The organism is Nonomuraea rosea, from assembly GCF_039539705.1.
Lineage (GTDB): Bacteria > Actinomycetota > Actinomycetes > Streptosporangiales > Streptosporangiaceae > Nonomuraea > Nonomuraea rosea.
Map to the genome: position 1 here is coordinate 167705 of NZ_BAABDQ010000021.1, position 57671 is coordinate 225375.

Here is a 57671-nt window from a genome sequence, read left to right on the forward strand (position 1 = left end):
CGTAGTAGCCCTTCATGATGTTGTGGCCGCGGATCGCGATCTCCCCGGGGCCCTCGCCCTCGATCGTCTTCCAGTCGCCGTCGATCAGCTTCATGTCCACGCCCCAGATCGGGGTGCCGATCGTGCCGGGCTTGGTGGGCCGGCCCGGCTGGTTGAAGCTGGCCACCGGCGCCGTCTCCGAGAGCCCGTACCCCTCCAGGATGCCGATGCCGAACGTCTTCTCGAAGTCCTTCAGCACCTCCACCGGCGACGAGGCCCCGCCCGCCACGGCCACCCGCAGCGTGCTCGGCACCGCCGCGCCGTCCGCGTGGATCTTGGTCAGCAGGCCCCAGTACATCGTCGGCACCCCGGCGAAGAACGAGACGCCTTCGCGCACCATGAGGTCGAGCGCCTCGCCTGGCTCGAAGCGCGGCATCAGGACGACCGTCGCGCCGCGCAGGAAGCCGGTGTTCATGACGACGGTCTGGCCGAAGGAGTGGAACAGCGGCAGCACGGCCAGATAGGTGTCGCCCTCGTCGGCCCGGGGGAACATCTTGTCGCTGACCATGGCGTTCAGCAGCATGTTCTGGTGGCTGAGCTCGGCGCCCTTGGGCTGGCCCGTGGTGCCCGAGGTGTAGAGGATCACCGCGGTGTCGTCGGGCGCGGTCTGCACGGTCTCGAACTCGGCGGCCATGCCGCCCAGCGCCGCCCAGATCGACTCGCCGTGCACGGACTCGGTCGCGAGCGGGGTGGCCGGCAGCACGAAGAACTGCTCGCAGCCCTGCGCCGCCTCGAAGCCCGCCTTGCCACGCTCGCCCAGCGGCAGCTCCGGCGTGCCCTCGAAGCAGAACAGCGCCTTGGCGTCGCTGTCGTCGAGGTGGTAGGCGATCTCACGCGACTGCAGCAGCACGTTGAGCGGCACCACCGTCGCGCCGGCCTTCAGGATCCCGTAGTAGACGAACGGGAAGTACGGCAGGTTCGGGCACGCCAGCGCGACCTTGTCGCCCTTGCCGATGCCCCGTGTCACCAGCAGGTTCGCCACCTGATTGGCGACAGTGTCGATCATGGAGTACGGCAGCCGCATATCGCCGAAGACGATGGCGGTGCCGTCCGGGGTGTTCCTGGCGCTGTCCTCCAGGACGATCGACAGATTGAGCATGACGCCCTTCCTCCTCTAGACCGGCTTGGGCGCCATCCTTGCAGGCGAACATACCGACCGGTAGGGGCAAAATCCGCACCCTGTGGTGGTCCGCTGAACGTGGCCCACCACAGGGCCAAAATCCGCATCCTGCGATTGCCCGCATAACAATGGCGAACGCACGCACCAACGGACACAGGCGGATATAGACGTGCCGGGCCGCCTGGAGTAAGCAAGTACCAAGTTACTTACCCCTGGAGGGGTCATGGAGTACGACTACGTGATCGTCGGCGCGGGATCCGCGGGGTGTGTGCTCGCCAACAGGCTCTCGGCGGACCCAAGTGTGACGGTGGCGCTGGTCGAGGCGGGCGGGCAGGACGACAAGCTCGAGATCCGCATGCCCGCCGGCTTCGCCAAGCTCTTCAAAACCGATTACGACTGGAACTACACCACGGCTAAACAGAGCGAGATGTCCGGCCGCGAGCTCTACTGGCCGCGGGGCCGCGTGATCGGCGGCTCGTCCTCGCTCAACGCCCAGATGTGGGTGCGCGGCTGCCAGCGCGACTACGACCAATGGGACGTCCCCGGATGGGCGTACGACGACGTCCTGCCCTACTTCACCAAGGCCGAGCACCGCGTCGGCAGCAACACGGGCGGGGTCTACGGCACGTCAGGCCCGCTGTTCATCTCCGAGCTGCGCAGCCCCAACGTCACCACCGCCGCCTTCCTCCGGGCGTGCGAGGAGCTCGGCTACACCCGGCTCGGCGAGCTGAACGGCCGCTCCAACGAGGGCTACAGCCCCACCCCCGTCACCCAGAACCGCGGCCGCAGGTGGAGCTCGGCCGACGCCTACCTGCGCCCGGCGGGCGGGCGGCCCAACCTCGAAGTGATCACCGGCGCGACGGTCGACCGGGTGGTGTTCGAGGGCAAGCGGGCCGTCGGCATCGAGCACAGCGGCGGCGCCGTGATCAAGGCGCGGCACGAGGTCATCCTGTCCGCGGGCGCGATCGGCTCCCCGCACCTGCTCATGCGCTCAGGCGTGGGCGCGGCCGACGAGCTGCGCGACGCCGGGATCGCGATCGTGCACGAGCTGCCCGAGGTCGGCAAGAACCTTCAGGACCACCTCTCCACCGGCGTGTACGTGGAGTGCAAGCAGCCGGTCACGCTCACCAAGGCCGAGTCGATCGGCAACCTGCTGCGCTACATCGTCCTGCGTTCCGGCATGCTGACCACCAACGTGGGCGAGGCGGTCGCGTTCATCAAGACCTCGGCCGGGGAGCCCGCGCCCGACATCGAGCTGATCTTCGCGCCCGGGCCGTTCATCGACCATGGGCTCACCCCGCCGACCGGTCACGGGCTCACCGTCGGGGTCGTGCTGCTGCAGCCGGAGAGCCGCGGCAGGATCGGGCTCAACGGCAGGGACCCCGTCATCGATCCCGGCTACCTGACCTCGGAGGCCGACGTCAAGCGCCTGGTCGCGGGGCTGAAGGCGGCCAAGCAGGTCTTCGCCACCGCCGCGATGAAGCCGTACGCGGGCGGGCCGATGGCGCCGTACTGGGCGCCGGACAGCGACGACGAGCTCGCCCAGTGGACGCGCGAGCGCGGCGAAACGCTCTACCACCCCGTCGGCACCTGCCGCATGGGGACCGACGACGCCTCGGTGGTGGACCCCTCGCTGCGGGTACGCGGCCTGGAGGGGCTCAGGGTCGTGGACGTGTCGATCATGCCGACGCTCAACCGCGGCCACACCCACGCCCCCGCGATCATGATCGGCGAGAAGGGCGCGGATCTGGTCAAGAAGCGCAAATAGCCCGCCTCTTGACGTAAGTGGTCACTTGCAGAAGGCTCGATGGTATGACGCTGCCCGTGGATCTGGACCTGTCGGAGATCCCGTTCTGGGGACTGCCGCAGGCCGAGCGCATGGAAGCCTTCCGCAAGCTGCGCGGGCTGGAGCGCCCGGCGTTCGTGCGGGAGCAGACCGTCCCGTTCGTCGGCGGGGGTCCCGGTTACTACGCCCTGGTCCGCCACGCCGACGTGACCGAGGCCAGCAGGAACGCGGCCGTCTTCAGCAGCGAGCCGTGCTCCAACAGCATCCCCGACATGCCGCGCTGGCTGAGCGTGTACTTCGGCTCGATGATCAACATGGACGACCCGAGGCACGCCCGGCTGCGCAGGATCGTCTCCAGGGCGTTCACGCCGCGCGTCCTGTCGAAGATGGAGGAGGACCTGGCCACGGCCGCCGCGGAGATCGTGGACCGGGCGATCGAGGAGGGGCCGGGCGACTTCGTGGCCCAGGTGGCCGCCCGGCTCCCGGTCCGGGTCATCTGCGACATGATGGGGATCCCGGCGACGATGCACGACGTGGTGCTCCGGCGGACGAACATCATCCTCGGCAACGCCGACCGCGAGTACACCGGCATCGACCCCGGCTTCAGCCGCGTCAACGTCGCCCGGGGCCTGGCCAAGCTGCTGCACGCCGGGTTCTCGCTCAACCGGCTGGCCGCCCGGCTGGGCGACGAGCGGCGCAAGCGGCCCACGGGCGATCTGGTGAGCCTGCTGGTCAACGGCGAGGAACGGCTCACCTCGCAGGAGTTGGGATCGTTCTTCATCCTGCTGGTGGTGGCGGGCAGCGAGACCACCCGCAACGCCATCGCGTACGGGCTCAAGCTCTTCACCGACCACCCTGAGCAGCGTGAGCTGCTGCTGGGCGACTTCGACGGCCGGATCGTCAAGGCGTGCGACGAGATCGTCCGGTACGCCACGCCGGTGATCCAGTTCCGCCGGACGCTGACGCGCGATCACGAGCTGAACGGGACCGCGTACAAGAAGGGCGACAAGGTGTTGCTCTTCTACAACTCGGCCAACCGCGACGAGTCGGTCTTCACCGACCCCGACGCGTTCGACATCACCCGTGACCCCAACCCGCACGTCGGCTTCGGCGGCCCCGGCCCCCACTACTGCCTGGGCGCCCACCTGGCGCGCAGGGAGATGACCGTGATGTTCCGTGAGCTGTTCACCCGGCTGCCCGCGATCAGGGCGGAGGGCGAGCCCGACTTCCTGCTGTCCAACTTCATCAACGGCATCAAGCACCTGCGCTACACCTTCTGACCCGCGCTCCCGCCGGCAGCATGGGAGTGGTACTCCTGAGGCGGGCCCGAATGCTAGGTTTCGCAGTCATGGAGATCAGGACTATCCACGCCAATGGGGTGGAGTTCGCGTATCTGGCGATGGGTGAGGGGCCGCTGGCACTGTGCCTGCACGGGTTCCCCGACACCGCGCACACCTGGCGGCACCTGATGCCCGCGCTGGCCGAGCGAGGCTACCGCGCGGTCGCACCGTTCATGCGGGGGTACGCGCCCACCGAGGTCCCCGCCGACGGCGCCTACGAGGACGCCGCGCTGGTCGCCGACGTCCGCGCCCTGCACGAGGAGCTCGGCGGCGACGAGAGCGCGGTCGTCATCGGGCACGACTGGGGCACGTTCCCCGTCTACCCGACGGCGGGGCGCTTCCGGCGGGCCGTGGCGCTCGCGGTGCCGCCGCCGGGCTCGCTCGCCACCGCCTTCCTCGACTACGAGCAGCTCAAGCGCTCGTTCTACATCTTCCTGTTCCAGACCGGCGTGGCCGAGGTCGCCGCCGCCAGTCCCGGCTTCCTCGAAGGGCTCTGGCGCGACTGGTCGCCCGGGTACGACGCCGGGGAGGACCTGGAGTTCGTCCGGCGCAGCATCGGGGAGCCGGCCAACCTCGGGGCCGCCATCGGCTACTACCGGGCCATGCTCGGCACCACGCCGCGCTCCGGCCGCCACCCGGCCGTCGAGCCGGAGCCGGGGCCCGTCCTGTACCTGCACGGAGCTCAGGACGGCTGCCTGAGCGCGGAGCTGGCCAAGGACGCGGCGAGTCACCTGCCGCCCGGGTCGCGGGCGGAGCTGGTGGCGGGCGCCGGTCACTTCCTCCACCTCGAACGGCCCGCCGAGGTCAACCGGCTCATCTTGGACTGGCTCGGCCCGGCCTCCTGAGGCCCGCTGCACGGCCCCGCCCGGACCGTCGGCTATTCTGCGGGCTCCCGGTCGGGGCGTGCCGCTTCGCGCACCTCAGGACCGCCGGCCTGGCCTCAGGGCCGCCAGAGCGGCGCACGGTGCGGCCGAGGACCCCCGGGATGGCACGTGGCGTGCCGCAGTAACGCCCGGGGTAGCACGTGGCGTGGCCTCAGGTCCGCCGGGCGCGGGGGCGGTGTCCGCTGAGCACGGCGATCACCGGGTGCTGGCCCGACAGGCTCACCTGGACGGCCTCCTCGACCGCGAAGCCCGGCGGGATGCCGTCGTGGACCAGCGCCACGGCCAGCCCGCCGGGGGCCAGCACCCGGCGTACCTCCCGCCACAGCAGGCCGGGGTCGCCGGCGAGCAGGCCCGCAGGGGGCACCTGCCGCCCCCAGGGCGGGTTCACCAGCACGCGGTCCGCGCGCCCGTCACCCACCGGGATCCGCCCGCCGTCCGCCACGGCCCACGCGAAGGACGCCCGGCGGCCCTCCGCGCGGGCCGCGCGGGCGTTGGCGCCGGCCGCGCGGAGTGCCGCCCGATCGTGGTCGAACCCGAGCAGCCGCATCGCGGCATGCCCGCCTTGTTCTGGAGCACCCGTCTCGCCTGCGGCGGCCCGAGCCGGCGCGGCCGGTTCGGCGGGTGCGATCGCCTGGGTCAGCGCGGCCGCCTCGATCAGGGTGGTGCCCGCGCCGCAGCACGGGTCGAGCACCGTACCGGCGTCTCCGAGCCGGGCCAGCGCCGCCATGGCGGCGGCCACCGGCGGGTGCAGCGTGCCCCGGATCGAGGCCAGCTTGTACGCCCGCCGATGCAACGGCCGCTCGGCCAGCCGGAACGCGATGACCGCCTGGTCGCCCTCGATCGTGACCCGCCACGACATCGCCCCCTCGGGCGGCCGCCCGCCGTTCCTCCTGGAGTGGTACGGCAGCCGCAGCGGCCGAGCCAGCTCGGCCCCCACCGCGTCCTCGATCTCGAACCGGGTGTAGTTGCGCCGCCCGACGAACGACGCCGACACCTCCAGCCCGCCGCCGGACCTCCCCGGACCCAGACCCCGACCCGGACCCAGACCCGGACCCAGCCCCAGCCCGGCCGGATCCACCTCGCGTGCCGCCCTGGCCAGCCGGCGCAGCGCGGAGCGGCCATGGCCGACCCCGTCCACCACGGCGGCGGCCAGCAGCACGTCGTCGGCCGTCCGCAGGCTCAGCAGCGCCCGCTCAGGGGACGAGGTCTCGAACCACACCTCGCGATGGCGCATCCCGCGCACCACACCGAGCCTGGAACGTCGAATCTCCGTGGCCACCAGGGGCTCGATGCCATGCACCGCCCTGGCCACGGCAAAGGTATGCACGTGTCCTTCTCCCACGTCGCGACCCGGGACGGCGGTTGCTCAGCCGTCCCGCATCGCCGGCGGTGGGGTCGTCCGCGACCCGCCGGCGGGTCGCTAGCGGAGGAAGAAGAAGAACGTCATGGCCGGCACCCTACCCGCACCCAGGCAGCCGGAGCGAAGCATTATTTTCCAGGACGTACGTACGGTGTACGTCATATCTATTGACGTAAGTGCCCGCTTTTCCAATGATGGCCTCATGAGCGTCCTTGACTTCGACCTGTCGGATCGTGACTTCTGGGCCAAGACGATGACCGAGCGCGAGGACGCGTTCGATCGGCTCCGTGCTCGCGAGACCCCGGCGTTCTTCGAGGAGATGGAGGTCTCCTTCGCGCCGAAGGGCCCCGGCTACTACGCGCTGGTCAAGCACGCCGACATCCTCGATGCCAGCCGCAACCCCGAGGTCTTCTGCTCGGGCGACGGCGGCGCGACGAACATCCCGGACATGCCGCCGGAGTTCACCGAGTACTTCGGCTCGATGATCAACATGGACGACCCGAGGCACGCCCGGCTGCGCAGGATCGTCTCCAGGGCGTTCACGCCCAAGATGATCAAACAGTTCGAGGCCGACGTGGAGACGGCGGCCGGCGCCATCGTGGACGACCTCCTGGCCAAGGGGTCCGGCTGCGACTTCGTCACCGAGGTCGCCGCCCGGCTGCCACTGAAGATCATCTGCGACATGATGGGCATCCCGGAGCGCGACTACCAGTTCGTCTTCGACCGCTCCAACCAGATCCTCGGCGGCTTCGACCCCGAATACACCGGCGGCGACCTCGACCAGATCGCCGTTCGCCTGCTCAACGCCGGGATGGAGCTGCAGCAGCTCGTCCAGGACCTGGCCGCTCACCGCGCCGACCACCCCACGAACGACCTGACCTCGTCCCTGGTCAACGCCAACATCGACGGCGAGCGCCTGACGATGCAGGAGCTCGGCTCGTTCTTCATCCTGCTGGTGGTGGCCGGCAACGAGACCACGCGAAACGCCATCTCCTACGGTCTGCGCCTGCTGACCAAGAACCCGGACCAGCGCGCCGCCTGGCTGCAGGACATCGACGGGCGCGCGCCGGGGGCCGTGGAGGAGATCGTCCGGCTGGCCTCGCCGGTGAACTTCATGCGCCGCAAGGTCACCAGGGACCACGAGATGAACGGGCACCTCTACCGCAAGGGCGAGAAGGTCGTCCTGTTCTACTGGGCGGCGAACAGGGACGAGGCCGTGTTCGCGGACCCGTACCGCTTCGACATCGCCCGCCACCCCAACCCGCACGTCGGCTACGGAGGCCCCGGCCCGCACTTCTGCCTCGGCGCGCACCTGGCCAGGCGGGAGATCACGGTGATGTTCCGCGAGCTGCTGCGCCGCGTGCCGCAGATCGAGGCCGGCCGCCCGGACCGGCTGCACTCCAGCTTCATCAACGGCATCAAGCACATGGAGTGCACGTTCTAGCCGGTGATCGCCCTAGAACCACCCATCCGTCAGCCGCTCCCAGAAGACGTGGACGCGATCTGCCCCGTACCGGTCGATGAGAGCGTCGGCGAAGGTGCGGTCGAGCGGGTCGACGCCCACGCTGACCCTGTTGATCGTCGGATCGACGCCGATCTGAACGAGAAGAGGTCCCTCCCTCCGACGGCGCCAGAACTCCTCCTCGGAGGCGAAGCTCCCGGACTCCCAGAGCGCTTGCCAGCGGGCGATCTCGTCGTCGGTGATGGTCTCCTGCAGGCGCCGCAGCTCCCGCAAGGTGTGTCGCTGCGCGATCACGTTGAGGTGTTCGGGATGCGCGAGCAGGCCACGGACCTGCGCGGCCACCGCAGCGGTGGCACCGACGACACCGAGGCACATCTTCATGTCCTCGGGGTCGGCGGCGAGCTTCCACCAGATGCCTCCGAGGAGTTCGGGGTGAGCGGCACCCCAACGAGAGAGCTCGGTCATGTCCGGCTCCAGCTCCGACTGCCGCCGCATCACGGGGCCCGGCGGCTCCTCCGGCGTTGTGTCATCCGATCCATCGGACACGGTGGAGCCGCCTATGGGCGTGTGAAGGGGTCAGGACTGGGAGTTCAGCTTGAGCTGGTTCATCACCGTACGGATGTCGGGCATGAGCTGCTTGCTGTCCGACGGGATCGACATGTAGACGATGGCCGGGACGTTCGCGCCGGTGTTGACGGCCATCGTCACGATCGTCGCCTTCTCGGTGTCCGACGTCAGCGAGTACGCGATCAGCCGCCCGGTCGAGTCGCCCACCTTGATGGGCTGCTGGGCGATCTTGCGTACCTTGTTGTCCGCAGGGAAGAAGCGCTTGCGGGCCGACAGCACGACCTGCTTGATGACCGGCTCCAGGTTGTCCTGCTCGTAGTACGAGGCCAGCCTCGGCGACAGCGGGCCCGACAGGAGCTGGGCGAACGTGTCCTGCTCGATCTGGACGTACTGGCGGGTGTCGAAGCCGTACGTGGCCTTGACGGTGGCGCGCTGGTCGAGCTGCCAGGTGCCGCCCAGGCGCGGGACCGAGATCCCGGCGGCGACGTCCGGCACCCGGCCGATCACGGGGGCGGCCTTGCCGGAGTACTTCGGCAGCGGGCCGATCGAGGTGGTGGTCCTGGTGGTCTTCGGCGCCGTCGACGCCGTGGGCTTCTCGGCGACGTTGGCGCTCGAAGGCTCCTCGCTCGCCAGCGGTCCCGCCAGGAACGCCCACATCAGCGCCGCCACCAGGGCGATCACCACGGAGCCGCCGAGCGCGTAGATCCAGATGGGCTTGCCGCGCTCCTCGTCGTCGTCGTCCAGGGGGTCGCGCTCGCCCATCGACTGGTAGTTGTCGCCGAAGACGGTGTTCCAGAGCTCCTGCTGGCGCTCGGGCGGCGGGGTGCGCGAGCCGCTGATCTGGCCGGCGGTCACGAACGGGCGGTCGGGGTCGGACGGGTCGCGGTTCAGGTTCGAGCCGGGACGGGGGCCCTGGTCCTCGTTCGGGGGCGCGCCGATGTGGGCGGAGTCCCCGGGGGAGGAGGGGATGGCGCGGTCGTTGAGCAGGTTCTCGGCGTGCTGGTTGTAGGTGACCGTGCGCTCGTCGGAGGGGTGGGCGGGAGGCTGCTGGTGCGTTCCCGGAGGCGGCCCGGACGGACCGCCGCCCTGAAGGCCCATCTGGGGACCCGGCTGCGGGCCTGACTGCGGACCCAGGCGCGGTCCCGGTTGCGGACCCGGGTGCGGGCCGGGCTGCGGTCCCTGCCCGAGGCCCTGCCCAGGGCCCGGTCCCTGCCCGAGACCCTGCCCAGGGCCCGGTCCCTGCCCGAGGCCCTGTGCCGGGCCGTGTCCCGGACCCTGCGCCGGCCTTTGGGGCCCGCCCGGCAGCGGCCCGGACAGTGGGTCGGACAAGGGATCGAGCAGCGGGGACTGGTTGTACATCATCGTCTGCTCCGCCGGATCGGCGGTCACGCGCTCACCCTGCGGCCAGGGGGCGGGGGAGGAGAGGTTCGCCCAGGCGCCGGCGGCGGGCGCCGGCGGCTGCGCCCACGCGGGGACTGGGTCGGGGACGACCTGCTGCTCCGGCGGGGCGGAATGCTTGGGCGCGGCGTCCGGTGCGGCGTCCGACCAGCCGGCCGGGCTCGTGGTGTGCTGCGGGGCCGCTTCGGGCCAGGACATGGGCACGTCGGGCCCGGACGCGGCAGACCATGAGGGGGCGTCCGCCGGCGAGGTGTCCGGCCACGACGAACGCCCCTGCGACGAGGTGTCGGGCCAGGAAGCCGCTCCCTGCGGCGAGGAGTCCGCCCACGAGGAAGAGGAAGGGGCCTGGGACGCGGTCTCCGGCCAGGACGACGGGCCTTGGGACGTCGTGTCCGGCCAGGACGAGGGGCCCTGCGGGCCGGCGTCCGGCCACGAGGAAGGACCCTGCGGAGCGGCGTCCGGCCAAGAGGAAGGGGGCGCCGTGTCTCTGGACTGGCGGTGTGGCTCCGGCCAGGAGTCGTCCTTGCGCGGCGGCTCCGGCCAGGAAGGCTCCTGGTGCCCGGCTGATCTCGGGGTTTCCGGCCAGGACTGTGGCAGGTGTGGTCCGGAATTCTCCGTTGCCATTGCTGCCGGCCCTCCCGAGGTTGTGTCCGGATCAACCGTTATATCCGGATTTGACGTACCAGGCATGATCTCATGGGATTTTCCAGGAGATGCTGGTGGTTCCGCAGCGAAACGAGCGAAGCCATACGGATCCGTAGGCGGATCCTGCAACGGCAGGTCAGCCTCCGGTCGATCTGGCTCGGCTGGGTATACCACGGCGACAAGGGTATTCTTCCGGGACGAATGAGGTCACAACGGATACATCACCATCAGGTCTCGCTGGGCCTGAAGGATCCATTGTGCCCCTCGACCTCGATCGAGAACCGGCAATCAGCCGAAGACGTGCGCTACGCTTGACACGTGCGTTCCGCGACCCTGCTTCTTATCGGGCCGCGACGGCCCTGAAGGTCTCGCCGTCGCGGCTCCACCCCTCGTTGTCTGTACGAGGGGTTTTCTTATGGGTCCGAGTCAAGCCAGAAGGACAGTAGCCGTGAGTGAGTATGATCCGCAGGCGCTGCAGGTTAAGTGGCAGCAGCGCTGGGAGGCGCAGGACACCTATCGCGCGAGCGAGGATGCCGACGACCCCCGCGAGCGGCGCTACATGGTCGACATGTTCCCCTACCCGTCGGGCGACCTGCACATGGGTCACGGCGAGGTGTTCGCCATCGGCGACGTCGTCGCGCGCTACTGGATGCAGCGCGGCTACAACGTGCTGCACCCGATCGGCTGGGACTCCTTCGGCCTGCCCGCGGAGAACGCCGCGATCAAGCGCAACGCCCACCCGGCGGAGTGGACCTACGCCAACATCGAGACGCAGGCCAACTCCTTCAGGCGCTACGGCATCTCCTTCGACTGGTCGCGCCGCCTGCACACCAGCGACCCCGACTACTACCGCTGGAACCAGTGGCTGTTCAACCGCTTCTTCGAGCGCGGCCTGGCCTACCGCAAGGGCGGCCTGGTCAACTGGTGCCCCAACGACCAGACGGTGCTGGCCAACGAGCAGGTCGTGGCAGGCAAGTGCGAGCGCTGCGGCGCCGACGTCATCCGCCGCGAGCTGACGCAGTGGTACTTCCGGATCACCGACTACGCCCAGCGCCTGCTGGACGACATGGCCCAGCTGGAGGAGTGGCCCGAGCGGCTGCTGACCATGCAGCGCAACTGGATCGGCCGCTCCGAGGGCGCCGACGTGCTGTTCCAGGTCGAGGGCCGGGACGAGCCCGTCCACGTCTACACCACGCGGCCCGACACGCTGTTCGGCGCCACGTTCTTCGTGGTCGCGGTGGACGCGGCGCTGGCCGCCGAGATCGTCACCGATGAGCAGCGCGCCGAGTTCGAGGCCTACCGCGCCGAGGTTGCCAAGCTGAGCGACATCGAGCGGATGGCCACCGACAAGGAGAAGACCGGCGTCTTCCTGGGCCGCTACGCGGTCAACCCGGTCAACGGCGAGCGCATCCCGGTCTGGGCCGCCGACTACGTGCTGTCCGACTACGGCCACGGCGCCATCATGGCCGTCCCCGCCCACGACCAGCGCGACCTGGACTTCGCGGTGAAGTTCGGGCTGCCGGTGAAGGTCGTCGTGCACACCGGCCTGGCCGACCCCGGCGAGACCGGCGAGGCGACGCCCGGCGAGGGCACGCTGGTCAACTCCGGGCCGCTGGACGGCCTGACCAAGGTCGAGGCCATCGCCAAGATCATCGAGGTCCTGGAGGTGGACGGCAAGGGCGCCGGCGCGATCAACTTCCGCCTGCGCGACTGGCTGCTGTCGAGGCAGCGGTTCTGGGGCACGCCGATCCCGATCATCCACTGCCCCGACTGCGGTGAGGTGCCCGTCCCCGACGACCAGCTGCCGGTCACGCTGCCCGACATGCGCGGCGAGGCGCTGGCGCCCAAGGGTGAGTCCCCGCTGGCCAGCGCCACGGAGTGGGTCAACGTCGAGTGCCCCAAGTGCTCGGGCCCGGCCAAGCGCGACACCGACACGATGGACACGTTCGTCGACTCGTCCTGGTATTTCCTGCGTTACTGCTCGCCCGGCTACACCGACGGCCCGTTCGACGTCGAGCAGGTGCGCAAGTGGGGCCCGATCGACCAGTACGTCGGCGGCATCGAGCACGCGGTCCTGCACCTGCTGTACTCGCGGTTCTTCACCAAGGTCCTGCACGACATGGGCATGGTGGACTTCACCGAGCCGTTCAAGCGGATGCTGAACCAGGGCCAGGTGATCAACGACGGCAAGGCCATGTCGAAGACCCTGGGCAACGGCGTGGACCTGGGCCAGCAGATCGACGCCTTCGGGGTCGACGCCGTACGCCTGACGATGATCTTCGCCGGGCCGCCGGAGGACGACATCGACTGGGCCGACGTCTCGCCGGCCTCGTCGCAGAAGTTCCTGGCGCGCGCGCTGCGCGTGATGTCGGAGGCCGACTCCGCGCCGGACGTGTCGTTCGAGGGCGGTGACGTGGCGCTGCGCGAGGTCACGCACCACACCATCGAAGAGGTCACCAAGCTGGTCGAGGGCCAGCGCTTCAACGTCGCCGTGGCGCGCATGATGGAGCTGACCTCGGCCGCGCGCAAGGCGATCGACTCGGGTCCCGGCGCGGGCGACCCGGCGGTGCGCGAGGCCGCGGAGGCGCTGGCCGTCATGCTGTCGCTGGTGGCCCCGTTCACCGCGGAAGAGGGCTGGGAGCGGCTGGGCCGCACCGGCTCCGTCGCCTTCGGCGGGTGGCCGGTGGCCGATCCCGCACTGCTGGTGCAGGAGTCCGTCACCTGCGTGGTGCAGGTCGCGGGCAAGGTGCGCGACCGCCTGGAGGTCTCTCCGGACATCACCGAGGACGACCTGCGGGCCTTGGCCCTGGCCTCGGAGAAGGTCGCCTCCTACCTGGAGGGCACACCGCGCAAGGTGATCGTCCGCGCGCCCAAGCTGGTCAACATCGTCCCGTAGCTCACAGGCCGCGCAGGGCCGGCAGCAGCTCCTTCTCCGCCCATTCGAAGAAGGGCTGCTGCTGGTCGTGGCCGATCTGGACGAGGGCCACGTGCGTGTACCCCGCGTCGGCGAACTTCTTGACCCCCTGCACCACCGCGTCCAGATCGTTGCCGCACGGCACGCTCTCGGCCACGTCCTCGGGGCGGACCGTGCCGGCCGCCGCCGCGAAGTTCACCGGGCCGGGCAGCTCGGCCATGACCTTCCAGCCGCCGACGCTCGACCAGCGCCACAGCTCATGCGCGCGCCGCTTGGCGGCCTCGGCGTCGGTGTCGTAGGCGATGGGGAGCTGGCCGTAGACCGGCCGGCCCGCGCCGCCCGCGGCGTTGAACTGCTGGACGACCTCGGGCAGCGGCTCGTTGACGACCAGCACGTCGCCGAGCTCGGCGGCCAGCTCCGCCGACCGGCCGCCTGAGGCGGCGATGCCGATCGGGACCGGCTCGTCCGGCAGGTCGTAGAGCTTGGCGGAATCCACGTCGTAGAACTCGCCCTGGCGGGTGATGTAGTCGCCGCTGAACAGCTCTTTGATGATCTGTACGGCCTCGGCGAACATCCGGTGCCTGGTGTCGACGGGCGGCCAGCCCTCGCCGATGACGTGCTCGTTCAGGTTCTCGCCCGACCCCAGGCCCAGCGTGAACCTGCCTTCGCTCAGCACGCCCATGGTGGCGGCCTTCTGCGCCACGACGGCCGGGTGGTAGCGCATGATCGGGCACGTCACGTACGTCATCAGCGGCAGCCGCTCGGTGACCTGAGCCGCCGCGCCGAGCACCGACCAGCAGTACGGCGAATGCCCCATCTCCTCGATCCACGGGAAGTAGTGATCGGAGATGACCGCGTAGTCGAAACCGACGCGTTCGGCCGCCGCCGCGTAGTCGACCAGCTCGCGGGCCGGGGTCTGCTCGGACATCAAGGTGTAGCCGATTTGTACCATGCGTCGGCCCTACCCGGCTTTGTGCTCGTTAGTTTCCCGGGACTGGAGATCATCGATGGCCGAGCTCCTCCATGACCAGCCCCAGGCCGATGCCGAGCAGCCACACGTCCTTCGAGACGCCGATGCCCTGCTCGCTGGGCCGCAGGCTGCCCTCCATGCGCATCCCCGGTGTCTTGAGGTAAAGGCCGAGCAGGCCGGCCGCGAACCCCGTCACCGCGGCGCCGACCAGCAGCGACGGCACGAACGGGAGCAGCAGCGCGGTGCCGAGCGCGAGCTCGCCCTTCGAGAGCAGCTTGACGAAGGTCACCGGATCCAGGCCGCGCAGGAACGGGTAGGCGCTGCAGGCCATGCCGTGCAGCCCGGCCGCGGTCTGCTCGTCGGCTTCGGCCTTGCTGAGGCCGGAGTTCAGGATGATGGCGGCGGCGGCCAGGCGCGGCGGGAGCTGGTGCGCGCGTGCGAGTATCCTCATATTTCCCTGTCTTCCCGGACACTTCGGGTGCACCCGGAACTTGACCGTTCCGGGGACGCGGCCGGTCCGCCAGGAGGAGAATTCTTGGGCCGGGCTTGGTGTCGCGCATTAGTGTGCAGCTGTGACAAATGGCGCATACCTGAGATATCCGCACCTGCACGGTGACCTGGTCACCTTCGTCGCCGACGACGATGTCTGGCTGACGCCGCTGCCCGGCGGGAGAGCCTGGCGGTTCACCGCCGAGCGCGTACCGGTGTCGCACCCGAGGTTCTCGCCCGACGGCGCCCGCATCGCGTGGACGGGTGGCAAGGAGGGCGCGCCCGAGGTGTTCACGGCCGGGATCGACGCTCCCGAAGGCGAGCGGCTGACCTACTGGGGCAACGGCACGACCGGGGTCCGCGGGTGGACGGCCGACGGGGACGTGCTCGCGATCAGCTCGGCGGGGGAATGCGAGCGGACCAGGAATTGGGCCTACGCGGTGCCGCTCGACGGAGGGCCCGCCACGCGGCTGCCGTACGGGTGGGTCAGCGAGGTCGCCGTCAACGGCCCCAAGGTCGCGACCGTGTCGGCGCTGTGGCGCGAGCCGTCGCAGTGGAAGCGCTACCGGGGCGGCATGGCGGGCAAGATCTGGGTGGACGCCGGCGGGGACGGGGAGTTCGCCCGGCTGTTCGCCGACAGCGCCGCGCAGTACTGGTCGGTGAGCTGGGTGGGGGACCGGATCGTGTTCCTGGCCGACATCGACGGCGTCGGAAACCTCTACTCCGCCGCGCCCGACGGGTCCGGACTGCGCAAGCACAGCTCCCATGAGGAGTTCTACGCGCGTCACGCCACCAGCGACGGCGAGCGGGTGATCTACAGCCACGCCGGGGACCTGTGGCTGCTGGAGAGCCTGGACGCGGAGCCGTACCGGCTGGAGGTCACGCTGGGCGGGCCCCGGCCCGGGCGGGCCAGGCGGCCCGCGCCCCTGCGGGTGGGCGGGTTCTCGCCGGACGAGACCGGGCGGGCCAGCGCCGTGGAGATCCGCGGTACCGCGCACTGGGTGACCCACCGCGACGGGCCCGCGGGCGCGCTGCGGGTGGAGCCGGGCGTCCGCGTACGGCTGCCGCGCACGCTCGACGCCACCGGCCGGGCCGTGTGGGTCTCCGACGCCGGCGGCGAGGACGGGCTGGAGCTCGGCACGCCCGGCGGCGAGATCAGGACGCTGGCCACGGGACAGCTCGGCCGCGTGCTCGAACTGGTCGCCGCGCCCGACGGCAAGCACGCGGCGGTCGCCACGCACGACGGGCGGCTGCTGGTCGCCGACCTGGAGTCCGGCGACCTGCGTGAGCTGGACCGCACCACCCAGGGGGACGTCAGCGGGCTGACCTTCTCGCCCGACTCCGGCTGGCTGGCCTGGGTGCACCCGCACCACGAGCCGCTGTCGCAGATCAAGATGGGCCGGGTGGACGGCACGTCGGTGATCGACGTGACGCCGGTGCGCTTCGCCGACTACAACCCGGTGTTCACCAAGGACGGCCGGCATCTGGCGTTCCTGTCGGTGCGGACGTTCGATCCCGTCTATGACGCGCACGTCTTCGACCTGTCGTTCCCGGTCGGCTGCAAGCCGTACATCGTGCCGCTGAAGGCCACCACGCCCTCGCCGTTCGATCCCTCGCTGCAGGGGCGCGGGTTCAACGGTGAGGACGACAAGCCCGGCAAGGACGACAAGAAGGACGACGCGCTGCCGCGTACCGAGGTCGACCCCGAGGGGCTCGCCTCGCGCGTGGTGCCGGTGCCGGTGCCCGCCGGGCGCTACGGCAACCTGCGCACGGCCAAGGACGCGCTGCTCTGGCTGCGCTATCCGCTGGCCGGGCAGCTCGGCGACGGCACCGAGCAGGCGAACGAGAACACCCTGGAACGTTACGATCTGAAGAAACGCGCCAAGGCCGAGCTGGGCAAGGAGGTGCGCGCGTTCGAGGTGAGCGGCGACGGCAGCCGGCTCGTCACCAACGGCAAGAACGGCCTGCAGACCCGCGCCGCCGGCGAGGGCGACGAGGTCGTCACCATCGACCTCGACCGGATCACCGTGCAGCTCGACCCGGTGGCCGAGTGGCGGCAGGGGTTCCGCGAGGCCGGGCGGCTCATGCGCGACCACTTCTGGCGCGAGGACATGAACGGCGTCGACTGGCAGGCCGTGCTCGACCGCTACGAGCCGCTGGCCGGGCGCATCGGCGCCCAGTCCGAGCTGATCGACCTGCTGTGGGAGGCGCAGGGCGAGCTGGGCACCTCGCACGCCTACGCCGTCGGCGCCAACGGCGGGCTCGACCCCCGTCGCCGGCAGGGGCTGCTCGGCGCCGACCTGGCCAAGGACGACGACGGCGTGTGGCGGGTCGCGCGCATCCTGCCCGGTGAGTCGTCCGACCACGCCGCCCGCTCGCCGCTGCTCGCGCCGGGCGTGGCCGTCCGCCCCGGTGACGCGATCGTGGCGGTCGGCGGCCGTCCCGTCGATCCGGTACGCGGCCCGCTCGCCCTCCTGGCCGGCACGGCGAACCAGCCCATCGAGCTGACCGTGCGCCCGGCCTCGGGCGGTGACCAGCGCCGGGTCGTGGTGAGCCCGATCGCGGACGACACGCGGCTGCGCTACCACGACTGGGTGGAGGGCCGGCGTGCGTACGTCAGGGAGGCGTCGGGCGGCCGGCTCGGATACCTGCACGTGCCCGACATGGTGGCGTCCGGGTGGGCGCAGTTCCACCGCGACCTGCGTACCGAGATGGCCCATGACGGGCTGGTCGTGGACGTGCGGGAGAACAGCGGCGGGCACCTGTCCGAGCTGGTCCTGGAGAAGCTGTCCCGCAAGGTCACCGGGTGGTCGCGGGCGCGCGGCTACGAGCCGACGCGCTATCCGGAGGACTCGCCGCGCGGCCCGATCGTGACGATCACCGACGAGTTCGCGGCCTCGGACGGGGACATCGTGAGCGCCGGGATCAAGGCCCGCGGCATCGGTCCCCTGGTGGGGATGCGGACGTGGGGCGGGGTGATCGGCATCGACTCGCGCTATTCGCTCGTGGACGGGACCAGGGTCACGCAGCCCCGCTACTCCTTCTGGCTCGACGGGCCGGGATGGGGGGTGGAGAACCACGGGGTCGAGCCGGACATCGAGGTCGTGACCACGCCCCAGGACCGGGTGGCCGGGCGCGATCCGCAGCTGGAGAAGGCGATCGAGCTGGCGCTGGCCGCGCTGGAGGAGCAGCCGGCCGCGACGCCGCCCGACCTGCCGCCTTTGGCGTGAAATCAGGCGGCCTGGTTCAGGCGGTCGAGCAGCTCGGTGAGCATGGGTTCTGTCGTGGCGAAGTTCAGGCGTACGTGCTGCTCGCCGCCAGGGCCGAACCCCGCGCCGTCGTTGAGCCGGACCCTGGCCTCGCGCTCGAACACCTCCGCCATGCCCGTCCGGCCGGTGTGCAGCCACGCCAGGTACGTCGCCTCGGGCAGCAGGTAGCCGAACGACCCGGGCAGCCGTTCGGCGATCGTGCGCCGGTTGCGGTCCAGCAGCGCCACCGTGTCCGCCAGCCAGGCGTCCCCGTGCCGCCAGGCCGCGATCGTGGCCTCGACGCCGAACAGGTTCGCGGAGCCGTACAGGAAGGGGGGCTGGGCGGCCAGCGCCGCGCGGACGCCCGGATGCCCGAAGTGGGCCACCGAGCAGCGGATGCCGCCCAGGTTGAAGGCCTTCGTCGCGGACGTGACGGTCACGGTGCGTTCGGGGAGGATCGTGGCGAACGGGATGTGCCGGTGCGGCTCGTAGACCAGGTCGGCGTGGATCTCGTCCGCGATGACCATGAGGTCGTGGCGTTCGGCGTGCTCGGCGAGCTCGGTCAGCTCCGTACGGGTGAACACCCTGCCGGTCGGGTTGTGCGGGTTGACCAGCAGCAGCACCCGGCAGCCGGAGAGGTCGGGCACGGCGGCGCGCCACGAGCCGTCCACGGGCGCGAACTGGATGGGCTGGAGGCGCCGCCCCATGACCTCCAGCGTGCTCAGGAACGGGGGATAGGCCGGGGTGTGCACGGCGATGCCGTCACCGGGCTCGGTCCAGATCTGCAGGAGCACCTGCAGAGCCTGGTTGAGGTCGCTGAAGGCGCGGACGAGCGAGGGGTCCGGCTCCCAGGCGTACTTGGCCGTCATGCGCTCGGCGAACGCCTCCGCCAGCGGGCCCGCGTTGGGTTCGAGCAGCCAGGACGGGTAGCCGAGGTCGCCGGCCGCGCGCCGGCGCAGTGCCTCGATCACCGCCGGCGCGGTCGGCAGATCCATGTCGGCGATCCAGGCGGGGATCACATCCGGTTCGACCGCCGACCACTTGAGGCCGTCGTGTAAAGCTCTGAGGTCTTCGGGGGGATATGCGCCATTCACCTGACCATTCTAGGATTCGTGATTGTGATGAGCCGACGACGCCGGTTGTGGCAGGCTGGGCGGCCATGACGCCCCACCCGAAGATCGAAGCCATAGTCGAGACCTACCTGTCGCTGGCCGACGCGGAGGCTCCTGGGCTGGTGGAGGGGCTCTACCTGGAGGGCTCCGCGGCGTTGGGCGACTACCGTCCCGGCGCGAGCGACGTGGACTTCGTCGCGGTCACGGCCGCCGATCCGCCGGCCGGGGTGCTCGAACGCATCCATGCCAGGCTGGGCGCTCATCCGTTCGACGGCGTCTACGTCACGTGGGACGACCTCCGGCAGGACCCGGCCGGGCTGGGCGAGCGGCCCCAGGCGCACGCGGGCCGGCTCAACCGCCGTGGCGAGGTCAACCCGGTCACCTGGCACACGCTGAGCGGCCACGGCCTGACCTGCCGGGGCCCCAAGCCGGGCGAGGCGGAGATCTGGAACGATCCCGCCGCGCTCGCCGCCTGGACCGACGGCAACCTCGACCGCTACTGGCGGCGCCTGGTGATCCGGGCCTCCCGCCCGGCCTCCCCATGGGGGCTGCTCAGCCTCGGCGGCTACGGCACGGTGTGGTTCGTCACGGGCGTCGCGCGGCTGCACTACACGCTGGCGACCGGTGAGATCACCTCGAAGACGGGGGCGGGGCGGCACGCGCTGCAGGCGTTCTCCGAGCGGTGGCACCGCGTGGTGAACGAGGCCCTGCGGCTGCGGGAGGAGGACGCCGCGCTGCCGACGCTCGCGAGCGCGCTCTCGGGGCTCGGCGACCACTTCGGCACGCCCAGACCCTCGCTGTACAGCTCGCCGTTCGAGCGCAAGGACGACGTGCTGGGCTTCGCCGACCAGGCGATCACCGCGGCGCACGAGGTCTATGAGGCGCGCTGGCGGCAGCGGTAGGGCGGCCCTCGCCGGTCCGGGCGCAAGCCTAGGGATAACCCTAGGCGGCACACGGACGACTCGCCCGGCCCGGCGATGAACAGTGGGGGAGACTCTTCGAAAGGCGGGTTCCTGATGAGCGAATCCTCCCCGATCCCCCCGCGCATCCCCACCAGGACCTTGAAGAAAGGCGACCAAGGTCCCGACGTCGCGCTGCTGTACCAGTACCTCCAGCGCTTCGGGTATTTCCCGAACCCGGAGATCCGGACGGGCAACCTGCTGCACCACCCGGCGGTGCCGTTCGCGCCCGAGGATCCCACCCGGTACGACGACCGCATGGAGCTGGCCGTCCGCAGATTTCAGCAGCAGCAGGGGTTGATGGTCAGCGGAGTGCTGGACGACTCGACGCTCCTGCTGCTCAACCGGCCGAGGTGCGGCTTCCCCGACGACGCGGTGGCCGGGGTCGACATGTTCGTGGCCCAGGGCAACCGGTGGGCGGGCGAGCAGGTCACGTACAGCTTCGACAACTTCTCCCCCGACCTCGACCCGGCGCAGCAACGGGCGGCGGTGGTCGCGGCGTTCGGCAAGTGGTCGGCCGTGACGCCGCTGACCTTCACCGAGGTCGCCGTCCAGGGAGACCTCCGGATCGGCTGGTACTCCGGCGACCACGGCGACGGTTTCGCCTTCGCGGGACCCGGCGGCGTGCTGGCCCACTGCTTCTACCCGCCGCCGAACGGCGGGGCCATCGCCGGCGACTGCCACTTCGACGAGGCCGAGACCTGGTCGGTGAGCCTGCCGCCGAACGGCATCGACCTCTACACGGTCGCCCTGCACGAGCTGGGGCACGGGCTCGGCCTGGCCCACTCCGCGGTCCAGTCCTCGGTGATGTTCGCCTTCTACGGCGGCCCGCTCAGGGACCTGACCGGCGACGACATCGAGGGCATCCAGTCGGTCTACGGCGCCAGGCGCAACTGGTTCCCGCTCGGCGGAACCGTCTTCAACCCGGCCGTCAGCCGCAACTCCGACGGCCGCCTGGAGGTCTTCGTCCGCGGCCTGGACCACGCGCTGCACCACAAATGGCAGGTCACACCGAACGGCGGCTGGAGCGACTACGCCTCGGAAGGCGGCTGGGTGACCGGGCCGATCGCGGTCGGCCGCAACGCCGACGGGCGGCTGGAGCTCTTCGTCCGCGGCTTCGACGGAGCGCTCTGTCACAAGTGGCAGACCGTCCCCAGCGGCGGCTGGAGCGACTGGAGCTCGCTCGGCGGCTGGGCGCTGAACCCTGCCGTGGCCGCGAACGCGGACGGCCGGCTGGAGGTGTTCGTCACCGGCTCGGACGGCGCCTGCTATCACAAGTGGCAGACCGTGCCCAACGGCGGCTGGAGCGACTGGTTCTCGCTCGGCGGCATCATGGCCGGGCCCGTCGCGGTCGGCGCGAACCGGGACGGCCGCCTGGAGCTCTTCGTCCGCGGCACGGACGCGACGCTCTATCACAAGTGGCAGACCGTCCCCAACGGTGGCTGGAGCGACTGGTTCTCGCTCGGCGGCTGGGTGGACGAGCCCACCGTGACCAGGAACGCCGACGGCCGGCTGGAGGTGTTCGTGGTCGGCTCCGACCGGGCGCTGCACCACAACTGGCAGGTCACCCCCAACGGCGGCTGGAGCGGCTGGGCCTCGCTCGGCGGCTGGGTCGCCAAGCCCTGCGCGACGTCCAACGCGGACGGGCGGCTGGAGGTGTTCGCCCGCGGCTCGGACAACGCCACGCACCACATCTGGCAGATGACGCCGGGTGGGAGCTGGGGCGGGTGGAGCTCGCTCGGGAGCACGCAGCTCGAAGGGCCTGCCGTGGGGCGTAACCAGGACGGGCGGCTGGAGGTCTTCACGAAGGGGGCGGACGGCGCGCTCTGGCACACCTGGCAGACGGCGCCCAGCAACGGCTGGGTCTGAGGCTGGGCGGCGGGCCGCGCGGTTGGTGAGTCCTGGGCCACGGGCCACGGGCCACGGGTCACGGGCCGCGCGCCTGCTGAGGGCGCGCGGCTCCGCCAGGGATTGACGCCGGGTGCAGGCCGGGGTACGAATACCCGCGAATGCCATCACCGGGCCAGACCGGCCGCGGTGAGGTGTTAACGCTAACACTGCGGGAGGCCGCTGGATGCGTACATGTCGAGGTGTCCGCAGGACGGTCGTGGCCCTGCTCGTCGCCGTCGCGGCCGTCATGTTCGCGCCGGCCGCGCACGCGGTGGGCCCGGTGCCGCACTATCTGATGACCGCGTTCACCAACAGCAGCGAGTCGAACATGTACGTCTACGACTCCGCGAACGCCGCCGCCTTCACCCTCGTACGGGCCAACGCCTACACGCCGCCGTCCGGCCTGATCCGCGACCCGAGCGTCATGCGGCACACCGACGGCTACTACTACCTCGTCCACACCACGAACTGGACCGGCGACACCATCGGCTTCGCCCGCAGCGCCGACACCGTGAGCTGGACCTTCCTGCGCAACGTCACCGTCGGGCTGAACGGCGCCACCGGCAGCACCTGGGCGCCCGAGTGGTTCAAGGACTCCGACGGCAGCGTCCACGTGATCTACTCGGCGTCCACGGCCGGCACGGCAGGACAGTTCAGGCCGTACCGGATCACCGCCGCCAACAGCGCGCTGTCCTCGTGGAGCGCCCCGGCGGCGCTGGGCATCCCGGCGAACTACATCGACAGCTTCGTCGTCAAGAGCGGCTCCACCTACCACAACTTCCTCAAGAACGAGACGACCAAGTACATCGAGCACGCCACCGCCACCTCGCTGACCGGGCCGTGGACGTTCACGGGCACGGGGAACTGGGCGGGCTGGGGCTCCGGCCTCGAAGGCCCGGCGCTCACGCGGCTGGCCGACGGGCGGTGGCGCCTCTACTTCGACAACTACACCGGCGGGCGCTACTACTACGCCGACAGCTCGAACCTGTCGTCGTTCGGGGCCAAGGTGGAGCTGGCGGGGCTGTCCGGGACGGCCAGGCACTTCACGGTGCTGCGCGAGGACGCCGGGGACGCGACGGCGGTGCCCACCGGCAACCGGTCGCTGCGCTCGGCCAACTTCCCCGACCGGTACGTACGCCATCGCAGCCAGCTCGCCTACCTCGACCCGCTCTCGGCGTCCAGCACGCTCGCCGACCGGCAGTCCGCCACGTTCACCGTGGGCGCGGGGCTGGCGCATTCCGGTTGCTACTCCTTCCAGTCGGTCAACCAGCCCGGCTACTACCTGCGGCACTACAACCTGCGGCTGACCCTGCAGCGGGACGACGGGTCGGCGATCTTCAAGGGTGACGCCACGTTCTGCGGACGGGCCGGGCTGGCGGGCGGGGGAACGACCTCGTTCGAGTCGTACAACCTGCCGGGGCGGTATCTGCGGCACTACAACTACGAGCTGCGGGCGGATCTGCTGGCGGCCACGTCGGTGTTCGCCTCCGACGCGTCGTTCACCGTCACCGCACCACTGGCCTGACCCCTCCCCGGGTGTACCGGCGTGGGGCGGCCCCGCGCCCCACTGACCTATGGGAAAGGACGAACCCGTGCCCGCACGCTCCCTCGCCAGATCGGCGATCATCACCGTGACTACGCTGCTCATCGTGATGTCCAACCTGCTGTCGCCGGGGGCCGCGCACGCCTCACCCGCCGTGCAGTACGCCAACCCGCTGGCCGCCCAGCGCGCCGACCCGCACATCTTCCGCCATACCGACGGCTACTACTACTTCACCGCGACGGCCCCCGAGTACGACCGCATCGTGCTGCGCCGGGCGACCACCATCCAGGGCCTGGCGAGCGCTCAGGAGACGGTCATCTGGCGCAAGCACGCCACCGGCGAGATGGGCGCGCACATCTGGGCTCCGGAGATCCACTTCATCAACGGCAAGTGGTACGTCTACTTCGCGGCGGGCCGGGCCGACGACATCTGGCGGATCCGGATGTACGTGCTGGAGAGCTCCGCCGCCAACCCGCTGACCGGCGCCTGGACCGAGCGCGGCCGGATCACCACCCCGTGGGACACCTTCTCCCTGGACGCCACCACCTTCACCGCGAACGGCGTGCGCTACCTCCTCTGGGCCCAGCAGGAGCCGGGCATCGCCACCAACTCGAACCTGTACATCGCCCGCATGGGCGCCAACCCCTGGACGATCACGGGCGCCACGACCCGGCTGACGGTGCCGGCGCTGGCCTGGGAGACGCGCGGCTACAAGGTCGCCGAGGGGCCCTCCGTGCTGCAGCGCAACGGGCGGCTCTTCCTGACGTACTCGGCCAGTGCCACGGACGCCAACTACTGCCTCGGGCTGCTGACCGCATCCGCCTCGGCCGACCCGCTGCAGGCCGCCTCGTGGACGAAGAGCCCCAACCCGGTCTTCGCCACCAGCGCCGCGACCAGCCAGTACGGTCCCGGGCACAACTCCTTCACGGTCTCCGAGGACGGGCAGAGCGACATCCTCGTCTACCACGATCGCAGCTACCGGGACATCACGGGCGATCCGCTGAACGACCCGAACCGGCGTACCAGGGTGCAGAAGGTGTACTGGCGATCGGACGGGACGCCCGACTTCGGCATCCCGGTGCCCGACGGGGCGACGCCGGTGCGGCTGCTGTCGTACGACACGCCGGGGCAGGCGGTGCGGCACTGGAACTACCGGGCGCGCCTGGAAGCGAACGTCTCCCCGCTGGCCGACTCCCAGTTCAGGCTCGTCACCGGTCTTTCCGGCTCGGGGACGGTCTCGCCGGAGTCGACGAACTTCCCCGGGTACTTCCTGCGGCACCGCAACCACGAGGCTTGGGTGGAGCAGCGGGACGGGACCAGCCTGTTCGGCGCCGACGCGAGCTTCTTCCGCCGCACGGGCCTCGCCGGGTCGGGGACGGTCTCGCTGGAGTCGGCCAACTTCCCGGGGTACTTCCTGCGGCATCGGGGCGGGCAGGTGTGGGTGGAGCAGAACGACGGGACCAGCGCGTTCCGGGGGAACGCCAGCTTCATCCTGGAGTAGGGAGCTTCGCCGTGAAGTGAGGGCTTCGGGAGGTGTGATGGAGCCCGCCCGAGGAGGAGGGGCGACGGCGGACATCATCGTTGCCGGTGGAGGTGCGGGACCACCGGCACAGGCCTTACGTGCGACACCACCAGCACACGCTTCACGCACAAGACCGGCAGTACAAGCCTTACGTACGGACCTTATGGACGCGCGGGATCATCAGGACGAGCCCACAGAAGCACGGGACCGGGAGGAGTGCGAGCCTGGCAGGAGCACGAGGCTGACAGCCAGCCGACCAGCCGTGGATGCCCGGCCTCGTACCTCGTACTTCATAGCTGCGTGAAATTGGCGCGCGCCGGAACGCGGCGCGACGATGACGCGCGCCCGAGTTGTCGTCATCGGTGACGACGTCGGCTACAGCCGGCGCAGGACCGCTACGACCTTGCCCAGGACGCTGGCCTCGTCACCGGGGATGGGCTCGTAGTTGGAGTTGTGGGGGACGAGCCAGACGTGCCCGTCCTTGCGCTTGAAGGTCTTGACGGTGGCCTCGCCCTCGATCATGGCGGCCACGATGTCACCGCTCTCCGCGACCGGCTGCTGGCGAACGACCACCCAGTCGCCGTCGGCGATGGCGGCCTCGATCATCGAGTCACCGGCGACCTGCAAGAGGAACAGGGTGCCTTCGCCGACGAGCTGCTTGGGCAGCGCGAAGACGTCCTCGACGCTCTCCTCGGCGAGGATCGGGCCACCTGCGGCGATGCGGCCGACAAGCGGGACGTAGGCGGCGGTCGGACGGTTGACCGGGGTCTCGTCGTCGGCCGCGTCGGGGTCGACCCACAGCACCGGCTCGCCGGGCAGGCGCACCTCGAGAGCACGTGGCCGGTGCGGGTCGCGGCGCAGGTAACCCTTACGCTGCAGCGCCGTCAACTGATGCGACACGCTGGACGTGCTGGTCAGCTGCACCGCCTCGCCGATCTCGCGCATGGAGGGCGGATATCCGCGCTGCTGTACCGAGTCGCGAATCACTTCGAGGATCTTGCGCTGCCTGGGCGTCAGGCCCAGGGAGTCGCGTCGGCGCACCGCGAGGTCACTGACCCCGTTTGCGTCATCCCGCTCGCTCATGCTCTTCCTCCTCGCCTGGCGGCCCGCCTCACCGGCGCACCTCCCGGTCCGTGGTCCTGATGTCGCACACAGCGACCGTATCGCTGTTGAAGATCATCTTCAAACAATTGTTCGAGTCTTCCTCGAAAATGTCGCCCGTGTGGTGTACAACATCGTACGGGAGTTCGATCGACACCGTGTTCGATTTGCTGATCTTTATTTGGCCTTTTCCTCAGGCCACACGGCAGGAGGTCATCCATGCGAACACCCACAAATCCGGACATGACCAGCGAAGACGCCAAGCGACTCACGCTCATCGCCGATGCCACGCAGAGCACGGATCGACGGGGCGACAATACGCGTAAGGAGGCCGGCTCTCGAGGGAATCTTGGGAAGAGGTTGGGGTCCCGTTCGAATGATGGGGGAAGGCCGCATTTGCGACTGGTCCCCCCACCGCGTTCGAGTGAGGATGCCGACGACACCGCTCCGCCGGGCAGGGGAGGAGCCCGCGCTGACGGTGCCGACGACGCAACGACGACCAGCCGCCGGCCCGACACCAACGGCCGAGGCCGTAGTAGGCGGGGACGCGGGATTCTGAGATTTGGCACCTTGAGATCCGGGATCCTGAGGTCCGGGATTCTGGGATCCGGAATTCTGCGCCGCGGCGCTCCGGGGCGCGAAACGCGAGACTCCGACACCGGAACCCCCGGAACGCGGGACCCAGGCACTCGAGACCTGCACACGCGGGACTCGGGCGCGAAGGACTCGGGCGCCCGGGACTCAGGCACTCGGGACCTGCGCACGCGGGACCCAGGCGCTCGGGGCCCGCGCACTCGGGACCCAAGCACACGGGACCCAGATGCTCGGGATCGCAGGGCTCGGGGCCGGCGGGCTCAAGGGCGTCGGGTGGGCGGTCCCGCGAGTGAACCACGCGGGAGAGGCGGCTCGCGGCACAGCGAGCCGGCAGGCACGGGAGCCGTTGAGGGGCGGCCAGGTGCTGAAGGTATGAGCTCTAGGGGGAGTGGCGGGGGTGAGGACCCGATGGGAATCGTCGGGACCGGACGTTCGGCGGCGAACGTCGGGAGCGATGCAGATCTGCAGGGAAGGACCCCAGGCGGGGGTTCGCAGGAGGGCACCGGAAATCAGGGTTCCCGAGAAGGCATCCAGAGCCGGAGCTCTCGGGCAGGCATCCAGAGCCGTGGCACCCGAGAAGGCCTCCGGGATCGTGGTTCGCGGGAGGGTTTCCGGGACCGGGGTTCGCGAGAGGGTCCCCAAGGCCCGGGTTCGCGGGAGGGTCTCCAGGGCCCAGGCTCTCGGGAAGGTCTCCAAGGCCGGAGTTCTCGAGAGGGTCTCCGAGACCGAAGTGCCCGGAAAGGTGTCCGGGATCGGGATCCCCGAAAGGGCGCTCGAGCCCGAGGCACCCAGGGAAGCGTCCGGGGCGGCGGAGGCTCTGGCGGGAGCCCCGATGAGAGTGGGACAACTCAGGCAAGCCGCCGGGCTGGCGGTCCTCGGGGAAACGTGACGGGCGAGGGCTCCAGGACGGGCGGCCGCACCAGCCGCTTCTGGAGGCGCGCCACTGGATCCGGAAAAGGCCGCCGTCCGTGGAGCCGCCGTACGGCGCTGCAGCCGGGCCGGGCGAAGCAGCCTGACGATCCGGACCGCTGGCAGCAAGGAAGCCGGTGGGACCAGAAGGTCTGGCCGAGGCAAGGGGATGGGCGAGAGCTGCAAGTCCGACGGGGCCGGGCAGGGCGGCGAGACCAGACAGACCGGCCGAATAGGGTTGACCGGCGAGAGCCGACCGACCGGTTGAACGGGGCAAGGTGGCGAACCTGGCGGGGGCTCAGGAGCCGGAGGGCGGTGGCGCGACTCGCACGCCGTTCCGCACGCTGTTCCGCACCGCCGTTGCGGCTGACCCGGCGCGGGCGCGTTGTGCTGGTCGTCGGTGTGGCGTTGCTGTCACTCGGCGGGTTCTGGCTCGGGACTCATGCGGCCGGGCACGCTGACGTGCAGGTCGTGGTGCCCAGCCACGCGGGGCTGCCGTGGGTGGAGGTCCACCAGGGAGATACGTTGTGGGCGATTGCCGACGCTCTCTCGCAGGGAGACGACCCTGGCGCGGTGGTGGAGGAGATCAAGCGGCTGAACGGCCTGACCGACTCCTTAATACGCTCCGGCACCCGTCTGTACGTTCCGCGCAACACCGCCGCGTTACGCCGACCGCCGCAGTGACCGCACGGTGACTCCGCAGAGCCTGCTGTAGTGACCGACCCAGAGGGTCGTCCAGGCGGTTCGTTCTGCGGGCTGCCACAGCGCTCGTTTCGGCGGGTCGTCTCAGTCTCAGCGTGGATCGTCCCTGCGGGTCGCCATGCGGTCGTCCCTGGGGGTCTCCATGGTGCTTGTCCTGTGGACCGTCAAGGCGGTCGTTTCGGCGGGTGGTCCCTGCGGGTCACTTCTGCCGGTCGTCCGGCGGGTCGCCACGGCGGTCCTCCCGCAGCTTGTCCTCGCGTGTTGCTACAGCGGCCGTCATGAGGGCCGTCCCGCAGTTGCTGAGGCGATCGGCCGTTGGGGGGTTACGGGTCTACAGGTTGTGACCACCGGCTTCGGGCGGTTGCCGGCATTTTGCGCGGCCGCCCGGCGTTTTACAGATAGGTGGCTGACCTGGGATTCAGTGGCCGGCACGGGATGGTCGTAGCGCCTGGAGCGGGGTCGTACGGTGTTCGGGATCTTGAGGAGCGGGGCGTGGGCGGGCAGAGCGGTACAGGTGCTTGTCCCAGGGGTGGGGCCGGTGGAGTGCTTGCGCCCGCGCCGTCCGGGCGCGTGGGCGTACCAGTGGTGGAGTGGTTGGCCCCACCGGTAGGGGCACGTGAGGACCATCGGGTTTGGGTCGTGGTGACGGGGTGTGGGGGCGGGCGATGGAACGATGTGCGCGAAATGATGGAGGCGCCGGTGTTGGCAGGGGGAGCCGGCGCGGGCGGACGGGTCGGGATTTGGGACAGGAGTTAGAGGCGGCGATCGGGGTGTAAGCGGAGGCTTCGTGGCGGGGTGGAGGAGGAGGGCGAGTCCTCCGGTACCGTTGTGAGGTTTGTTCACGACTGAGGTCCGATGCAACCGTTGTGACGCTCTCACCAGCACGAAGATCGCGAATTGGGCGGCGACACGCCCGAAGCGGAAGTGGATGGCGGGCTGATCAGCGACTTCGGCCGGATGGCTCGGCTCAACTTGCGTTCATGGTCGCGCGCTTCTACGGTTGGACCACAACATCTAGTAGTTACACCGATGTAGTTCACCACACCTTGTGTTTCCGTGACCGCTCTATGGCTAGCCGTGGAGTGTGCGCGAGCGTCCCGTCATGGCGGTTTCGCACGCGTGTGGTGGCCGCGGATCCCGAGGAGGCGAAAGCGTGCACTGCCCGTTCTGTCGCCACCCTGACACCAGGGTCATCGACAGCCGCTCGACGGACGACGGCGCGGCCATCAGGCGGCGGCGCACCTGTCCCGAGTGCGGGCGCAGGTTCACCACGCAGGAGACCGTACTGCTCATGGTGAGCAAGCGCAGCGGAGTGACAGAGCCGTTTTCGCGGGACAAGGTCGTCGCGGGCGTGCGGCGGGCGTGTCAGGGCAGGCCGGTCAGCGAGGATTCGCTGGCGCAGCTCGGGCAGCGGGTGGAAGAGGCCATCAGGGCGAAGGGCGCGGCGGAGCTCCCCTCCAACGAGGTGGGCCTGGCCATCCTCGGCCCGCTGCGGGAGCTCGACGAGGTGGCCTATCTGCGATTCGCATCGGTATATCGCGGTTTCGAGAGCCTGGCGGACTTCGAAGCCGAGATCTCACAGTTGAAGGCGGAGAAGGGGGAGTCATGACGGAGACGGCCAGCGGTTCAGTGGCGCGCGGGGGCAAGCGTCCGCGTAAGGGACTGAAGATGAAGCGGATCTTCACTAAGCCCGGTGTGCACCCGTATGACGAGATCCAGTGGGAGCGCCGCGACGTCGTCATGACGAACTGGCGCGACGGCTCGATCAACTTTGAGCAGCGGGGCGTCGAGTTCCCCGAGTTCTGGTCGGTCAACGCGGCCAACATCGTGACGACGAAATACTTCCGCGGCGCCGTGGGCACGCCGCAGCGCGAGTGGGGGCTGAAGCAGCTCATCGACCGCGTCGTCGGCGTCTACACCAAGACCGGGATCGAGAACGGCTACTTCGCCTCCGATGAGGACGCCGAGATCTTCGACCACGAGCTGAAGCACGCCTTGGCGCACCAGGTGTTCGCGTTCAACTCGCCGGTCTGGTTCAACGTGGGCACCCAGTCGCCGCAGCAGGTCAGCGCGTGTTTCATCCTGTCGGTGGATGACCAGATGGAGTCGATCCTCGACTGGTACAAGGAAGAGGGCGTGATCTTCAAGGGCGGTTCCGGGTCGGGCGTCAACCTGTCCAGGATCCGTTCGTCGAAGGAACTGCTCAGCAGCGGTGGCACGGCCAGCGGCCCGGTCAGCTTCATGCGCGGGGCGGACGCCAGCGCGGGGACGATCAAGTCCGGCGGCGCCACCCGCAGGGCGGCCAAGATGGTCGTGCTCGACGTCGACCACCCCGACATCGAGGAGTTCATCGAGACCAAGGCGCGCGAGGAGGACAAGGTCCGCGCGCTGCGCGACGCCGGGTTCGACATGGACCTCGGCGGCAAGGACATCGTCAGCGTCCAGTACCAGAACGCCAACAACTCCGTGCGCGTCTCCGACGAGTTCATGCGCGAGGTGGAGAAGGGCGGCGAGTTCGGCCTGCGCGCCCGCCTGACCGGCGAGGTGATCGAGAAGGTCGACGCCAAGGGCCTCTTCCGCAAGATGGCCAAGGCCGCGTGGGAGTGCGCCGACCCCGGCGTCCAGTACGACGACACGATCAACGACTGGCACACCACCCCGGAGACCGGGCGGATCACGGCCAGCAACCCGTGCTCCGAGTACGTCCACCTGGACAACTCCTCCTGCAACCTGGCCAGCATCAACCTGCTGAAGTTCCTGAGGGACGACAACTCCTTCGACGTCCCGAACTTCGTCAAGCTGACCGAGCTGATCATCACCGCGATGGACATCTCGATCACGTTCGCCGACTTCCCGACCGAGAAGATCGGCGAGACCACGCGGGCCTACCGGCAGCTCGGCATCGGCTACGCCAACCTGGGCGCGCTGCTCATGGCGACCGGCCACGCCTACGACTCCGACGGCGGCCGGGCCGTGGCGGGTGCGATCACCTCGCTGATGACCGGTGTGTCCTACCGCCGCAGCGCGGAGCTGGCCGGCGTGGTGGGGGCGTACGACGGTTATGCCAGGAACGCCGAGCCGCACAAGCGCGTCATGCGCAAGCACGCGGCGGCGAACGACGACCTGCGCACGGTCGGCTCCATGGACGCCAAGATCCACGCCGAGGCGTCGCGCCAGTGGTCGGAGTGCCTCAAGCAGGGCGAGAAGAACGGCTACCGCAACGCCCAGGCCAGCCTGCTCGCCCCCACGGGGACGATCGGCCTGATGATGGACTGCGACACGACCGGCATCGAGCCGGACCTGGCGCTGGTCAAGTTCAAGAAGCTCGTCGGCGGCGGGTCCATGCAGATCGTCAACCAGACCATCCCGCGGGCGCTCAAGCAGCTCGGCTACCAGCAGGAGTCGATCGAGGCCGTCGTCGAGTACATCGGCGAGCACGGTCACGTCGTCGACGCGCCGGGCCTGCGCCAGGAGCACTACGAGGTGTTCGACTGCGCCATGGGCGAGCGGGCGATCGCGCCGATGGGCCACGTGCGGATGATGGCGGCCGCGCAGCCGTTCCTGTCCGGCGCCATCTCCAAGACGGTCAACCTGCCCGAGTCGGCCACCATCGACGACATCGAGCAGGTCTACCTCGAAGGCTGGAAGCTCGGCCTCAAGGCGCTGGCGGTCTACCGCGACAACTGCAAGGTCGGCCAGCCGCTGTCGGCGGGCGGCACCAAGAAGGAGAAGGAAGAGGCCAAGGCCGCGGAGCCCGAGGTCAAGGTCATCGAGGTCAACCGGCCGACCCGGCGGCGCATGCCCAACCAGCGGCCGAGCATGACCACCCGCTTCACGGTGGGCGGCGCCAAGGGCTACATGACCGCTTCGTCCTACCCTGACGACGGGCTCGGCGAGGTCTTCCTCAAGATGTCCAAGCAGGGCTCGACGCTGGCGGGCGTCATGGACGCGTTCTCCGTCGCGATCTCCATCGGGCTCCAGTACGGGGTGCCGCTGGAGACGTACATGAGCAAGTTCGTCAACATGCGCTTCGAGCCGGCGGGGATGACGGACGACCCGGACATCCGGATGGCCACGTCGGTGATGGACTACATCTTCCGCCGCCTGGCCCTCGACCACCTGCCGTACGACGAGCGGGCCGCCCTGGGCATCTTCTCGGCCACCGAGCGCGCCGCGCAGCAGCGGGGCGAGGACCCCGCGACCCTGCAGGAGGCGGTGGACCGCGAGGCGCTGGCCCAGTCGGCGCCCATCGAGGAGAAGCCGAAGGCCGGGTCGGGCGCCGGGGCTGAGGTGGAGCGGCCGGCTCAGGAGCTGACGCTGGAGAGCCACCAGCGCTTCACCGCCGACGCGCCGCTCTGCATGACCTGCGGCACCAAGATGCGGCCGGCCGGTAGCTGCTACGTCTGCGAGGGGTGCGGCTCGACGAGCGGCTGCAGCTGATCGCAAGCGTAAAGGGCGAGAAACGCCTGGTCAGGGCAGGGTGCCTGGATCTCCTCGGCTCCCTGCCCTGTGCTTTGGCCGAGGTTGTCGCATCGTGCACAACCTTGCGAGTCGCTCTCCCGGGTCCATAAGTACATCAAGTACTTGACGTACTTGGTCGGAAATGGCATTCTGAAGCGACTCTCGCTGGAGGTGCCGCCATGGCCGTCGTTCACTTCGACAGCTATACCGAAGCTCGTACGCATCTCAAGGCGCTGCTGGACGCGGCGGAGCAGGGGCGCGTGGCCACAGTGCGGCGCGAGTCGGCTGTGACAGCCCTCGTGGACGTTCAAAGACTGCGTCACTACCTCGCGATGCTCATTCCTTCTCGTGCACAGGTGGTTCCTGAGGCAGGCGGTTGGTCGATTTTCATCCCGGGGCTACCTGTTGCCGCGGATGGCGCGACCTTTGATCAGGCCGTTGCGGAGATGGTCGAAGGGCTGCGTGAGTACGCCGAGGACTGGCAGGATCACCTGCTCGACGTTCCCAATCATCGCGAGAATTGGGGGGTCGTGCAGTTGATCAGCCTCAGCAATGACGATCAGTTGCGCGAATGGCTGGTGGGGGCCGCCCGATGAGTCGGCCACAGCCCACTCGTGAGCACCATGATTGCTTCTGTCAGATCGAGGGCTGGCGTCAGGTGCGGAACGCTCGGGGAGGAACGGGCACCCATCACGTTACGTATGAGCTCGATCTTCTTGACGGCAGGATACTGAGGACCCGGATCTCTCATCCGGTCGATCGCAGTACCTATGGGCCAGGTATCTGGAGTCATATTCTCCGTGATCAGCTTCAGGTGGATGAGGCGACGTTCTGGGCGTGTGTGCAGAATGACGTGAAACCCGATCGCGGAGTGCCTGAACTGCCGTCGGAGGCGTTGCCCGCCGATCTTGTTTTCATGTTGATCTCGAGGGTGGGTCTCGACGAGATGACGGTCGCAGCGATGAGCAAGGACGAGGCCATCGTCAGACTGCAGAAGTACTGGATCGACGGCACCTGATCCGAGGGTACTGATCGCGGTGGGTCGTTGAGCTCGCAGTGAACCCCGTGGTGAGCGCCCGGCCGGGCGCTCACCTGAAATCAGGAAGCGGCACTTGGCGGCCGGCACGGTGGCGCGGGTCGTGGCTAGCCTTGGGTGGCCGGGCGGATGGTGACCTCGCCGATCTCGACGTCGTCAGGCTGTTCGATGGCGAAGGCGACGACGCGGGCCACGGCCTCCGGGTCGATGGCGAGCTCGTCCATGTTGCGGCGGATCTGCTCGCGGACCTGGGCGTTGTCGATCGAGTCGGCGAGCTCCGTACGCACATAGCCCGGCGAGATCGCCGTCGTACGCAGTACGCCATCGGTCGACTCCTGCCGCAGCCCCTCCAGCAGGGTGCGGACGGCGTTCTTGGTCCCGGCGTAGACCGCCTGGTGCGGCACGATCTTCAGGCCGGACGTCGACACCGTGGTCACCAGATGGCCGCGGCCCTGCCGGCGGAACACCGGGAGCGCGGCGGCGATGCCGTGGAGCACGCCACGGAGGTTGACGTCGATCATCGCGGACCAGCCGTCGACGTCGAGGTCGGTCATGGGGCCGATCTTGCTGATGCCGGCGTTGGAGACCAGCACGTCGAGCCGCCCGAACTCCGCCACGGCCCGGCCGACGAGCCGGTCGAGGTCCTCGCGCCGGGTGACGTCCGTGGCACAGGTGATGGCCCGGCCGCCGCGGTCGCGGATGTCCTGGGCGAGTTCGTCGAGGCGGTGCGTGCGGCGCGCACCGAGGACGACGGCCGCCCCGCGTTCGGCCAGCAGTCGCGCCGTGGCCTCCCCGATGCCGCTGCTCGCTCCGGTGATGGCGATGACCTTGCCGTCGATGGCTGTCATGAGGAGTCCTCTCCCGATAAAGTGGACACGTGTCCGCTCACTTCAGCGTATCGGACACGTGTCCGCTTAGTAAAATGGGGCAACATGGACTCAACTCCGCGCCGGGCCGACGCGGCCGGCAACCGTGAGCGGATCATCGAGGCGGCGCGGGCGGTCATCGCGAACGCGGACGAGGTCAAGCTCAACGCGATCGCCAAACAGGCCGGGGTCGGTCAGGGCACCCTCTACCGCCACTTTCCGACGCGGGAGGCGCTGCTCGCCGAGGTCTATCGGGAGGACGTGGATCAGCTCGTGGCGGCGGCGCCGGCCCTGCTCGCCGAACATGAGCCGCTCACCGCGCTGGCCCGCTGGTTCGACCGGGTGGTGGAGTACGCACAGGTCAAGCGCGAGGTGTTCGCCGCCGTCGAAGCCGGGGTCTGGCAGGACCTCTCGGCGCACAGCCTCGGCCCGATCGGCGCCGCGCTGACCGCGCTCCTCGACGCCGGCAAGGCCGAGGGCGCCATCCGCTCTGACGTCGACGCCCGTGACGTCATCCTGCTCATCGGGTATCTGACCCGTCTGGAGCAGGACGAATGGGACGCCAGGGCTCGGCATCTGCTTCACATTGTCCTCGACGGGCTGCGCCGTCCCCAGGAGTGACGGATTGCGACGTCCCCAGGAGTGGCGGGTGGCGACGTCCCAGGAGTGGCGGGGTGCGACGTCCCAGGAGTCTTGAAGGCTCATGCGTCCCCGGGCGCTGATCGCCGACGGCTCGTGCAGGCCGTACACACGCGAGCCCGGGCCCGCGCGGCTCAGCCGCTGAGCAGGTCGTCCAGGACGTCCGGCCGGTTGGTGATGATGCCGTCCACGCGGTAGCCGAGCAGGCGGCGCATGGTGTCGGTGCCGTCCACGGTCCAGGCGAGGACGTCCAGGCCGAGGCCGTGCACGCGCTGGACGTACGCGGCGGTCAGGGTGGTGTACGGCGGGTTGATCTGGTCGGCGAACTCCGCCAGCTCCGGCAGCTCGGCGGACGAGGGCGTACCGAGCAGCCCGATCGGCACGTCGGGCAGCAGCTCGTGGAGCTTCCGCATCGAGTCCCAGCCGAACGACTGCACGGCCACCCGCGAGGCGGACAGCCACCCGGAGTTGCGGCGCAGCTCGGCGGCGACGCGCGCCTCGATGCCGGGGTAGCGCTCCGGGTCCTTGATCTCCAGCAGCAGGCCCAAGCCCGTGCCGCTCATCGCGCGCAGAGCCTCGCCGAGGGTGGGCACGCGTTCGTCGTCGTACTCGCTGGACCGCCACGACCCGGCGTCGAGCCGCCGGATCTGGGCCAGCGTGAGATCGCGGACGTTCCACGGGGACAGGCCGGGATAGAGGCGCTCGGCGTCGGTGGTGCGGGACAGCGTCGCGTCGTGCATCAGGATCAGCGCGTGGTCCTTGGTCTCCTGGACGTCGAGCTCGAACACGTCGGCCCCCATGGAGGCGGCCAGCTCGAAGGCGGCGATGGTGTTCTCGGGGGCGTACGCGGAGGCGCCCCGGTGGGCGACGTTGAGCACCGAGTCGGCGGCGGCGACGGCGGGGGTGCTCAGGAAGGTGAGTGAGGTCACGAGGATGAGGGCGAGTCGTGCGAACATGGGTCTCCTGCGCTGGGGAGAGGCCTACGACTCGACGGTGACAAGGGATCGTGACGTGAAGTTGAGTGCAGAGTAGCGTGCCGGTGCCCGCGCGATGAGCATTCGACACGCGGGGCGGGACAACGTGTCCCGCCCCGCGAGCGCCGGTGCTACTTGAGTCCCGCGTCCAGCGCGCTGGTGAGCACGCCGGTGTCGCCGGACATCTCCCAGATCATCGCGCCGAGCAGCCCCTTGCCGCGCAGCCAGGCGGTCTTCTTGCCGATCGACCAGGCGTCGTCGAACGTCCACCACTGCCCGCCGTTGCCGGTGTGACAATAGGTGGCCACCGCCTGCTCGTCATGCCTGATCGTGCAGCCGGGCACCATGGCCAGCAGGTTGCTGTAGCCGCGCGTCCCCGCCTCCTCCTGGAACTGGCCGGGGGCGGCCCCGTTGGCGGACTGCCATTCGCCGTACTTGCCGCCGTCGGCGACCTGCTGCCAGCCCCGGCCGTAGTAGGCCAGTCCGATGGTGAGTTTGCGGGGGTTCACCCCGGCTTGCAGGTAGGCGTCGATCGCCTTCTCGACGCTGAAGTCCGGGTTGTACGGACTGTCGGCGTCGAGGTAGAGGTTGCCCTGGTGGCCGGTGCGGTTGGGCTCCCAGGAGTTGTCGCTGCCCGCGCCGTGGAAGTCGTAGCCCTGGACGTTGAAGATGTCCAGCGACTTCGCGACCTCGGGCAGGTCCCAGCCGGCGGCGATCTTGGCCGGGTCGGCCGGGGTGAACGCCGTGAGCTGGTACCTCTTGCCCGTCGTCGCGGTCAGCGCGTCGAGCTGGCGCCGGAACTCGGCGATCAGCAGCGTGTTGCCGGCCTTGTCGTTCGGGCTGACGTGGTTGCCCGCGTGCCCCTCGGCGCCCGGCCACTCCCAGTCCAGGTCGATGCCGTCGAAGATGCCCTCGCCCGTGCCGGGGCCGCCCGCGCCGTTGTAGGCGGGCAGGTTGCCCTTGATATAGGTGTCGATGCAGGACGAGACGAACTTCTTGCGCGCCGCGTCGGTGGCCGCCACGTCGGAGAAGTACTTGGAGTACGTCCAGCCGCCGAGCGAGATCAGCACCTTGAGCTGCGGATGCTTGGCCTTGAGCTTCTTGAGCTGGTTGAAGTTGCCGCGCAGCTTCTCCCAGCCGGTGTCGGCCACGCCGTCCACGGACTGCGCGGCGCTGAAGGGCCGGCCGTAATCGGCCTCGGCGTCGCCCGCGCCGTCGCCCTGGTTCGGGTCCTGCGGGTTGGCGGTCGTGCCCTTGGTGACGCCCTGCAGGCAGGTCAGGTTCTGGGGATCGATGTTGGCGAAGGCGTAGTTGATGTGGGTCAGCTTGGCGGCCGCGCCGGTGGTGTCGAGGTTGCGGACGAAGTACTGGCGGCCGTAGATGCCCCATTGGACGAAATATCCGACGCGGGCGTAGCCGTTCTCGACGATGTCCGACGTCGTCACCTGCACCGCCGCACTGGCCGCCGAGACGTTGTCGTACAGGTCTCTGGCCTTGACGGTGAAGGCGTACGCGGTCGAGGGCGAGAGGCCGGAGACGGTCGCCGTGGTGCCCGTAACGGTCGTGGCCACAGAAGAGCCGATATATACGTCGTAGTTGGCGACGCCGGAATTGTCGGATGAGGCGGTCCAGGCCAGCGTGACGCTGGAGGAGGTCTTGGCGGTGCTGCGCAGGCCGCCCGGCACCGTGGGGGCCTGGGTGTCGTCGGCCGGGTTCCTGGTGGTGACCTTCAGTGGCGCCGACGCGGCCGACAGCGTGCCCTTGCGGTCCTTGGCCTTGACCGTGAACGTGTACTCGGTCGACGGCGTCAATCCGGACACCAGGGCCGAGGTGCCGGTCACCGAGGCGGCCGGCGCGGTGCCGTTGTAGAGCTCGTACCCGACGATCGGGAGACTGCCCTGCGCGGCCGGGTCCCAGGCGAGCGAGACGGTCCTGGTCGTCTTCACCGGCGAGCGCAGGTTGCCGGGCGCGGACGGCGGCGCGTCGGGGGTGCCGTCGCAGTTGACGTCGTTGACCCGGCAGCTCACCGGCTCGGCGTTCGCGGCGCTGACGGTGAAGGACGGGCTGTAGGGCTCGGTGGTCGCGCCCGCGTTCACGGTCGTGTTGTAGTGGGCCGGCGTCAGCGTCACCGTACGGCCGCTCTGGCTCAGCGAGCCGTTCTGGGCGTTGCTCGCGGTGACCCCGGCGGGCAGGTCGAAGACGATCGTCCAGCCGTTGAGCGCGGCCGTGCCGTTGTTGGCGACCACGAACTTGGCGGCCGTTCCGCTGACCTCGTACGTGGCGCCGACCGGCGGCTTGGCGGGCGGGTCGCCGCCGCTGCCGTCGCAGTTGGCGCCGTTGATCAGGCAGCTCACCGGCTGGGCGGCCGAGCTGAGCGAGACCTTGGGGCTGTACGGCTCGGTGTTCCTGCCCGGCTGGACGGTGTTGATGTAGTAGGCGGGGGTGAGCGTCACTTTGGTGCCGCTCTGCCGGATGGTGGCGTTCTGGGGGCTCGACGCGGTGACTCCGGCGGGCAGGTCGAAGACGATCGACCACCCGGTCACGGCGGTCGTTCCCGGATTGGCGACCACGAACGTGCCCGTGGTGCCGGACAGCGAGAACGTGGCGACGAGGCGGCTCGCGGCCTGTGCGGGAAGTCCGCACAACGCGCTGATCATGAGAACGGCGATCAGGGGGGTGACTAATCGGCGCACGTCAGAGACCTTTCTATAAAGAAAGTTTCCTAACAATTAGCCGGATGGTAAGCCCGGGTCAGTGAAGTTGCAAGGGGCCCGGTGGCGATCGAGCGTTCCGGGCGCTCTAGCCTGAATGACGTGAAATCCGGCGGCACGCTGGCCGTACTGCTCTCGGCCTGGTTCATGGCACAGTTCGACTTCTTCGTGGTCAACGTGGCCGCTCCCGCCATCGAGCACGACCTGAACGCCGGCCCGGCCGCCCTGGAGCTCATCGTCGGCGGCTACGCCTTCACCTACGCGGCCGGCATGATCACCGGCGGCCGGCTCGGCGACCGCTACGGCTACCGCCGGCTGTTCGTGTGGGGCGTGGCCGCGTTCACGGTCGCGTCGGTGCTGTGCGGGATCGCCGCCGACCCGGTCCAGCTCGTGGCCGCGCGGCTGCTCCAGGGCCTGGCGGGCGCCGCCATGGTGCCGCAGGTGCTGGCCACGATCTCCGCCGTCTACCCGCCGGACGAGCGGGCGCGCGCCATCGGCTGGTACGGCGCGGTCGGCGGCCTCGGCTCGATCGCCGGGCAGGTGCTGGGCGGGCTGCTGCTCACCGCCGACGTGTTCGGCCTGGGCTGGCGGGTCATCTTCCTGATCAACCTGCCCGTCGGCCTGATCGTCGTGCCGCTGGCCGCCTGGCTCCTGCCGCACGTCGAGACCGGCCGCCACCCCAGGCTCGACCTGCCGGGCGCGGCGGGCCTGGCCGCAGGACTGGCGATGGTGCTGGTGCCGCTCGGCCTGGGCAACAGTCTCGGCTGGCCGGTCTGGACCTGGGTCTGCATGGTGCTGAGCGTCCCGGTGTTCGCGCTGACCTGGCGCTGGCAGCACGTGCTCGCGGCGCGCGGCGGACAGCCGGTGCTCGACCTCGCGCTGCTCAAGGTCCACTCCTACCTGGCAGGCGTCGGGGCGATCGTGGCCTTCATGGCGTATTTCGCCTCGTTCATGTTCACGCTGACGCTGCTGCTGCAGGGCGGGCTCGGCCTCACGGCCTTCCAGGCGGGGCTGGCGTTCGCGCCGATGGGCGCGCTGTTCACGCTCACCTCGCTGCTGGGGACCCGCCTGGTCAGAAGGTACGGCCTCATCGTCGTCATGATCGGCGGCGCGATCGCGGCGCTCGGCCTCGGCCTGCTCGTGGTCGCGTCAGGGCTCGGCCTGCCGTGGATCATGGCCGGGCTGATGCTCGTCGGCTTCGGCAACGGCCTGGTCCTGCCGCAGCTCATCGGAGCGGCGATGGTCGAGGTGGCCCCGCACCAGGCCGGTATCGGGTCGGGCATCCTCAGCACGGCCCAGCAATTCGCCGGCGCGGGCGGCGTGGCCGTGATCGGCGCGGTCTTCTTCGCGATCGCGGAAGGCGGGCACCAGGGCCAGGCCATGCGCTGGTCGGCGGCCATCGACCTGGCGCTCGTCCTCCTCGTGATCGCGACGGTCGCCTACAACAAGCGGCGCGCTACCCGGAGGGAACGGTCAGCGCCGTCCCGTAGAGCCGCGAGACCCTGAGCCGGATCACCAGCCGCCGGTCGGCCACCAGCCGGTGCAGGAACGCCTGCGCGCCGGCCGGATCGGTGAGGCCCGGCTGCATCGACAGCAGCTCCCTGCCCACCTCGTCGCCCGGCTCGGCCGACACCGGCGACAGCTCCGCCTGGCCCTCGGCGACGGCGTAGGAGGAGAAGTCGTCGCTGGCCGCGTAGAGCGCGCAGCGCGGGTCCTCGTGCAGCTGGCGGACCTTGAGCCGGTCGGCGACGGTCGAGATCCGCACCACGCGCTGCTCAGGGTCCCAGTCGTAGCGGACCGTGGACATCTGCGGGCGGCCGCTGCCCTTGTTCGTCGCCAGCGCGCCGAACTGCTGCTCGGCCAGCAGCAGGGAGAGCTCCTCGTCGCTCAGCGAACGGGGTCCCAGGTCCGCGTCAGTGCCGTACTCCTGCGACATGCACCCCGTCCCGTCCCCGCACAAATATGGATATGTCAGCTTATCCCGAGCTTCTTGTTGAACGTCTGAGCGTCCGAGATCACCCAGTACTCGGCGAACCGGTCGCCCTCGGCCCGCAGGATGTCGTGGCCGCTGAAGGCCACTTCGGTCCCCTCCGCCACGCTCGCGCCCGGAATGCCGCCCCGGTAGCCGCCGGTGAAGGTCCACCTGGCCGACACCAGGTCCCCGTCCACGATCGGGCCGACGTCGAGCGTGACCTTGACGCCGGTGAACGGCGCGTACCCCTGCTGGAGCGCCTCGACCAGCCCCGCGGGCCCGGTCACGTCCATGCCCGGCCAGTGGCCGGTGAAGTCCGGGGTGACCAGCTCGTACGCGAGCTCGAAATCACCGTTCCACATTTCCAGCAGCCATCGTCTGTACAGGTCAGAGGTCATCGGAGCCCTCTACCCGCTCCCCGATAGGTTACGAGTCATGAATCTTGCTATTACCAGCGGATATGTCGTACCGGTTGACGGCGACCCCATCGACGGCGGCACCGTGCTCATCCAGGACGGGAAGATCACCGCGGTCGGCCGGGACGTGGCCGTGCCCGACGGGACCCCCGTCGTGGACGCCGCGGGCGGCTGGGTGCTGCCCGGCTTCGTCGAGGCCCACGGCCACCTCGGCGTGTACGAGGAGGCCGAGGGCTGGGCCGGCCAGGACACCAACGAGATGACCGACCCGAACGGCGCCCGCCTGCGCGCGCTCGACGCGATCAACCCCGCCGACCTGGCCTTCGCCGACGCCCTCTCCGGCGGGGTGACGACCGCGGTGATCAAGCCGGGCTCCGGCAACCCGATCGGCGGCCAGACGGTCGCGATCAAGTGCTGGGGCAGGTCCGTGGACGAGATGCTGCTCAAGGAGCCGGTGAGCGTCAAGAGCGCGCTCGGTGAGAACCCCAAGCGCGTCTACGGCGACCAGAAGAAGCTGCCCTCCACCCGGCAGGGCGTGGCCGCGGTGATCCGCGACGCGTTCATGAAGGCGCAGGACTACAAGGCCAGGCGGACGGCGGCGGCCGAGGAGGGCAAGCCGTTCGACCGGGACGGCACGCTGGAGATCCTGGTCCGCGTGCTGGACGGCGAGCTGCCGTGGTGCCAGCACACGCACCGGGCCGACGACATCGCCACCGCGCTCAGGCTGGCCGACGAGTTCGGCTACCGCGTCGTGGTCAACCACGGCACGGAGGGTCATCTGCTGGCCGACACCCTGGCCGCCAAGAAGGTCCCGGTCATCATCGGCCCGCTGTTCACCAGCCGGTCGAAGGTGGAGCTGCGCCAGCGCTCGCTGCGCAACCCGGGCATCCTGGCGCGGGCGGGCGTACAGCTGGCGATCACCACCGACCATCCCGTGGTGCCGATCCACTTCCTCGTCCACCAGGCCACCCTGGCGGTCAAGGAAGGGCTGGACCCGGTGACCGCGCTGCGGTCGATCACCCTCGACCCGGCCCGCATCATGGGGCTGGACGACCGGGTGGGCGCGCTGCGGCCCGGACTGGACGGTGACGTGGTGATCTGGTCCGGCGACCCGCTGGACGTCATGAGCCGGGCGCTGCGGGTGTTCATTTCCGGCCGGGAGGTGTATTCGTACACGGACGGCGAGTCCGTCGTCACGGATCCGTACTACCGCGAATTCAAGTAACCGTTAAGTGACCGTCGATGGGGCCGGTGCATAGTGGGCGGATCAGCGGGGAAGAGAGGCATCACCATGACAGCTCCGTTGCTCGCCCAGCGGCCCAGCAAGGCTCTGTTGATCGGCCTCGTCGTCTCGGGCGTTCTCGCGCTGATCGTGCTGGCCTTCATGCTCAGGTTCGGCGGTCCGATCGGGTTCGGCCTGTCCGCGTTACTGGCCGTGGCGCCGCTGCCGGTGCTGCTCGCGGCCGTGCTCTCGCTCGACAGGCTCGAACCCGAGCCCAAGCTCAACCTGGCCTTCGCGTTCGCGTGGGGCGCCGGGGTGGCGATCGTGCTGGGCATCGCGCTGACGGTCGTCGGCCAGGAGCTGTTCGCCCTCATGGGATACGGCTCCGCCGTGGTCAGCAACCTGGGCACCGTCCTGCTCGCCCCCGTGATCGAGGAGGCGCTCAAGGGCTCGGCGCTGCTGCTGCTCCTGCGCAGGCGGCGGGAGATCGACGGCCTGACCGACGGCATCGTGTACGCCTCCATGGCCGGCCTCGGCTTCGCCGCCGTCGAGAACGTCGGCTACTACCTCATCGCGTTCGGCGCGGAAGGCGCGGGCGGCGCGATGCAGCTCTTCGTGATGAGAGGGCTGATCGACCCGCTCGGCCATCCCATCTACACCTCCCTGATCGGCGTCGGCGTCGCGTACGCGCTCACCCGCCGCACCCCCGCCAGGATCGCCGCGATCCCGCTCGGCTACCTCGGCGCGGTCTTCCTGCACGCCCTCTGGAACGGCGCCAGCACCACCGGGTCGCTGGCCTGGCTGGGCACGGCCTACCTGGTGATCATGGTGGTGCTGGTCGTCCTCATCGTCGTGACCGTCGTCGAGCGCCGCCACCTCGTCGCCAAGATGGGCGCCTACCTGCCCGGCTACCAGCAGACGGGGCTGGTCACCGAGGCGGACGTCACGATGCTCAGCACGCTGTCCGCCCGCAAGGAGGCGCGCAAGTGGGCCAGGGGGAAGGGGCTCGGGCGCGCCATGGGCGACTATCAGCAGGCGGCGACCGAGCTGACCCTGCTGCACCTGCGGGCGGAGCTGCGGGGCATGGACCCCGTCAAGTTCGCGATGGAGCGCGATGCGTACCTGGGGGCGATGGCGCACGCCCGCAGGTGGTGACGCCCGCCGATCCGGCTGGTCGCACGCGCCGTAGGCCGTAGCGCCCGCCGACGGGGTCAGTCGCGGGGCAGCAGGAAGTCGTGCAGGTGGGCGAGGACGGCGTCCGGCTGCTCCTCGGCCAGGAAATGCCCGCAATCCGAAATTTCGGCACCTCGCACGTCGAGGGCGTAATCGCGCCAGACGTCCAGCACCGGCACCCTGCTGGCCAGCCCGGCCGCTCCCCACAGCGCCAGCACCGGCAGCTCCAGCCGCCGGCCCGCGTCCCAGTCGGCGTCGTCGTGCTCGGCGTCGTGCGGGAAGGAGGCCCGGTAGTCGTCGAACCCGGCGCGCAGCGCCCCCGGCTGCTCGAAGGCCCGCATGTACTCCTCGACCTCCAGCCGCGAGCGCTGCACCGTCCACTTCTCGAAGAAGTAGTTCAGGTAGGCGCGCACGTTCTGGCCCGCGAGCAGCTCGGGCAGGTCGGGCTGCAGGTGGAAGGTCCAGTGCCAGGTGCTCGCCGCCACCCCCGTCTTCATGTCGAACCGGCGCCACATCTCCCTGGTCGGGATGATGTCCATGACCACCAGCCGCTCCACCTCTCCCGGATGGTCGAGGGCGTAGCGGTGGGCGACCCGGGCGCCCCTGTCGTGCCCGGCCAGCATGATCGTGGAGTGGCCGAGCGAACGGGCCAGGGCGTGGATGTCGGCGGCCATCGTCCGCTTGTCGTAGCCGGTCGCCGGCTTGTCCGTCCTGCCGTACCCGCGCAGGTCGGGCGCGACCACCGTGAAGTGCTCGGCCAGGGAGGGCATGATCGGCCGCCAGCAGTGGCCGGTCTGCGGCCAGCCGTGCAGCAGGACGAGCAGCGGCCCGTCGCCCTCGATCAGGTAGTGCATGCGCAGGCCGCCGAGATCGGCCATCCGCGATTCCACCATGGTGTGCACCTTTCGTTAGGGATGATTCAGGATCGGACGGCGAGAGCGGCGATCGCCGTGACGCCCGTGAGCGCGATGCAGGCCGCCACCGCGACCGCCGTACCGTGGCCTACCCCGAAGCCGCCGACGACCGCCGCCACGCCGGCCGCGCCCAGGGAGGAGCCGACGTACCTGGCGGTGTTGTTCGCGCCCGAGCCCATGCTGACCCGGTGCGCCGGCACGCTCTCGATCGCCAGGTGGGTGATCGAGGAGTTGATCAGTCCGGAACCGATGCCGCTCACCACCAGCCCGGCCAGGATCAGCGGGAGCGTCAGCGAGTCGCCCATGCCCAGCAGGCCGGCGAACCCGGCCGCGCTCAGGCCCAGTCCGAGCGCGAACCGCGCGGCCGTGCGCAGCCGTACGTGCCTGGCCAGCAGCGACGAGGCGAACGACAGGCCGGACCAGACGCAGAACAGCAGCCCCGTCTCCAGCGGCGTCAGCCCGTGCGCGGCCTGCAGCACGCTCGGCAGATAGCTGAGCAACCCCACCACCGCCGCCCCCACGACCAGCGCCCCGCCCGTCGCCACGAGGAACGCCGGCCGCCCGAACAGCTCAGGATCGAGCAACGGCTCGGAGCGCCGCCGCTCCACCGTCACGAACGCCGCCAGCAGCACCACCGCCACGGCGAACGCCCCCAGCACGACCGGCCGGCCCCACCCGGCCCGGCCCTCCGTCACCCCCGCGACCAGCGCGGCCACGCCCAAGCTGAGCAGCACCACGCCGGCCACGTCGAACCTGCGCGGCGCCGCCGAGCGCGACTCCGCCAGCACCCTGGCCGACACCACGGCCAGCGCCAGCGCGCACGCCGCCATCAGCCAGTACACCGTCCGCCAGCTCGACACGGTGGCCAGCAGCCCGGACACCAGCGGCCCGAGCGCCGTGCCCAGCCCGATCATCGCGCCGTACCGCCCGGTCGCGCGGACCCGCTCCGCCCCGGCCGGGTAGGCGTGCCCGACGATGCCCAGGCTCGCCGCCAGCATCGCCGCGCTCGCGCCGCCCTGCACCAGCCTGGCCAGCACGAACATCGGCACCGTGGTGCTCACCGCGGCCACCACGCTGGCGGCGGCGAGCACGACCGTGCCCGCGACCAGCACCCGCTTGCGCCCGTAGTCGTCGGCGAGCCCGCCCGAGACGAGCAGCAGCGCGGACAGTCCGAGCGAGATCGCCCCCAGGATCCACACCGGTCCCGTCGGCCCGGCGCCCAGCGACTGCGCGGTCTGCGGCAGCGTCACCATCGGCACGGTGTAGTTCGTCAGCACGAGCAACGGCGCCGTGGACGCCACGGTGAGTGTCTCCCGCCGCCCCGTAGTCAGTTCGGTCATTGAACTCATGTCGCGAAACGCTAGCACGGTTCAATGAATGAACTAATGTGGGTCCCATGGCGCTCGGCAAGAACTACGACGGCCAGGACTGCTCGCTGGCCAAGGTCCTGGAAGTGATCGGCGAGCGATGGACGCTGCTCGTGGTCCGCGACGCGATGTACGGCGTGCGCCGCTTCGGCGACTTCCAGGCCCACCTGGACATCCCGAGGGCGGTCCTGTCGCAGCGGCTCGGCGCCCTCGTCGAGGCGGGCGTCCTCGACCGGCGCCGCTACCAGGACGCGCCGCCGCGCGACGAGTACGTTCTGACCCCCATGGGCCGCGAGCTCTGGCTGCCGGTGGTGACGCTGGCGCAGTGGGGCGATCGTCACCTCGCCACGCACGGCCCCCGCCGCCTGTACCACCACGTGGCGTGCGGCACCCGGCTGGACCCGTTGTCACACTGCGGCGCCTGCGGCAGAGCCGTCCCGCTCGACGAGATCGAGGTACGCCCCGGGCCCGGCCTGATCAAGGACACGCGACAGGACCAGGTGAGTCTCGCTCTGCGGACGCCACATCGGATGCTGGACCCGATTCCCTGACAAAATAGAGGAAACCCTCGAATGGAGATCACATGGACTGGGCGGAGATCGGGTCAGAGGACGAATTGCGCGAACTGCTCGGTGAGGTCATGCCGAGGGCGGCGACCAAGGAGCGGCAGCGGCTGCACGAGCGGGATCGGGAGTGGCTGGCGGCCTCGCCGTTCTGTCTGATCGCCACCTCGAACGATCAGGGCGACTGCGACGTCTCGCCCAAGGGGGACCCGGCAGGATTCGTCCATGTCATCGACGACACCACGATCGCCGTCCCGGACCGCCCGGGAAACCGCCGGGCCGATGGATTCCTCAATATCCTGAAAAATCCGCATGTGGGGTTGATCTTCCTCATCCCCGGCCGCAACGAGACCCTGCGCATCAACGGCCGGGCCCGGCTCGTGCGCGAAGCCCCGTTCTTCGACGACCTGATCGTCAAGGGCCACCGGCCGCACCTCGCGCTCGTCGTGGAGATCGAGACGATCTTCTTCCACTGCGCCAAGGCGTTCATGCGCTCGTCCCTGTGGAAGCCCGAGAGCTGGGACTCCGACGGTCTGCCCTCGCATGCCAGGCTGGTCAAGGACGTGCAGAAGGTCGAGGAGAGCGTGGAACAGTTGGAGAGCTACTACGGCGACGCCTACGCCAAGCGCCTCTACGGCTGACCCGGCCGCGCGATCAGGCGGCGGGAGCAGGCCCGCCGGGAAAGCGGAGCACGTTTCCGCCGGTGTAGGCCCGCAGGTCGACGACCTTGGGATCGGCGGCTGGCTTGCGGCGGTCTGCCGAGCGAATGTCGCGGACCTTGTGCCTGGCAATGTGTGGCGGCACCACCACAAGCCTCTTCATCGTAAGCCCCCCGTGATGTTCTTGTTATCTATGTTATCTACAGATACCCCCGTAAGTTCGGTGTAAGGAGTAAGTCAATAGGGGAGCGTGCGACCTGATGGTGATCGCAGGTCCAGCTCCACGACCGGCCGCGTGATGCGTTTGGTGGCCGACTTCCTGACTCTGACGCGTTTCATGGTGTCCCCCTTCCGAAGCGCGTCCTTCTCCTACGACTCTGCCTCGCTTGACTTGCCGGCGGCATGACGGGCGCTTGTCATGCCGTCTTGCGCGCCAACCTAATCGCGGGACACCGGCTCTCTCAATGCATTTGTAAGGAGTGAGCCGGTGTCCCCGGTTACAGCGCGCCCTGTGGACGGCCCGCTTCAGGTGCCCGGGGTCAGCCGCGCGGTGACGCCGATCCTGTTCCAGGCGTTGATCATCGCGATCGCCACGACGAGCAGCGAGAGCTGCTTCTCGCTGTAGTGCTCGGCCGCCTGCTGCCACACCGCGTCCGGTACGGCCTCGCGGTCGGCCAGCCTGGTCGCCTCCTCCGTCAACGCCAGCGCGGCCCGCTCGGCCGGGCTGTAGACCGTCGCCTCGCGCCAGGTCACCACCGACCACAGGCGCTCGTCGCTCTCCCCGGCCTTCTTCATGTCCCTGCTGTGCATGTCGACGCAGTAGCCGCAGCCGTTGATCTGGCTCGCACGCAGCTTGACCAGCTCGATGGTGGCGGCCGGCAGCTCGCTCTCGTGCAGCAGCTTCTCCACCGACAGGAACAAGTGGTACGCCTCAGGAACGTGCTTGGCGACGTTGATCCGCTGGGTCATGTCGTCCTCCATGTGTTTCGCAGCCGACGTGTGCCGACGTGTTCTTACTCGACGCATGGAGGACGGGGGAGGCGGCCCGGGTGTGACACCTGGCGGCGAAAAGCTTGTCAGCCGTCGCAGTTCCCCCAGGTCTTCCGGCCGCCCCAGGCTTCGACGCGGTTGCCGGGGTCGCGGGTCCAGCCGGCGTAGCGCACGCACTTCCAGCTTCCGTCGACATGGCCGGTCTCGGCGTAGTAGCGGTACTTCTGCACGTCTTCCGTGCGGCCGCCGCCGCGTACCTCGAGATAGGCGCCGGTCACCGTACGGGTGCCCGTGTACGCGGTCTTGATCGCGGCGACGCAGTTCTTGCCGCTCCGCTTGCTATACATCAGGTACACGTGCCCGAACACGGCGCCGTCGCGGGTCTTCATGGCGCGGTGGCCGTCACTGACCCGCTTGAAGCCGTGGCCGCAGATGCGTTCGGGGGTGTAGGCAGCCGAGGCGGCGTACGCGGAGGAGGGTGTGGCGGCGATCCCGGCGGCTACCAGGGCGGCCGCGATGACCGTTCGCGTGAGCACGAGATTCCTTTCGGTAGAGGGTAATAAGGACATCGTCGATCTTTACTGTGACTTGACCGAATTCGCAAGGGGTGCCGGTATATGCCGCTGATCGCGGTCTGCGCGGCCTGGGCCGTGTTCTGGGGCTCGTGGTCGGCTCTGCTGCCCGCCGTCAAGCTCGAACTGGGCATCTCGGCGGCCGGCCTGGGGCTGGCGCTGAGCGCCGTACCGGTGGGGGCGTTGCCCGCGATGGCGCTGATGGGACGGCTGGCGCGGGGGCGCGAACGAGCCGCCCTGATGGCGAGCACGGTCGTGTTCGCGCTCAGCGTCGCCTGCGTCGGGCTGGTCGCCACGCCCTGGCAGCTCGCGCTGGCCATGCTGATCGTGGGCGCGGCCAGCGGTGCGCTGGACATCGCCCTGAACCTGGCCACGGGACGGGCCGAGCGCGAGACGGGACGCAGGCTGTTCCAGCCGGTGCACGCCGCCTTCCCCGTCGCGGTCATCGTGGCGGCCCCGGTGACCGGGCTGGCGCGGTCGCTCGGCGTGGGGACCGGCACGGTGCTCGCCGGGGTCGCGCTGATCGTGCTGGCCGCGTCCCTGACGGTGCCGGCGCTGCGCCTGGGACGCGGCCTGCCTGAGCCCTCCGCCCGCACCGACCGGCGCGGGCTGCTGGGGGCCGCGGTCGTGCTGGGGACGCTGGCCGCGTGCGTGCTCGTGATCGAGAACTCGGTCGAGCAGTGGTCGGTGCTGTTGCTGGAGGAACACCGGGGAGCCACGCCGCTGGTGTCGAGTGCCGCGCCTTCGGTGTACATGGCGGCGCTCACGGTCGGGCGGCTCGTCGTCCAGGTGCTGCCCAGGGTGCCGCTCAGGGCGCTTTACCTGGTGGCAGGGGCCGGCGGCGGGGCGGGCATCGCGCTGGCGGGGCTGGGCGGGTCGGTGCCGATCTCCATGGCCGGGTTCGCGGTGACCGGGCTGGCGCTCGGGCCGCTGGTGCCCGCCCTGCTCAGCCGGGCCGCCGCCGACGACGCGAGCGGGACGCTGGTGTGGGGGGTGTCCACGATCTCCTACACCGGGTTCGTCGTCAGCCCGCTGCTGGTGGCGGGGCTGAGCCGCTGGCTCGGCCTGCCCGCAGCCCTGGCCGCGCTCGGGCTCCTGGGCCTGCCGCTGCTGGCCGCCTTCGTCCTGCGCCGGCGGTGACGCGGCCTGAATATGGTGGTTACGTGGGGAAGAGAGCACCGGGAACCGGGTATCCCCCCGGCGGATCGACTGCAAAAGGGGATCACCATGGCTGTCTGCGAGACCTGCGGCAACGACTACGACATGGCGTTCGAGGTGCACGCGCAGGGGGCGGTGCACACGTTCGACTGCTTCCAGTGCGCGATCGAGGCGATGGCGCCCATCTGCGAGCACTGCGGCACCAAGGTCATCGGGCACGGCGTGCAGTCGGGCGAGCACTGGTACTGCTGCGCCCACTGCGCGCGTGAGGAGGGCGACAAGGGCATCGTCGACCGCACCATGGCCGGCACCGCCTCCTGACCCGCCGCCCATCCCAGGCCCACGGACCCGGTCCGTGCGCCCTCTTCAGGCATGCCCGGAGCCGGGTCTTAGCAGGGCGCTCATCCGGGTGACGGCGGCGTCGAGCGGCGCCTGGGGCACCGGGGCGGCGAGATCGAGGGTGATCTCGCCGCTCTTGGTCTCCCAGACGCCCGCCACCCGGCCCTCGTGGACGACCACGGGGGAGATCCACCCCGCCTGGCGGCTGACCTTGGGTTTGAGCGGCGGCGGAATGAGCGCGGCGAGGGTGCGCGGGGCGGCCAGGATGTACTGGTCGAAGCCCGGCAGCAGGTGCACCTCATCGGACGGCCGGGTCGCCGCGAGGTCGTTGAGGTGCTCGGTCGGGGCCAGCAACGTGCGACCGTCGTCGGTCTCGACCTCCGTCAGCTCGGGCGCCAGGTCACGGAACCAGCCCTTCAGCACGGCCTTCCTGGCCCGGCCGCCGAACAGCCACGTGTCGAACATCTCCGGCGTCGCCGGCCCGTGTGCGCCCAGGAAGGCGCGGGCGATCCGGACACCGGCCTCCTCGTGCGGTGGGAGCGCGGCGGGCCAGCCGGGGATCCAGGCGCGGGGTGAGGTGAAGGTCACCCTGCCCTCGCGGGGCGGCCCGTAGCACAGCTCGCCGAGCCGGCTCAGCGGCTTGAGCAGGGCGCCCCAGCCGGACGTGAGCGCCTCCCGCAGGTGAGCGTCACCCGTCACGTCCACCACCGCGTCGACCAGCTCCTCACGGGTAAGCGCGCCGTCGCCCCCGAGCGCCCCCGGCGAACCCTCGCCCCCGAGCGCCCCCGGCGCGGCCTTCGCCAGCGCTGCCGGGACGGCCTCGACGATCGCCGCGATCTCGTCGGCGGTGACGCCGTGGCCGCGCTGCCACGAGCCCTTCTCCCAGAACCGCAGCGTGCTCATCGCGGCGCAGTAGGCGGCCAGCTCGTCGGCGGGCAGCAGATGCAGGGTGCCGCGCATGATCCAGGTCTTGACCAGCGTGCGGTCGGTCCACAGGGCCCGGTCGATCCCGCCGGGGTCGGGCTCGGCGCTCCTGAGCGCGACGGCGAGCCTGGCCGACGAGGCGACCTGAGCCTGCACGCCGCACAACCGCCGGGCGACCGCCACGGCATCGGCGCCGCCGGCCGCACTCACGAGCTGCCTGCGCAGCCGCCACGCGAGGATCTGGGACCAGGTCAGCGTCAACGTCACGCGTCTACAACTACACCCCGCCACCGACAGTCCGGCCGTCACCCGGCTCGCCGTCATGGGCATACCGGCGACATACCGCCTGTCCTTAGTGTGACTCCTCGTTCAGCCAGTAATTCCGACAGGGATAGTCGGCAACAAGAGGAGAAGCATGTTTCGAGCAGCGCTCAGCGCGTCAGCACTGGCGGCCACGGCGATGGTGCTGACCGCCACACCGGCGTCGGCGGATCTTCTGTCCAAGTGCAAGACGACAGCCGGCGCGACGGTGTGCGTCGGGCGGGACTGGACGAACAACACGGTCTGGGGCAGCGTCTACTACAAGGACAGCAAGGGCAAGTGCGTGTCCGGCGAGCTGGTGGTCTTCAGGCCGAAGAAGCCGACCATCGTCAGCAGTTCGTTCAGGCTCGGCAGCAACGCGTGCGGCAAGACGTACAAGCGCGTGTCGGGCGACGGGATCGGCAAGGGACAGTACATCGCCGCGTTCAGGATCGGCGGGGACATGTTCGCCGAGCTCGCCTCGGTCTCCTACACGTGGAGCAAGTGACGCACCGCCCCTGAGCAGGAAGGCCCGGGTGGGAGGCGAGAGGATCCGCCTGCCACCCGGGAAGGTCAGCCGGTGAAGCCGATGTCCTCGTACTGGAGGTCGTAGAAGCCGCGCGCCCCCACGTTGGCCAGCGTCTGCCGGGTCGCGACGTTCTGCGGCCGCTGGTAGAGCGGCAGCACGTTGACCTCCTGCCAGATCAGCTCGTCCGCCGCGTTCGTCTCCGTACGGGCCTCCGCGGGATCCAGGCTCTGCCCCGCCCGGCTCATGGCGTGGTCGATCGCCTCCGACCCCGTACGCCCGAAGTTCGCGTTCCACGTCTTCCCGTTGGCCGAGTTCGCGTAGATGCCGTAGCTGCTGGAAATCGGGAACGGCGTGCCGATGTAGGCGAACGGCGTGATGTCGAAGTTCCCGGGAATCACGTACTTGGTGAAGAAGTCGTCGCTCGGCACCGCCTTGATGGTGAGCTTCACCCCGATCTGAGCGAGCATGTTCTGGGCCAGCTCACCCTCCGACTTGCTGATCTGCACCCCCGACGGCACCACGAAACGCAGGTCGAGGGGCTTGCCGTTCTTCTCCCTGACCGCGCCGTTCAGCTTCCAGCCCGCCGCGTCCAGCAGCTGCCGCGCCCGCCCCGGGTTGTACACGCCCAGGCCCCCGGCGTTGTCCTGGTAGCCCTCCTGGGTGTTCATGAAGAAGTGGTTGTTCAGCAGCGCGATCGGCCAGTCGAGCCCCTGCAGGTCCGACTGCGCGATGGCCTGGCGGTTGATGCCGAGCTGGATCGCCTGCCGGACGTTCCGGTCCTTCAACAGCTCGCTGGAGCCATTAAATGTGAAATGTCGGAAATCGGGTCCGGCGGCCTGGCGGACCTGCGCCCCCGACGTGGCCTTCGCGCGCGAATAGTCCGGCGCCGACGGGCTGACGTCGATGACGTCCAGCTCGCCGTTGCTGAACGCGCCGATCAGCGAGTCCTGCTCGGACGCCCGATAAATGATCTTGTCCAGCTTGGCCCGGTCGCCCCACCACGCGTCGTCACGTACCAGCGTGATCGTCTTGGCCGTCTGGTCGAACCCCCCGAACTTGAACGGCCCGGCCGTCACCGGGATCTTGTTCAGCCAGGCGGTGTTGAAGGCCTCGGGCGTCCCGTTCGTGGAAGCGGGCAGCAGCGGCCCGAACAGCGACTGCCAGTCACCGAACGGCCGCGCGAACGTCACCACCACCTCGTAGTCGTCCTTGCCCCGCGCCACCTTGTCGATGTCCTGGTAGCCGGTGGAGGAGACGATGTGGAAGTTCGCGTTACGCCCGTTGAGCGCCTGCCACTGCGCCTGGTAGTCGGCCCACGTGATGGGCCGGCCGTCGGACCACTTGGCCTTGGGATTGAGCGTGTACGTGACGACCTGCCTGGGCTTGCGCTCGGTCACCTCGGCCCGGACCAGATAGTCGGGATCGGCCTTGATCTCCGCCTTCTCGTTGGAGACGAACGGGCTCGGCAGCAGCGCGTTGCTGACCACGGCGGCCATCGCCAGGTTGCCGTCCACGTGGCTCCTGTTCCACTGCGTGGGGAACTCGTTGATGCCCCACCGCAGCGTCCCGCCGTCCTTGACCTTCTCGCGCGGCTGCGCGTTGATGTCGAAGGCCTTGATCGTGCGTTCGTCCCCGGCGCTGATCGAGCCCCCAGAACCGCCTACCGTGCCGCCGTCACCGCAGCCCGCCAGGCACAGCGAGCCCGCCACGGTGGCGGCCATGGCAAGACGTGATGCTTTCATCGAGCGAATCCTCCTGGTCTATACGACTTCACGCCTAGCGGCGTAGTGGCAGGCCGCCCCCTGGTCGTCGCCCACCGGCCGCACTTCGGGCTCGACGTCCACGCAGAGCCTGCGCTCGGCGTCGGTCAGCTCGGCACGGAACTTGGGGCACCTGGTGCGGAATCGACAGCCCGTCGGAGGGTTGGCCGGGCTGGGCAGGTCGCCTTCGAGCAGGATCCGCGCACGCGAGCGCTCGCGTACCGGATCGGGCAGGGGGATCGCGGACAGCAGAGCCTGCGTGTACGGGTGCGCCGGAGCGTCGTAGAGGGCGTCCACCTGACCGATCTCGGCGATCCTGCCGAGATACATCACCGCGACCCGGTCGGCGATGTAGCGCACCACGGCCAGGTCGTGCGCCACGAACAGGTAGGACAGCCCGAGCCTGGCCTTCAGCGAGTCGAGGAGGTTGATCACGCCGGCCTGGATCGACACGTCCAGCGCGGAGACCGGCTCGTCCAGCACCAGCAGCCGGGGCTCCAGCGCGAGCGCCCTGGCGATGCAGACGCGCTGCCGCTGACCGCCGGAGAAGTCTTGCGGATAGCGGGCGGCGTGGGAGGCGTCGAGCCCCACCAGCGCGAGCAGCTCGCCGATCCGGCGCCCCGGCTTGACCCCGTGGGTGCGCAGCGGCTCGGCCAGGATGTCGTGCACCGTCATGCGCGGGTCGAGCGAGGCCAGCGGATCCTGGAAGACGACCTGCATGTCACGCCTGATCTCCGTGCGCTCGGCGCCGGTGAGCCGCGCGGTGTCGTGCCCCAGGACGACGATACGGCCCTCCTGCGGCGCGGCCAGCTCCAGGACCTGAGTCAGCGTGGTCGTCTTGCCGCTGCCGGACTCGCCGACCAGCCCGAGCGTCTCGCCCTGGCGGATGTCGAAGCCGACTCCCGCCACCGCGTGCACCGTGCCCACCCTGCGCTTGAACACCGCGCCCTTGAGCAGCGGAAAGTCCTTGACCAGCCCCCGGACCTCCAGCACCGTACGCTCGCCGCGGACCAGGAGCTCCCGGCTGGCGGCCGGGACCGCGTGCTTGCCCGGCTGGTACGGGCGTACGTCCTCCCAGCGGATGCACGCCGCGCGATGCCCGTCGCCCACCTCGAACAGCGGCGGCTCGGCCGTGTCGCACGCGGCCACCCGCAGGGGGCAGCGTGGCGCGAACGGGCAGCCGGGCGGCAGCGCCGCCGGCGACGGCGGATTGCCCTCGATCGGCGCCAGCGGCTGCCGCCCGCCCCGGTCGACGCGGGGGATCGAGCCGAGCAGACCCACGGTGTACGGCATCCGCATCCGGTAGTAGATGTCGTCCACGTCGCCCACCTCGACCGGACGCCCGGCGTACATGACCAGCACCCGGTCGGCGAACCCGGCCACCACCCCCAGGTCATGCGTGATCATGATGATCGCGGCGCCGGTCTTCTCCTGGGCCCGCTTCAGCACCTCCAGCACCTGCGCCTGGATGGTCACGTCGAGCGCGGTGGTGGGCTCGTCGCAGATGATCACGTCGGGGTCGTTGGCGATGGCCATCGCGATCACCACGCGCTGCCGCATCCCGCCGGAGAACTCGTGCGGAAAGGCCAGCGCCCGCTCAGCCGGACGTGGAATGCCGACGAGCTCCAGCAGCTCGACGGCCTTGACCATGGCGGTCTCCTTGCTGACCCGCTGGTGCACGCGCACGGCCTCGGCGATCTGGTCGCCCACCCGGTAGACCGGGGTGAGCGCCGACAGCGGGTCCTGGAACACCATCGACATGGCCTTGCCGCGCAAGGACGTCAGCTTCCGCTCGGAGGCCCCGATCAGCTCCTGGCCGTGCAGGCGTACGGACCCGGTGACCCGCGCCCCCGCCGGCAGCAGCCCCATGACGGCGGCCGAGGTGACCGACTTGCCCGACCCCGACTCGCCCACGATGCCGAGGACCTCGCCGGGGCGCACGGAGTAGCTCACCCCGCGCACGGCGTGCACGTCGCCGAACGACACGTTGAGGTCGCTGACCTCCAGAACCGGGCTCATCGCGACCTCTTGGACGAAGGATCGAACGCGTCACGCAGGGCGTCGCCCATGAGGTTGACCGCCAGCACCGTGATCACCAGCAGCCCCGCCACGAACCAGAACGTCCACGGCGCGTAGACCGCCGTCTTCGACCCGTCGGCGATGAGCGTGCCGAACGAGACGTCCGGCGGCTGGATGCCGAACCCGAAGTACGACAGCGAGGTCTCGGTGAGTATCGCGCTGCTGACGTTGAGCGTGGCGTCCACGATCAGCAGCGACGACAGGTTGGGGATCACGTGCCGGAAGATGATCCGCACCGGCGGCACCCCCATGTAGCGGGCGGCCTGTACGAACTCCCGCTCCTTCAGCGAGATCGACATCCCTCTGACGATCTTCGAGGTGACCATCCACAGGAACAGCGCCAGCATGATCACGAACAGCGGCCACTGCCCCGACCCGAACAGCGGCGACATGATCGCCAGGATCAGGAACGCGGGCAGCACGAGCAGCAGGTCGGTCACCCAGCTCAGCACCCGGTCCGTCCAGCCCAGGAAGTAGCCCGCGAACGCCCCCAGCACGGCCGCCAGCGCCGTGGACACCAGGGCCGCGAGCAGCCCCACCACCAGCGACTTCTGCATGCCGCGCAGCGTCACCGCGTAGACGTCGGCGCCCGTCTGGAGCGTTCCGAACCAGTGGGCGGGCGACGGCGGCTGCAGGAACGCGGTGAAGTCCTTGTCGGTGTAGGTCCACGGGCTGAACAGCGGACCCGCGAACGCCAGCAGGAACATCAGCGCGAGCACCGCGAACCCGATCCGCCCCTGCACGGACCCGAAGAACCGCCCGGCGACCACCCGCGCCCTGGACGGCGCCCGCGGGACGCCCTCCGTCAGCTCCTCGGCCAGCTCCTCCTCGGAAAGCGTCATCACGCCCGGACCCTCGGGTCGAGCCCGGCGTGCAGCAGGTCGGCGGCGAGCGAGGCGCACAGCACGGCGAGGGCCGCCAGCAGCGAGATGGCCGCGACGGTGTTGACGTCGTTGGTGAAGATGGAGTTGATCAGTTGCTCGCCCAGCCCGTGCCAGCCGAAGATCTTCTCCGTGAACGTGGCCCCCGTCAGCAGCGCCCCGAACGTGAACGCGAAATAGGTCGCCACCGGGATGAGCGCGGTGCGCAGCGCGTGCCGGGTGAGCGCCTGCCGCCGGCTCAGCCCCTTGGCCCTGGCGGTGCGTACGAAGTCCGCGCCGATCACGTCGAGCATCATGTTGCGCTGGTAGCGGCTGAAGACCGCGATGAGCCCCACCGACAGCGAGACCGTCGGCAGGACGAGGTGCTGCAGCCGGTCGACCACGTCGCCCCAGAACCCGGTGGCCAGCCCGTCGCTGTGCTCGCCGCTGACCAGGAACACCTGGCGGCCGAACACGTTCGCGTTGGCCCAGGTGGCGACCAGGATCAGCATGTTGGCCAGGACGACCACCGGCACGGCGAGCACCACGAACGACAGGCCGGTCGAGAGCCGGTCGAACCAGCCGTACTGCCGGACCGCCGCGAGGGCGCCGGCCAGGACGCCGAGCAGGCTT

The 57671-nt window shown here is 69.9% G+C and carries 48 protein-coding genes (2 of these 48 running past the window's edge); 25 read left to right on the forward strand and 23 right to left on the reverse strand.

From position 1 onward, the window contains the following. Positions 1–1138, reverse strand: the 5' portion of a protein-coding gene (locus ABEA43_RS38640; RefSeq protein ID WP_345569894.1) for a long-chain-fatty-acid--CoA ligase. Its footprint begins 398 nt before the window's first position; only the first 1138 of its 1536 coding nucleotides appear in the window; the start codon lies at positions 1136–1138; its stop codon lies off the left edge, out of view. Positions 1139–1382: 244 nt separating this feature from the next. Here ABEA43_RS38640 and ABEA43_RS38645 point away from each other — a divergent pair, with 244 nt between their 5' ends. From ABEA43_RS38645 to ABEA43_RS38655, 3 genes are all read left to right on the forward strand, one after another. Beyond that, the gene (locus ABEA43_RS38645; RefSeq protein ID WP_345569895.1) at positions 1383–2927 is read left to right on the forward strand and encodes a GMC family oxidoreductase; all 1545 of its coding nucleotides are present in this window, start codon (positions 1383–1385) and stop codon (positions 2925–2927) included. A gap of 44 nt (positions 2928–2971) precedes the next feature. Continuing rightward, positions 2972–4225 (forward strand): cytochrome P450, encoded by a 1254-nt coding sequence (locus ABEA43_RS38650; RefSeq protein ID WP_345569897.1) that lies wholly within the window; start codon positions 2972–2974, stop codon positions 4223–4225. 68 nt (positions 4226–4293) lie between these two features. Continuing rightward, entirely contained in the window at positions 4294–5130 is an 837-nt protein-coding gene (locus tag ABEA43_RS38655; RefSeq protein ID WP_345569899.1) for an alpha/beta fold hydrolase, read from the forward strand. Positions 5131–5320: 190 nt separating this feature from the next. On the opposite strand, the gene ABEA43_RS38660 is transcribed toward ABEA43_RS38655, so the two are convergent. Further along, a complete protein-coding gene (locus ABEA43_RS38660; protein WP_345569901.1) occupies positions 5321–6496 on the reverse strand; it encodes a TRM11 family methyltransferase in 1176 nt (391 codons plus the stop codon). Positions 6497–6731: 235 nt separating this feature from the next. Here ABEA43_RS38660 and ABEA43_RS38665 point away from each other — a divergent pair, with 235 nt between their 5' ends. Further along, positions 6732–7973 (forward strand): cytochrome P450, encoded by a 1242-nt coding sequence (locus ABEA43_RS38665; RefSeq protein WP_345569903.1) that lies wholly within the window; start codon positions 6732–6734, stop codon positions 7971–7973. Between the two features lie 12 nt (positions 7974–7985). Here the strand turns inward: ABEA43_RS38665 and ABEA43_RS38670 are convergent, their stop codons facing one another. Both ABEA43_RS38670 and ABEA43_RS38675 read right to left on the reverse strand, forming a co-directional pair. Beyond that, positions 7986–8456, reverse strand: a complete 471-nt coding sequence (locus ABEA43_RS38670) for a hypothetical protein (protein WP_345569905.1) — start codon at positions 8454–8456, stop codon at positions 7986–7988. A gap of 111 nt (positions 8457–8567) precedes the next feature. Further along, positions 8568–10154, reverse strand: a complete 1587-nt coding sequence (locus tag ABEA43_RS38675; RefSeq protein WP_345569906.1) for a hypothetical protein — start codon at positions 10152–10154, stop codon at positions 8568–8570. Positions 10155–11016: 862 nt separating this feature from the next. Between ABEA43_RS38675 and leuS the strand changes: the two genes are divergently transcribed. After that, a complete protein-coding gene (gene leuS / locus ABEA43_RS38680) occupies positions 11017–13497 on the forward strand; it encodes a leucine--tRNA ligase (RefSeq protein WP_345569907.1) in 2481 nt (826 codons plus the stop codon). A 1-nt stretch (position 13498) separates the two neighbouring features. Here the strand turns inward: leuS and ABEA43_RS38685 are convergent, their stop codons facing one another. Together ABEA43_RS38685 and ABEA43_RS38690 are read right to left on the reverse strand one after the other, a co-directional pair. Next, entirely contained in the window at positions 13499–14467 is a 969-nt protein-coding gene (locus ABEA43_RS38685; RefSeq protein ID WP_345569909.1) for a TIGR03557 family F420-dependent LLM class oxidoreductase, read from the reverse strand. Positions 14468–14516: 49 nt separating this feature from the next. Beyond that, a complete protein-coding gene (locus tag ABEA43_RS38690; protein WP_345569911.1) occupies positions 14517–14936 on the reverse strand; it encodes a hypothetical protein in 420 nt (139 codons plus the stop codon). A 121-nt stretch (positions 14937–15057) separates the two neighbouring features. Here ABEA43_RS38690 and ABEA43_RS38695 point away from each other — a divergent pair, with 121 nt between their 5' ends. Further along, positions 15058–18204, forward strand: coding sequence for a S41 family peptidase (locus ABEA43_RS38695; RefSeq protein WP_345569913.1), 3147 nt, complete (start codon positions 15058–15060; stop codon positions 18202–18204). 2 nt (positions 18205–18206) lie between these two features. Here the strand turns inward: ABEA43_RS38695 and ABEA43_RS38700 are convergent, their stop codons facing one another. Next, a complete protein-coding gene (locus ABEA43_RS38700; RefSeq protein WP_345569915.1) occupies positions 18207–19316 on the reverse strand; it encodes a MalY/PatB family protein in 1110 nt (369 codons plus the stop codon). A gap of 65 nt (positions 19317–19381) precedes the next feature. Here ABEA43_RS38700 and ABEA43_RS38705 point away from each other — a divergent pair, with 65 nt between their 5' ends. The 4 genes from ABEA43_RS38705 (at position 19382) to ABEA43_RS38720 (ending at position 25227) form a co-directional block, all read left to right on the forward strand. Then, positions 19382–20236, forward strand: a complete 855-nt coding sequence (locus tag ABEA43_RS38705; protein ID WP_345569916.1) for a nucleotidyltransferase domain-containing protein — start codon at positions 19382–19384, stop codon at positions 20234–20236. Positions 20237–20350: 114 nt separating this feature from the next. After that, positions 20351–22162: a DUF8189 domain-containing protein gene (locus ABEA43_RS38710; RefSeq protein ID WP_345569917.1), complete on the forward strand. Its 1812-nt coding sequence runs from the start codon at positions 20351–20353 to the stop codon at positions 22160–22162. 205 nt (positions 22163–22367) lie between these two features. Further along, positions 22368–23708 carry a glycoside hydrolase family 43 protein gene (locus tag ABEA43_RS38715; RefSeq protein WP_345569918.1) on the forward strand — a complete coding sequence of 447 codons (1341 nt, stop codon included), beginning with the start codon at positions 22368–22370 and terminating at the stop codon, positions 23706–23708. Positions 23709–23775: 67 nt separating this feature from the next. After that, positions 23776–25227: a family 43 glycosylhydrolase gene (locus ABEA43_RS38720; protein WP_345569920.1), complete on the forward strand. Its 1452-nt coding sequence runs from the start codon at positions 23776–23778 to the stop codon at positions 25225–25227. A gap of 396 nt (positions 25228–25623) precedes the next feature. On the opposite strand, the gene lexA is transcribed toward ABEA43_RS38720, so the two are convergent. Further along, positions 25624–26331: a transcriptional repressor LexA gene (gene lexA, locus ABEA43_RS38725; RefSeq protein ID WP_345569922.1), complete on the reverse strand. Its 708-nt coding sequence runs from the start codon at positions 26329–26331 to the stop codon at positions 25624–25626. 1066 nt (positions 26332–27397) lie between these two features. On the opposite strand from lexA, the gene ABEA43_RS38730 reads away from it, so the two are divergent. The 6 genes from ABEA43_RS38730 to ABEA43_RS38755 all read left to right on the forward strand — a co-directional run bounded on the left by ABEA43_RS38730 (position 27398) and on the right by ABEA43_RS38755 (position 34033). Then, complete coding sequence (locus ABEA43_RS38730; protein WP_345569924.1) at positions 27398–27832, forward strand: hypothetical protein; 435 nt, start codon at positions 27398–27400, stop codon at positions 27830–27832. 335 nt (positions 27833–28167) lie between these two features. Continuing rightward, entirely contained in the window at positions 28168–28536 is a 369-nt protein-coding gene (locus ABEA43_RS38735) for a LysM peptidoglycan-binding domain-containing protein (protein ID WP_345569926.1), read from the forward strand. 1171 nt (positions 28537–29707) lie between these two features. Then, positions 29708–30163: a transcriptional regulator NrdR gene (gene nrdR, locus ABEA43_RS38740; protein WP_103955744.1), complete on the forward strand. Its 456-nt coding sequence runs from the start codon at positions 29708–29710 to the stop codon at positions 30161–30163. Continuing rightward, a complete protein-coding gene (locus ABEA43_RS38745; RefSeq protein WP_345569931.1) occupies positions 30160–32994 on the forward strand; it encodes a vitamin B12-dependent ribonucleotide reductase in 2835 nt (944 codons plus the stop codon). Before nrdR ends, ABEA43_RS38745 begins: the two co-directional genes overlap by 4 nt. Before the next feature lie 200 nt (positions 32995–33194). Further along, positions 33195–33611: a prevent-host-death protein gene (locus ABEA43_RS38750; RefSeq protein WP_345569933.1), complete on the forward strand. Its 417-nt coding sequence runs from the start codon at positions 33195–33197 to the stop codon at positions 33609–33611. 218 nt (positions 33612–33829) lie between these two features. Further along, positions 33830–34033 carry a hypothetical protein gene (locus ABEA43_RS38755; protein WP_345569935.1) on the forward strand — a complete coding sequence of 68 codons (204 nt, stop codon included), beginning with the start codon at positions 33830–33832 and terminating at the stop codon, positions 34031–34033. A 125-nt stretch (positions 34034–34158) separates the two neighbouring features. Here ABEA43_RS38755 and ABEA43_RS38760 read toward each other — a convergent pair whose 3' ends face one another. Beyond that, complete coding sequence (locus ABEA43_RS38760) at positions 34159–34899, reverse strand: SDR family oxidoreductase (RefSeq protein WP_345569937.1); 741 nt, start codon at positions 34897–34899, stop codon at positions 34159–34161. Between the two features lie 84 nt (positions 34900–34983). Between ABEA43_RS38760 and ABEA43_RS38765 the strand changes: the two genes are divergently transcribed. Further along, complete coding sequence (locus tag ABEA43_RS38765) at positions 34984–35538, forward strand: TetR/AcrR family transcriptional regulator (protein ID WP_345569939.1); 555 nt, start codon at positions 34984–34986, stop codon at positions 35536–35538. Positions 35539–35690: 152 nt separating this feature from the next. Here ABEA43_RS38765 and ABEA43_RS38770 read toward each other — a convergent pair whose 3' ends face one another. Both ABEA43_RS38770 and ABEA43_RS38775 read right to left on the reverse strand, forming a co-directional pair. Next, positions 35691–36512 carry a glycerophosphodiester phosphodiesterase gene (locus tag ABEA43_RS38770; protein ID WP_345569941.1) on the reverse strand — a complete coding sequence of 274 codons (822 nt, stop codon included), beginning with the start codon at positions 36510–36512 and terminating at the stop codon, positions 35691–35693. Between the two features lie 149 nt (positions 36513–36661). Further along, positions 36662–39223, reverse strand: a complete 2562-nt coding sequence (locus ABEA43_RS38775; RefSeq protein WP_345569943.1) for a glycosyl hydrolase family 18 protein — start codon at positions 39221–39223, stop codon at positions 36662–36664. Between the two features lie 120 nt (positions 39224–39343). Between ABEA43_RS38775 and ABEA43_RS38780 the strand changes: the two genes are divergently transcribed. Further along, positions 39344–40747 carry an MFS transporter gene (locus ABEA43_RS38780; protein ID WP_345569945.1) on the forward strand — a complete coding sequence of 468 codons (1404 nt, stop codon included), beginning with the start codon at positions 39344–39346 and terminating at the stop codon, positions 40745–40747. Here ABEA43_RS38780 and ABEA43_RS38785 read toward each other — a convergent pair. Continuing rightward, positions 40698–41177 carry a pyridoxamine 5'-phosphate oxidase family protein gene (locus ABEA43_RS38785; protein WP_345569947.1) on the reverse strand — a complete coding sequence of 160 codons (480 nt, stop codon included), beginning with the start codon at positions 41175–41177 and terminating at the stop codon, positions 40698–40700. The genes ABEA43_RS38780 and ABEA43_RS38785 overlap by 50 nt on opposite strands. 35 nt (positions 41178–41212) lie before the next feature. Next, the gene (locus ABEA43_RS38790) at positions 41213–41611 is read right to left on the reverse strand and encodes an ester cyclase (protein ID WP_345569949.1); all 399 of its coding nucleotides are present in this window, start codon (positions 41609–41611) and stop codon (positions 41213–41215) included. A 37-nt stretch (positions 41612–41648) separates the two neighbouring features. Here ABEA43_RS38790 and ABEA43_RS38795 point away from each other — a divergent pair, with 37 nt between their 5' ends. Continuing rightward, on the forward strand, positions 41649–42854 hold the full coding sequence (locus tag ABEA43_RS38795; protein ID WP_345569950.1) for an amidohydrolase: 1206 nt from the start codon (positions 41649–41651) through the stop codon (positions 42852–42854). A 66-nt stretch (positions 42855–42920) separates the two neighbouring features. Next, positions 42921–44006 (forward strand): PrsW family intramembrane metalloprotease, encoded by a 1086-nt coding sequence (locus ABEA43_RS38800; protein WP_345569952.1) that lies wholly within the window; start codon positions 42921–42923, stop codon positions 44004–44006. Positions 44007–44062: 56 nt separating this feature from the next. Here ABEA43_RS38800 and ABEA43_RS38805 read toward each other — a convergent pair whose 3' ends face one another. Then, a complete protein-coding gene (locus ABEA43_RS38805) occupies positions 44063–44917 on the reverse strand; it encodes an alpha/beta fold hydrolase (protein ID WP_345569954.1) in 855 nt (284 codons plus the stop codon). 26 nt (positions 44918–44943) lie between these two features. Next, positions 44944–46278, reverse strand: a complete 1335-nt coding sequence (locus ABEA43_RS38810; protein ID WP_345569957.1) for an MFS transporter — start codon at positions 46276–46278, stop codon at positions 44944–44946. Between the two features lie 56 nt (positions 46279–46334). Between ABEA43_RS38810 and ABEA43_RS38815 the strand changes: the two genes are divergently transcribed. Both ABEA43_RS38815 and ABEA43_RS38820 read left to right on the forward strand, forming a co-directional pair. Then, positions 46335–46856: a winged helix-turn-helix transcriptional regulator gene (locus ABEA43_RS38815; RefSeq protein WP_345569958.1), complete on the forward strand. Its 522-nt coding sequence runs from the start codon at positions 46335–46337 to the stop codon at positions 46854–46856. Between the two features lie 32 nt (positions 46857–46888). Beyond that, a complete protein-coding gene (locus tag ABEA43_RS38820; RefSeq protein WP_345569960.1) occupies positions 46889–47509 on the forward strand; it encodes a pyridoxamine 5'-phosphate oxidase family protein in 621 nt (206 codons plus the stop codon). A gap of 13 nt (positions 47510–47522) precedes the next feature. Here the strand turns inward: ABEA43_RS38820 and ABEA43_RS38825 are convergent, their stop codons facing one another. The 3 genes from ABEA43_RS38825 to ABEA43_RS38835 all read right to left on the reverse strand — a co-directional run bounded on the left by ABEA43_RS38825 (position 47523) and on the right by ABEA43_RS38835 (position 49053). Further along, positions 47523–47690 (reverse strand): hypothetical protein, encoded by a 168-nt coding sequence (locus tag ABEA43_RS38825; RefSeq protein WP_345569961.1) that lies wholly within the window; start codon positions 47688–47690, stop codon positions 47523–47525. Between the two features lie 362 nt (positions 47691–48052). Beyond that, positions 48053–48496: a carboxymuconolactone decarboxylase family protein gene (locus ABEA43_RS38830; RefSeq protein ID WP_345569963.1), complete on the reverse strand. Its 444-nt coding sequence runs from the start codon at positions 48494–48496 to the stop codon at positions 48053–48055. A gap of 107 nt (positions 48497–48603) precedes the next feature. Further along, positions 48604–49053: a hypothetical protein gene (locus ABEA43_RS38835; protein ID WP_345569964.1), complete on the reverse strand. Its 450-nt coding sequence runs from the start codon at positions 49051–49053 to the stop codon at positions 48604–48606. A gap of 81 nt (positions 49054–49134) precedes the next feature. On the opposite strand from ABEA43_RS38835, the gene ABEA43_RS38840 reads away from it, so the two are divergent. Together ABEA43_RS38840 and ABEA43_RS38845 are read left to right on the forward strand one after the other, a co-directional pair. Further along, positions 49135–50229, forward strand: coding sequence for an MFS transporter (locus ABEA43_RS38840; RefSeq protein WP_345569965.1), 1095 nt, complete (start codon positions 49135–49137; stop codon positions 50227–50229). Between the two features lie 87 nt (positions 50230–50316). Beyond that, positions 50317–50568: a hypothetical protein gene (locus ABEA43_RS38845; protein ID WP_345569967.1), complete on the forward strand. Its 252-nt coding sequence runs from the start codon at positions 50317–50319 to the stop codon at positions 50566–50568. Positions 50569–50613: 45 nt separating this feature from the next. On the opposite strand, the gene ABEA43_RS38850 is transcribed toward ABEA43_RS38845, so the two are convergent. Further along, on the reverse strand, positions 50614–51840 hold the full coding sequence (locus tag ABEA43_RS38850) for a winged helix DNA-binding domain-containing protein (protein WP_345569968.1): 1227 nt from the start codon (positions 51838–51840) through the stop codon (positions 50614–50616). An 85-nt stretch (positions 51841–51925) separates the two neighbouring features. On the opposite strand from ABEA43_RS38850, the gene ABEA43_RS38855 reads away from it, so the two are divergent. Further along, positions 51926–52318, forward strand: coding sequence for a hypothetical protein (locus tag ABEA43_RS38855; RefSeq protein ID WP_345569970.1), 393 nt, complete (start codon positions 51926–51928; stop codon positions 52316–52318). Between the two features lie 65 nt (positions 52319–52383). Here the strand turns inward: ABEA43_RS38855 and ABEA43_RS38860 are convergent, their stop codons facing one another. The 4 genes in view from ABEA43_RS38860 to ABEA43_RS38875 are tightly spaced (at most 18 nt apart) and all read right to left on the reverse strand, a layout consistent with a single transcriptional unit that may run on beyond the window. Next, positions 52384–54081 carry an ABC transporter family substrate-binding protein gene (locus tag ABEA43_RS38860; protein WP_345569972.1) on the reverse strand — a complete coding sequence of 566 codons (1698 nt, stop codon included), beginning with the start codon at positions 54079–54081 and terminating at the stop codon, positions 52384–52386. 18 nt (positions 54082–54099) lie between these two features. Continuing rightward, a complete protein-coding gene (locus ABEA43_RS38865) occupies positions 54100–56118 on the reverse strand; it encodes a dipeptide ABC transporter ATP-binding protein (protein ID WP_345569973.1) in 2019 nt (672 codons plus the stop codon). Continuing rightward, complete coding sequence (locus tag ABEA43_RS38870) at positions 56115–57020, reverse strand: ABC transporter permease (protein WP_345569997.1); 906 nt, start codon at positions 57018–57020, stop codon at positions 56115–56117. The genes ABEA43_RS38865 and ABEA43_RS38870 overlap by 4 nt, the downstream gene beginning before the upstream one ends. Then, on the reverse strand, positions 57020–57671 hold the 3' portion of the coding sequence (locus tag ABEA43_RS38875; protein WP_345569974.1) for an ABC transporter permease. 332 nt of this gene lie beyond the right edge of the window; the window shows 652 of its 984 coding nt (coding positions 333–984); the start codon falls outside the window, past its right edge; it ends in the stop codon at positions 57020–57022. Before ABEA43_RS38875 ends, ABEA43_RS38870 begins: the two co-directional genes overlap by 1 nt.

Coding starts and splice junctions, on each gene's coding strand:
- ABEA43_RS38690 (WP_345569911.1), bottom strand. CDS start 14,936: ATGAGGATACTCGCACGCGCGCACCAGCTCCCGCCGCGCCTGGCCGCC.
- ABEA43_RS38855 (WP_345569970.1), top strand. CDS start 51,926: ATGTTTCGAGCAGCGCTCAGCGCGTCAGCACTGGCGGCCACGGCGATG.
- ABEA43_RS38820 (WP_345569960.1), top strand. CDS start 46,889: ATGGACTGGGCGGAGATCGGGTCAGAGGACGAATTGCGCGAACTGCTC.
- ABEA43_RS38810 (WP_345569957.1), bottom strand. CDS start 46,278: ATGACCGAACTGACTACGGGGCGGCGGGAGACACTCACCGTGGCGTCC.
- leuS (WP_345569907.1), top strand. CDS start 11,017: ATGGGTCCGAGTCAAGCCAGAAGGACAGTAGCCGTGAGTGAGTATGAT.
- ABEA43_RS38715 (WP_345569918.1), top strand. CDS start 22,368: ATGCGTACATGTCGAGGTGTCCGCAGGACGGTCGTGGCCCTGCTCGTC.
- ABEA43_RS38800 (WP_345569952.1), top strand. CDS start 42,921: ATGACAGCTCCGTTGCTCGCCCAGCGGCCCAGCAAGGCTCTGTTGATC.
- ABEA43_RS38760 (WP_345569937.1), bottom strand. CDS start 34,899: ATGACAGCCATCGACGGCAAGGTCATCGCCATCACCGGAGCGAGCAGC.
- ABEA43_RS38785 (WP_345569947.1), bottom strand. CDS start 41,177: ATGTCGCAGGAGTACGGCACTGACGCGGACCTGGGACCCCGTTCGCTG.
- ABEA43_RS38815 (WP_345569958.1), top strand. CDS start 46,335: ATGGCGCTCGGCAAGAACTACGACGGCCAGGACTGCTCGCTGGCCAAG.
- ABEA43_RS38805 (WP_345569954.1), bottom strand. CDS start 44,917: ATGGTGGAATCGCGGATGGCCGATCTCGGCGGCCTGCGCATGCACTAC.
- ABEA43_RS38745 (WP_345569931.1), top strand. CDS start 30,160: ATGACGGAGACGGCCAGCGGTTCAGTGGCGCGCGGGGGCAAGCGTCCG.
- ABEA43_RS38825 (WP_345569961.1), bottom strand. CDS start 47,690: ATGAAGAGGCTTGTGGTGGTGCCGCCACACATTGCCAGGCACAAGGTC.
- ABEA43_RS38845 (WP_345569967.1), top strand. CDS start 50,317: ATGGCTGTCTGCGAGACCTGCGGCAACGACTACGACATGGCGTTCGAG.
- ABEA43_RS38770 (WP_345569941.1), bottom strand. CDS start 36,512: ATGTTCGCACGACTCGCCCTCATCCTCGTGACCTCACTCACCTTCCTG.
- lexA (WP_345569922.1), bottom strand. CDS start 26,331: ATGAGCGAGCGGGATGACGCAAACGGGGTCAGTGACCTCGCGGTGCGC.
- ABEA43_RS38705 (WP_345569916.1), top strand. CDS start 19,382: ATGACGCCCCACCCGAAGATCGAAGCCATAGTCGAGACCTACCTGTCG.
- ABEA43_RS38670 (WP_345569905.1), bottom strand. CDS start 8,456: ATGACCGAGCTCTCTCGTTGGGGTGCCGCTCACCCCGAACTCCTCGGA.
- ABEA43_RS38650 (WP_345569897.1), top strand. CDS start 2,972: ATGACGCTGCCCGTGGATCTGGACCTGTCGGAGATCCCGTTCTGGGGA.
- ABEA43_RS38645 (WP_345569895.1), top strand. CDS start 1,383: ATGGAGTACGACTACGTGATCGTCGGCGCGGGATCCGCGGGGTGTGTG.
- ABEA43_RS38865 (WP_345569973.1), bottom strand. CDS start 56,118: ATGAGCCCGGTTCTGGAGGTCAGCGACCTCAACGTGTCGTTCGGCGAC.
- ABEA43_RS38840 (WP_345569965.1), top strand. CDS start 49,135: ATGCCGCTGATCGCGGTCTGCGCGGCCTGGGCCGTGTTCTGGGGCTCG.
- ABEA43_RS38790 (WP_345569949.1), bottom strand. CDS start 41,611: ATGACCTCTGACCTGTACAGACGATGGCTGCTGGAAATGTGGAACGGT.
- ABEA43_RS38710 (WP_345569917.1), top strand. CDS start 20,351: ATGAGCGAATCCTCCCCGATCCCCCCGCGCATCCCCACCAGGACCTTG.
- ABEA43_RS38795 (WP_345569950.1), top strand. CDS start 41,649: ATGAATCTTGCTATTACCAGCGGATATGTCGTACCGGTTGACGGCGAC.
- ABEA43_RS38870 (WP_345569997.1), bottom strand. CDS start 57,020: ATGACGCTTTCCGAGGAGGAGCTGGCCGAGGAGCTGACGGAGGGCGTC.
- ABEA43_RS38765 (WP_345569939.1), top strand. CDS start 34,984: ATGGACTCAACTCCGCGCCGGGCCGACGCGGCCGGCAACCGTGAGCGG.
- ABEA43_RS38860 (WP_345569972.1), bottom strand. CDS start 54,081: ATGAAAGCATCACGTCTTGCCATGGCCGCCACCGTGGCGGGCTCGCTG.
- ABEA43_RS38850 (WP_345569968.1), bottom strand. CDS start 51,840: ATGCCCATGACGGCGAGCCGGGTGACGGCCGGACTGTCGGTGGCGGGG.
- ABEA43_RS38655 (WP_345569899.1), top strand. CDS start 4,294: ATGGAGATCAGGACTATCCACGCCAATGGGGTGGAGTTCGCGTATCTG.
- ABEA43_RS38730 (WP_345569924.1), top strand. CDS start 27,398: ATGCAGATCTGCAGGGAAGGACCCCAGGCGGGGGTTCGCAGGAGGGCA.
- ABEA43_RS38830 (WP_345569963.1), bottom strand. CDS start 48,496: ATGACCCAGCGGATCAACGTCGCCAAGCACGTTCCTGAGGCGTACCAC.
- ABEA43_RS38685 (WP_345569909.1), bottom strand. CDS start 14,467: ATGGTACAAATCGGCTACACCTTGATGTCCGAGCAGACCCCGGCCCGC.
- ABEA43_RS38665 (WP_345569903.1), top strand. CDS start 6,732: ATGAGCGTCCTTGACTTCGACCTGTCGGATCGTGACTTCTGGGCCAAG.
- ABEA43_RS38675 (WP_345569906.1), bottom strand. CDS start 10,154: ATGTCCTGGCCCGAAGCGGCCCCGCAGCACACCACGAGCCCGGCCGGC.
- ABEA43_RS38750 (WP_345569933.1), top strand. CDS start 33,195: ATGGCCGTCGTTCACTTCGACAGCTATACCGAAGCTCGTACGCATCTC.